Source organism: Limnohabitans sp. 2KL-1 (genome assembly GCF_003063435.1).
Classification (GTDB): Bacteria; Pseudomonadota; Gammaproteobacteria; order Burkholderiales; family Burkholderiaceae_C; genus Limnohabitans_A.
In genome coordinates, this window is sequence record NZ_NESL01000011.1 from 1 (window position 1) to 57,671 (window position 57,671).

Genomic DNA, 57,671 nt, shown 5'->3' on the forward strand with positions numbered 1-57,671 from the left:
TGGCGTGCCAAGTTAGCTATCGGGGTTGTGGTCCCCAAAAAAGTTTCTCGGCATCTACCCTTGGCTCCTCCACCCTCAAGTTTCTTTCATCATTCGGGGCGTCGCTCTGGATTCATGACAGTTAGCTGGATCTGGGTTGGGCAGGGTCCATCCATGTGATGCAAGCGGTTGTAACCTCGGGAAATCCAGTACCCCTGTGAGTCAGCTTGCCGTCAGTAGTGCGGTAGACTGAGCCGCAGGAGATCCCGCACATGAACTTGAATCCCGTTTGGCTGAAGAGTTATCCTGAAGGCGTTCCGGCCGACATTGATTCAACCTTGTACAACTCGCTGGTGGGGCTGCTTGAAGACAGTTTTGCCAAATACGCCCACTTGCCGGCCTACAGCTTCATGGGCAAGGACATCAGCTATGCCCAGACTGACCAGGAAAGCCTGGCCATGGCGGCTTACTTGCAGTCCTTGGGCCTGAGTCAAGGCGATCGCGTGGCGATCATGATGCCCAATGTGCCGCAGTATCCGGTCGCCGTGGCCGCCATTTTGCGTGCGGGTTTGGTGGTCGTGAACGTCAACCCGTTGTACACCGCTCGCGAACTCGAACACCAGCTCAAGGATTCGGGTGCCAAAGCGATTGTGATCATTGAGAACTTTGCCGCCACGCTGGAAAAGTGCATCGCGCAAACACCGGTTCAGCACGTGGTGCTGGCCTCCATGGGTGACCGGCTGGGCTTGCTCAAGGGCAATCTGGTCAATTACGTGGTGCGCAACGTCAAGAAGATGGTGCCCGCTTTCAATCTGCCCAAGGCGGTGCGGTTCAACGACGCTTTGTCCAAAGGTCGGCATCAGGTTTTCCGCAAGCCCGTCATTTCGGCAGATGACATTGCCGTGCTGCAATACACCGGCGGCACCACCGGCGTCTCCAAGGGCGCGGTGCTGCTGCACCGCAATCTGATCGCCAACGTGCTGCAGTCCGAGGCCTGGAACGAGCCCGTCATGAAGCGCATTCCGGCCGGGGAGCAGCCCACGGCGGTGTGCGCATTGCCGCTGTACCACATCTTCGCTTTCACGGTGAACATGATGCTGAGCCTGCGCATGGGCGGCAAGACCATCCTGATCCCCAACCCGCGTGACTTGCCCGCCGTGCTCAAGGAGTTGTCCAAACACACCTTCCACAGCTTCCCAGCGGTGAACACCTTGTTCAACGGACTGGCCAACCACCCGGATTTCGGCACCGTCAACTGGTCCAACCTCAAGGTGTCCTTGGGCGGCGGCACTGCCGTGACGCCCAATGTGGCCAAGCTCTGGCTGGAGAAAACCGGCTGCCCGATTTGTGAAGGTTATGGTTTGTCAGAGACCAGCCCTTCGGCCAGCTGCAACCCGACCACCAGCACCGAGTTCACCGGCACCATCGGGGTGCCCTTGCCCGGCACCTTCATGAAGCTGCTCGACGACGAGGGCCACGAAATCACCACGCTCGGCACGCCGGGCGAGATCGCCATCAAGGGCCCGCAGGTGATGGCGGGTTACTGGCAACGCCCTGACGAAACCGCCAAGGTCATGACCGCTGACGGTTATTTCAAGTCGGGAGACATCGGCACCATGGATGCGCGTGGCTACTTCAAGATCGTGGACCGCAAGAAAGACATGATTTTGGTCAGCGGTTTCAACGTCTATCCCAACGAGGTGGAAGAAGTCGCCTCGGCTTGTCCGGGCGTGCTCGAATGCGCGGCGATCGGCGTGCCCGACGAGAAAACCGGCGAAGCGGTCAAGTTGGTGGTGGTGCGCAAAGATCCGGCGCTGACCGAGGCGCAGATCATCGCTTACTGCCGCGAGAACATGACGGCGTACAAGGTGCCGCGCGTGATCGAGTTCCGCGACGAATTGCCTAAGACGCCGGTGGGTAAAATTTTGCGCCGCGAATTGCGCGCCAAGGTCTGACCGGACAACGGTGGGCCCGAGTCCCCGGTACAGGGCGCAGCGGCCACCCGTTCACGGGTGGCCGTTTGACTTAAAGGCATTGAACAAGGGGTGGTCCATGGCGGTGGTCGGCATCATGAGTGCCATGTATGAAGAACTGGCGGCGGTGTTGGCGGCCATGCCCGATGAGCAGCGCGTTCAGGTGGCTGGGCGGGACTTTTGGGTCGGCCATTGGCAAGGCCACTCGGTGGTGGCGGTGCTCTCGCGCATCGGCAAGGTGGCCGCAGCCACCACCGCCACGGTGTTGCTGGAGCGCTTTGCTGTCGACACCCTGGTGTTCACAGGCGTGGCGGGTGGCCTGGGTGCCGATGTGCGGGTGGGCGATGTGGTGGTGGCGCAGGGTTTGCTGCAGCACGACATGGACGCTTCGCCCTTGTTTCCGCGCCATGAGGTGCCGCTGTACGGCCGTGCCCATTTTGAGGCCGATGCCGACTTGTCGGCCCAACTGGCTGCGGCCAGCCAGCAGGTGCTGGCCCATGCAGGGCAACATCTGGGCGCGGGCACACTGGCCGAGTTTGCGCTGAACGCGCCCCGGGTGCACCAGGGCCTGGTCATCAGTGGCGACCGTTTTGTCTCGACCTCGGCCGAAAGTCAGGCGTTGCGGCAGGCGTTGCCCGAGGCTTTGGCGGTGGAGATGGAGGGCGCAGCGGTGGCGCAGGTCTGCCACGATTACGGCGTGCCCTTTGCGGCGGTGCGCACCATCTCGGACCGAGCGGACGACGCAGCGCACACCGACTTTCAGCGCTTTATCCGAGAGGTGGCCAGCCGTTACAGCCTGGCGATTTTGTCGCAGTGGCTGAGCTGTCGCCAGCCCGCTTGAGTCGGTCTTATTTGAGCCAGCCCCGGCGGCGGAAGTACCACATGGGCACCACGGCGCTGGCCACCATCAGGGTCAGCGCATAGGGGTAGCCCCATTTTTGCGACAGTTCGGGCATGTACTGGAAGTTCATGCCGTACAGGCTGGCGATCAAGGTGGGTGGCAGCAGGGCGACACTGGCCACCGAGAAGATCTTGATGATCTTGTTCTGGTTGATGTTGATGAAACCAACCGTGGCGTCCATCAGGAAGTTGATCTTGTCGAACAAAAAAGCCGTGTGCGAGTCGAGTGAGTCGATGTCGCGCAGGATTTGGCGGGCTTCTTCAAACTGTTCGGCGTTGAGCATTTTGGAGCGCATCATGAAGCTCACCGCACGGCGGGTGTCCATCACGTTGCGCCGGATCCGCCCGTTCAGGTCTTCCTGGCGCGCAATGGCACCCAGCACTTCACCGGCCATGGCGTCCGTCACGTCACCCGAGAGCACTTTTTTACCGGCGGTTTCGAGCTTGTCGTAAATGCCTTCGAGCGTGTCGGCCGAGTATTCGGCATCGGCGTCAAACAGCTTGAGCAGCACTTCCTTGGCGTCTTCGATCAGACCGGGGGCGCGGCGAGCGCGCATGCGCAGCAGGCGGAACACCGGCACGTCTTCGTCGTGGATGGAGAACAGCACGCCCTGGCTTTTCAGGTCGGCGTTGTGCTGGTTCAGGATGAAGGCGCAGCGCACGGTGCGGGGCTCGTCTTCGTCGGCGATCAAAAAGTCCGAACGGATGTGCAGCTCGCCGTTGTCTTCTTCGTAGAAGCGGGCCGATTCCTCGATGTCCTCGTCCATCGCGTCTTCCGGGATGGACAGGCCGAAGTACTGTTTGATCCAGCGTTTTTCTTCCAGCGTGGGCGACTCCAGGTCGACCCAGATGGGTTGGAAGCGGGAGAGTTCTTCCAGCGACTCGATCTCTTCCTGAAAGAGGCGGCCGTTGGCGAGGGTGAAGATGTTGAGCATGGCGAATCCGAAAAATGGCCAGGTGCCAAAAGTTCAAAGGGGCGGCGAAGGGAATTTTCAGCAGCTTTCGAACGATGGGCAGGGTGCTCAGCGCGTTCGAAAGCTACCAACTCGGGGTAGTTTCCACGGCAATGTTTCTCCAGAATGTTCGGCAGATTATCGCACCGGATCAGCCGACAGGGGATCTAAAAAGTGCAGGATTTCTGGTGCTCGGGCATGCACATCGGCCCGTCCCAGCGCCATCAGCGCCCTGACAAACCCGGGTTCGAACAGCAAATAGCTGGCCAGTGCGGCACCATTGCCGCGCAAGGCCCCCAAACTCTCCAGCACCCGCAGGATGGGCCGGGGCAGGGTGTGCACATGGTCTTGCGCGAGGGCATCGAGCGAGGCGCTGGGTTGCAGCGTCAGCACCTGCACCGGTCGCAAGGGCATGTCGCCCAGCACGCTGTCGGGCAGCCTCTGCAGGGCTTGGTTGATGCGCTCAATCTGCTCCACATCGGCTTCCAGAGTGTCGTGGAACACGCTGGACATCGCGTGGCCTGCAATCGTGCCCAGGGATGGGCGTGCACGGCTTTTGTTGCTGGCTTGGTCCCAACCCGTGCGCCGGGGTTGCCCTACTCCCACGGCCAAGATCCGGTCGGCACCCAGGTGCACGGCAGATGACAAAGGCGAGATCTGACGCATCGAGCCATCACCAAAAAATTCCATGCCGCCATCTACCCACAGCGGTGTCGACGGAAAAATGAACGGGATGGCGCTGGAGGCCATCAGGTGCTCGATGGTGATCGGTTGTTGCTCGGCGCGCCTGCCGGGACGGCTCCAGGTGATGGGTTGGCCGTCCCGGGTTTGGCAAAAAGTCCAGTGCACCCCGCTCGAATAGCTGGACGCGGTGACGGCCAGGGCTTGCAGCACCCCGTTTTGCAAGGCCGTGTTGATCCCCTCCAGGGCAATGGCCTTGTGCAAGGTGTTGACCAAGGCCAGGCTGTCCATGGCCGCACCCTGTTCGCGAGCCGACGCCAGCAGGCCCAAAGCGGTGGCCCATCGGCTGAATCGGTCCAGCGGTGTCCGGGGCAGGTGGTAAACCGCGTCGGTGCGGATGTTGTGCCAGAAGTTCGCCAGATCTTCCAGCCCTGCCAGACCTTCCATGGCCTTGCTGGCCAAAAATGTGGCGTTCAGGGCACCGGCCGATGTGCCCGCCAGCACCTGAAACGGGAAAACGGCTGAAGCGTTCGCGCGCCCACCCAGCAACTGACCCATGGCCTGAAGCGCACCCGCCTGGTAGGCCGTGCGCGCACCGCCGCCCATCAGAACCAGGCCGAGCACGGGCTGGGAGCGGGGGGCGCAAGACGGGGTGGTCACACTGTTCGGGAGCATGTGGTCAATGGGATCAGCTCAGAGGTGTTAGATTCAATGAATTCACTTGCATTGTTCCATGACCGCACATTTGACCCCACGGCGAGAGCGCTGGTTGCTCTTCACGCTGGCCGGCATCCAGTTCACCCACATCCTCGATTTCATGATCATGATGCCGCTGGGGCCGCAGTTCACGGCCTTGTTCGGCATCAGCAATGCCCAATTCGGTTTGCTGGTCTCGGCCTACACCTTGTCGGCGGGCCTGTCCGGACTGATGGCGTCCACTTACATTGACCGCTTCAGCCGCAAACGTCTGCTGCTGAGCATGTACACATTGTTTGGCCTGGCCACTCTGGCGTGTGGTCTGGCCCCTGATTATTTCTGGCTGATGGCGGCGCGTGTGGCCGCAGGCTTGTTTGGCGGGGTTTTGTCGGCCCTGTCCCAGACCATCGTGGCCGATGTGGTGCCTTTCGAGCGCCGAGGCCGGGCCATGAGCGTGGTGATGACCTCGTTTTCCGTTTCGACGGTGGCCGGTGTCCCACTGGGCCTGTTTCTGGCGGCGCACCTCAGTTGGCATGCGCCTTTCTTTGGCATCGCGGTGCTGGTGGGTTTGTTGGCGATCGGTGCCTGGCAAACCTTGCCTCGCCTTGACGCGCATTTGCATCACCCAGAGCGCACCAGTGTCTGGCGCGGTATCGGCCAGGTGCTGGCCGAGGTCAACCACCTCAAGGCTTTTGGGGTGTCGGGCCTGATGATGTTTGCCAGTTTCACGGTCATTCCCTACATCACCATTTACCTGCAGTCCAACGCGGGCATGCAGAGCGCCGAGGTGCCCTGGATCTACCTGTGTGGGGGTGTGGCCACCTTGCTGAGTGCGCGCTATTTTGGTCGCCTGACGGACCGGGTCGGCAAAGTCCAGGTGTTCCAGCGCTTGGCACTGGCGGTCGTGGTGCCACTCATGGCCACCACGCTCTCACAGGGCTTGCCGTTGTGGGGTTTGCTGACCATATCGACTTTGTTTTTCACCGTCATGAGCGGGCGCATGATTCCGGGCATGGCCATGATTTCCTCGGCCGTGGAGCCGCGTCTGCGGGGCACTTTCATGACCCTGAACTCGGCGGTGCAGTCGGCGTCCATGGGGCTGGCCGCTTTGGTTGCGGGCCTCATCATCGGGCGCAACGAACAGGGGCAGCTGACCTTTTATTGGGTGGCGGGATTGCTGGGTGTGGCTGCCAGCTTGCTCAGCGCTTGGCTGGCAGGGCGCTTGCGTCTGCACGGGGCCGCGGCGCAGCCGGTTTGAGAGCCCCCGAGGGACCTCAACCATGCCAAGAGGCGTTGCTTCGGGCTTAGGTTCCAAATCGCACGATAGCACTGAAAAGGGCTTTTGAGTGCAATGGCGGCGGACTTTTCGGGTTTAACGTGTCGTGCCTTGCTTTTCAATTCCGGGCGGCGCATAGTGGGGTTGAACCACCCCGAAAAGTGGTTTCGGAGTCCCACTTCGGTGGGGCTTTTTCTACCCTGAATCTATGGAGGCGACGACTATGAATTTAACCATCAGCGGACACCATCTGGAAGTGACCCCGGCTTTGCGCCAGTACGTCACGGGGAAACTTGATCGCATCACCCGACATTTCGATCAGGTGGTCGATGTGAAAGTGCTGCTGACCGTCGAAAAGCAGAAGGAAAAAGAAAAGCGCCAACGCGCCGAGTGCAACATCCATGTCAAAGGCAGTGACCTGTTTGCCGAAAGCGCCCACGAAGACCTTTACGCGGCTGTGGATGAACTGGTCGACAAGCTTGATCGGCAAGTGGTCAAACACAAGGACCGCATCACGGACCACCACCACAGTGCGCCCAAGCGCATGATGTGAAGAGGTATTCAGACCATCGGGGCCGCTGCAAGCGGCCCTTTTTCATGCCCACAAGGCAGGGCGTGTGGCGTGACTTCTTGCGGAGCAGACCTTGGTGCGACAAACGCCATGAGAGCCCGGGGTCTTGAACAGGTGCATAATCCGGCCTCGACCATGAATCGCCTTTCAAACATATTGCCTGTTGCCCAAGTTCTTGTCGGGGTGGAAGCCACCAGCAAGAAACGAGCATTTGAAGAAGCCGGACTTCTCTTTGAGAACCTGCATGGCCTTTCCCGTGCACTGGTGACCGACAGCTTGTTTGCCAGGGAACGCTTGGGCTCGACGGGTTTGGGGCATGGCGTTGCCATCCCACATGGTCGCATCAAAGGCCTGAAGGCCCCCATGGCGGCGGTGTTCCGGTTGGCCCAGCCCATTGGGTTCGATGCCCCTGACGAGCAACCGGTGAATTTGCTGATATTTCTGCTGGTGCCGGAAGCGGCGACGCAAAAACATCTGGAAATTCTGTCTGAAATAGCCGAATTGCTCAGCGATACTGCTTTGCGCGAAAACATCAAAAACAGCGTGGCGCAAGAGGGACTGCACCAATTGATTGCCCAGTGGCAGTCTGCCCAAACCGTCTGAATTTCGAGCCCGTGCTCATGCCCTCGCGATGAAGCCCTCCGTCATCAGTGCAGATGTCCTTTTCGAGGACCACCGCGGCAAACTCAAATGGCAGTGGCTGGCGGGCTTGGGTGCATCAGAGCGCCGTTTTGATGAAGTGGCCGTGCGCGAAGCCCGCTCGGGTGCCGATTTGGTGGGTTACCTGAATTACATCCATCCCTATCGGGTGCAAATATTGGGCCCGCGTGAAGTGGCCTACCTCACCAATTCCACACCCGAAGACTGCGCTCGCCGCATTGCCCGAATTGTGACTCTGGAGCCTCCGGTGTTGGTGTTGGCCGATGGCCAGGCTGCCCCCGATGCCTTGTTGTCCATGTGTGAGCGGGCGCAAATCCCGATGTTCTCGACCGATCATTCATCGGCTTTTGTGATTGATGTGCTGCGGGCGTATCTGTCCAAGCATTTTGCTGACCGCACCACCATGCACGGCGTGTTCATGGACATTCTGGGTATGGGCGTGCTGATCACCGGTGAGTCGGGCCTGGGCAAGAGCGAACTGGGTCTGGAGCTGATTTCACGTGGCAACGGGCTGGTGGCCGATGACGCCGTCGATCTTTACCGAATCAACCAGACCACCATCGAGGCGCGTTGCCCCGATTTGTTGCAGAACCTCTTGGAAGTGCGTGGCATCGGTTTGCTCGATATCCGTGCCATTTTTGGTGAAACCGCAGTGCGCCGCAAGATGCGCCTGAAATTGATTGTGCACCTGGTGCGCCGTGAGACCCTGGAGCGCGATTACGAGCGCTTGCCCTCTGAGCCCTTGATGCAGGATGTGTTGGGCATCCCGGTGCAAAAGGTGGTCATCCAGGTGATGGCCGGCCGCAACATCGCCGTGTTGGTGGAGGCTGCTGTGCGCAACACGATTTTGCAAATGCGCGGGATCGACACCTACCAGGATTTCATCGACCGTCAGCGCCGTGCCATGGAGTGAGCCTGTCCAGGTTGTGGTTCAGCCTGTTTGGCGGTGGGGGCAGGGGTTTTGGGTGCAGTGGGCGTAAAGACTCAGGGCATGGTCCGCGATCACAAAGCCTTTGGCTTGCGCGACAGCTTGTTGTCTGGACTCAATTTCCGGGTCGTAAAACTCCTCCACCCGGCCGCAATCGAGACACACCATGTGGTCATGGTGCTGACCTTCGTTGAGTTCATAGACGGCTTTGCCGCTTTCGAAGTGGTTGCGACTCAAAATGCCGGCTTGCTCAAATTGGGTCAGCACACGGTAAACCGTGGCCAGTCCAATGTCGGCGTTGTCTTTGAGCAGGTGACGAAAAACATCCTCTGCCGTCATGTGGCGCATGGCAGCGCTCTGAAAAACTTCGAGGATTTTCAGGCGTGGCAGAGTGGCTTTGAGGCCGTTGTTTTTGAGTTCGTCGATGTGGCTCATGGCGGTATCTGGTCCGGTCAGGGTTTGCGGTCGATTCGCAAAGCTGCCGCTACAATGACCCGATCATATCGGTACGTCCCCAACCATGACAGCTTCACTGACTTTTCGCTCTTTTGGCCATTGGCTTGCCGCGCTCGTGGTGGGCGGCAGCCTGATCGGTTGCGGCAGCGTTTCCGGTCATTTGGGTCGCGACACCTTCAAGCCCTATGTGCCTGAGGTTGTGCAGGGCAACTTTGTTTCCAGGGAGCAACGCCAGGCGTTACGCCCTGGCATGCCACGTGCCCAAGTGCGCGAGATTTTGGGCACGCCTTTGATCGCCAGCTTGTTCCATGCCGAGCGATGGGACTATGCTTTCAGCATCCAGCGCCAGGGCGTGGCACCGCAAAATTTCAGACTCACCGTGTATTTCAAGGGTGACGTGCTGGAGCAAGTGGACAGCGATGTTTTGCCGAGCGAGTCGGAGTTTGCCGGTCGCCTGGTGCGTCCTCAATCGGTGGGCAAATTGCCTGCTCTGCAAGCCAGCGAAGAAGAGTTGAGAAAATTCAAGTCGCCTTCGCCTCCTCAAGGGCTAGCGGCACCGCCTGCGGCATTGCCACGGAGCTACCCGCCTTTGGAGCCGGTCTCCCGCTGAGTTTCCTTTGTCATGTGTCACGCCAGCCCTTGGTGCCTGACGCTATTTCCATTTTGTCCATTCAAGCCATGACCTCACTGAACCCCTTGCCCCTCACCGTTGCAGGCGCCTCCGGCCGCATGGGGCACATGCTGATTGAAGCCATCCTGGCGTCCGACGATTGCCGACTTGCCGGTGCCTTGGACATCGCGGCCAGCCCGGCCCTGGGGCAGGACGCGGGTGCCTCGCTGGGTCGGGTGACCGGTGCAGCGGTCACTGCCGACCTGCACGAAGGTCTGAAAGGCGCTGCCTGCCTGATCGATTTCACGCGCCCTGAAGGCACGTTGGCGCACCTGAAAGTCTGCCGCGAACTGGGCGTCAAAGCCGTGATTGGCACCACTGGCTTCAGCGATGAACAAAAAGCCGAGATCGCAGACATTGCCAAAGACATCGCCATTGTGCTGGCCCCCAACATGAGCGTGGGTGTCAATGTCACCCTCAAGCTGTTGCAAATGGCAGCGCAGGCCATGTCCACCGGTTACGACATTGAAATCATCGAAGCCCACCACCGTCATAAAGTGGATGCCCCATCGGGTACGGCGCTCAAAATGGGCGAAGTCATCGCCGAGGCCATCGGTCGTGATCTGAAGGAATGTGCGGTCTACGAGCGTTATGGTCATACGGGCGAGCGCGATCCCTCTACCATTGGCTTTTCGACCATCCGTGGCGGTGACATCGTGGGCGACCACACGGTGCTGTTTGCGGGCATCGGCGAGCGCATCGAGGTGACGCACAAATCGTCCAGCCGTTCGACCTACGCGCAAGGCAGTTTGCGCGCCGTGCGTTTTTTGGCAGGACAACAGCGCGGTTTGTTTGACATGTTTGACGTGCTGAACCTGCGCTGACCCACCGGTTCGAAAAGACCTCATGAGCCTTCATGCTTTTTTGCTGCACAGCGATGGGGTCAGTCGCATTCTGGCGCTGCTGCTGCTGGGCTTGTCGGTCGGCAGCTGGGTGGTGATCGGGTGGAAATGGCGTTTGCTGTCCCGGGTGGCGCAGGATGTGCCGCGCAGCGTGGCCGCATTTTGGCAGGCCCCCGGTTTTGAGGATGCCCGTCAGCGGGTGGCCCAGTTCGATCGTGACGCCAGCGTATTGCCGTTGCTTGACGCCACCCTCATGCCTTTGGGGGGCACGTTGGCCTCTTCGGGAGACCGCCATCATCAACTGACCCGCGTGCTGCGCGATGCCATGCAAGGGGTGCTGCGCCGCTTGCAATGGGGGCAGGTTTGGCTGGCAACGGCCGGTTCTACTTCGCCTTTCATCGGTTTGTTGGGCACCGTGTGGGGCATCTTCAATGCCCTGACCGGCATGGCCGATGCAGGTCAGCTGAGCATTGACAAGGTGGCTGGACCTGTGGGCGAGGCCTTGATCATGACCGCTGCCGGCTTGGCTGTGGCCATTCCTGCCGTGCTGGGATACAACCTGCTGGGCCGACGCATCGGCCAGATCGAGTCGTCGCTGGAAGGGTTTGCGCACGATGTGCGCGCCCTGCTGGCTGATTCGGTGCATTGACACGCCATGCCTTTTGGTCGCCTGCCCAGTCGCCAAGCCGACGCGCCCATGAGCGAGATCAACGTTACGCCGCTGGTGGACGTGATGCTGGTGCTGCTGGTGATTTTCATCCTGACGGCACCCTTGATGACCAGTGCCATCCGATTGGACCTGCCCAGCAGTGAAGGCGGCGAGGCGGGAGGGGTGCCACAGGCCATCGCCTTGGTGGTGGATGCACAAGGCGCTTTGTTCCTGAATGACCAGCCCATAACCCCCGAAGCTTTGCGCCAGCAATTGGCCAGTGCTGCGCGGCGCAACCCATTGACCGAGCTGGAGCTGCGGGCCGATGCGTCCGTGCCCTATGGCCGGGTGGTCGAGGCCATGGGCCTCGCCCAGAAAGCTGGTTTGAGTCGGATTGGCTTTGTGGCCCAGGTGGTTGCGCCCTGAGCACGCGCCCCTGCCGAGTTGCCACCCGCCGCCGGGCCAGGCCGCTGTGTCACACCCCCTACAATTTAGCCCTATGCAAGACAAGTACAACCACCTCGAAGTCGAACCCGCAGCGCAGTCCCGCTGGACCGCCCGCGATGCCTACCGCGTCACCGAAGACGCCAGCAAAAAGAAGTTCTACGCCTGCTCCATGCTGCCTTATCCCAGCGGCAAGCTGCACATGGGCCATGTGCGCAACTACACCATCAACGACATGCTCACGCGCAGCCTGCGCATGAAGGGCTACAACGTCTTGATGCCCATGGGCTGGGACGCGTTTGGTCTGCCGGCCGAAAATGCCGCCCTCAAAAACGGCGTGCCCCCGGCCAAATGGACCTACGAAAACATCGCTTACATGAAAAAGCAGATGCAGGCCATGGGCCTGGCCATCGACTGGTCGCGTGAAGTCGCCACCTGCGACCCGACTTATTACAAGTGGAACCAGTGGCTGTTCTTGAAGATGCTGGAAAAAGGCATCGCCTACCGCAAGACCCAGGTCGTCAACTGGGACCCGGTGGACCAGACGGTGCTGGCCAACGAGCAAGTGATCGACGGCCGGGGCTGGCGCACCGGTGCGTTGGTTGAAAAGCGCGAGATCCCGGGTTATTACCTGAACATCACCGCTTACGCGCAAGAGCTGCTGGACCATGTGCAGATCGGCAACGACAAGGCCACGCTCAACGGCTGGCCCGACAAAGTCCGCCTGATGCAGGAAAACTGGATCGGCAAGAGCGAAGGTGTGCGCTTTGCCTTCCCGCACGAGATCCGCGATGCCTCGGGTGCCTTGATTGGTGAGGGCAAGATGTATGTCTTCACCACCCGTGCCGACACCATCATGGGTGTGACGTTTTGCGCGGTAGCGGCCGAACACCCGCTGGCGCTGCATGCTGCTGCAGCGAACTCTGCTTTGGCGGCGTTTTTGGAAGAGTGCAAGAGCGGTGGAACCACCGAGGCCGAAATGGCCACCCAAGAGAAAAAGGGCATGGCCACGGGCCTGTTCGTGACGCACCCGCTCACGGGCGCGCAGGTCGAGGTGTGGGTGGGCAACTACGTGCTGATGAGTTACGGCGATGGTGCCGTGATGGGCGTGCCTGGGCATGACGAGCGAGACTTTGCGTTTGCTTTGAAGTACGCCTTGCCGATTCGACAAGTGGTGGGCTTGGTGCCGGCCGTTGGAGGCAAAGCCCCCGGTTCGTCAGTCGCAGGCTCCGATTCCTCACCGGGGGCTTTGCCTCCATCGGCCTTCGTCCCTGCCCCAGCCGACGCCCGGGTGTTTGATGCCACGGCTTGGTCTGAGTGGTACGGGTCCAAAGACGGCATTTGCGTCAACTCCGGCGAACTCGACGGCTTGACGCAAAAAGCTGCTGTTTACAAAGTGGCAGACTTGCTGGCTGCCAAAGGCCTGGGCGAGAAAAAAACCACCTGGCGTTTGCGCGACTGGGGCGTGAGCCGCCAGCGTTACTGGGGCACCCCGATCCCGATCATCCATTGCGACGAACACGGTGCCGTGCCCGTGCCCGAAAAAGACCTGCCTGTGGTGCTGCCGCAAGACTGCATTCCGGACGGCTCGGGCAACCCGCTGCACAAGCACGAAGGCTTTCATGCGGGCGTGACCTGCCCCGTGTGCGGCAAGCCCGCCCGCCGCGAGACCGACACCATGGACACCTTTGTGGATTCGTCGTGGTATTTCATGCGCTATTGCGACCCGACCAAGGCCGACGGCATGGTGGGCGAGGGCGCGGATTATTGGATGCGCGACCAACAGCTGGCCACGGGCGGCAGCGGCATGGACCAGTACATCGGGGGCATCGAGCACGCCATCCTGCACCTGCTCTACGCCCGCTTCTGGACCAAGGTCATGCGCGATCTGGGTCTGGTCAAGGTCGACGAGCCCTTCAGCAAGCTGCTCACGCAGGGCATGGTGCTCAACCACATTTACTCGCGCCGCACGGCCAAGGGCGGCAAGGACTATTTTTGGCCGCACGACGTGGAGCATGTGCTCGACGAGACCGGCAAAGTGGTGGGTGCCAAGCTCAAGAACGAAGCCGACAGCGGCGATGGACGCTTGCCCGTGGGCACGCCAATAGACTACGAAGGCGTGGGCACCATGTCCAAGTCCAAGAACAACGGCGTGGACCCGCAGGACCTGATCGAGCGCTACGGTGCCGACACCGCCCGCCTGTACACCATGTTCACCGCGCCGCCCGAAGTCACGCTGGAGTGGAACGACTCGGCTGTGGAAGGCAGTTACCGCTTCTTGCGCCGGGTCTGGAATTTCGCGTTCAAGCACCATGAGCTGCTGCGCTCGGCCACGGGCCAGGACCTGAGTCAGGCTGCTTTGGGCGACTCAGCCAAAGCGCTGCGCCGCGAGATGCACCTGGTGCTCAAGCAAGTGGGTTACGACTACGAGCGCATGCAATACAACACCGTGGTGTCCGGTTGCATGAAGTTGCTGAACGCGCTGGAAGACTTCAAGCCCGATGGCAGCCCAGGTGACACCGCCGCCCTGTGTGAAGGTGTGTCAATTTTGACGCGCATGCTCTACCCCGCCTGCCCGCACATCACCGATGCCATCTGGCAAGAACTCGGCTACGCCCAGGCGGTGGGCGAATTGCTGGATGCGCCTTGGCCCAGCGTGGACGAGTCGGCTTTGGAGCGCGACCAGATCGAGCTGATGCTGCAGATCAATGGCAAGTTGCGCGGGTCCATCCTGGTGCCCGCCAGTGTGGACAAGGCGCAGATTGAAGCTGCGGCCCTGGCCCATGAAGCCTTTGTCAAGCAGGCCGCAGGCGCTGCCCCCAAGAAGGTCATCGTGGTGCCTGGCCGTTTGGTCAACGTGGTGCTTTGAGCGCGATTGCCCGATGACACCCTCACGCCGTCATTGTTTGCGTGCGCTGGCCTTGGGGGGCTTGGCGGCAGGCCTGTCGGCGTGTGGTTTTCAGTTGCGCAGCAGCGGCAATTATCCGTTTCGCACCCTGTATGCCAATTTTTCGGCCACCTCGCCTCTGGGCGTCGAACTGCGCCGCAACTTGTTGGGCACAGGTCGCATTGAGGTGTGGACCGACCCCCAGCAGATGCTCAAGGCGGATGCCATTTTGGACATCGTGAGCGAAGAACGCCAGCAGGTGGTGGTCGGCGTGAATGCGTCGGGGCAGGTTCGTGAACTGCAATTGCGCCTGCGTGTCAAATTCCGCTTGCGCACACCGCAGGGCCAGGCGCTGATCGAATCGGTCGAGTTGAGCCAGCAGCGTGACCTGAGCTACACCGAAACCGCCGCACTGTCCAAAGAGATCGAGCAGGGCATGATGTACCGCGACATGCAGTCCGACATCGTCCAGCAGATCATGCGGCGTCTGGCATCGGTCAAAGTCCCTGCCGCAGCTGCGGCCCAACCCTGAGTTTCGGCATGCAACTGGCTCTTCCCCAGCTGCTGGCGCACTTGCAAAAAGGCTTGCGCAGTCTGTATGTCCTGCATGGCGACGAACCCTTGATGCTGCAAGAAGCCGCCGATGCCATCCGTGCGGCTGCGCGTGCCCAAGGCTACACCGAGCGCAGCGTGCACACCGTCTCGGGTGCCCACTTTGACTGGAGCGAAGTGCTGGCTGCAGGTGGCTCGCTCAGCCTGTTTGCCGACAAGCAAATTGTCGAAGTGCGCGTGCCTTCCGGCAAGCCGGGCAAGGAAGGCAGTCACGCCATTCAGCAGCTGGCCACGTCGGCCCAGGGCAACGACACGACCCTGACGCTGTTTTTGCTGCCCCGTCTGGATGCTGCCACTCGCAAAGGGGCCTGGTTTGGCGCGCTGGAAAACTCTGGTGTGTCGATCCAGGTCGATCCGGTCGAGCGCAATGCCTTGCCCCAGTGGATCGCACAGCGCCTGCAGCAGCAGGGCCAACGCGTCGTGGCGGGCGAAGAGGGTCAGCGCACCTTGCAATTTTTTGCCGACCGTGTGGAAGGCAATCTGCTGGCCGCCCACCAGGAAATCCAGAAGCTCGGTTTGCTCCACCCGCCCGGTGAACTCAGTCAGGAACAGGTTGAGACCGCCGTGGTCAACGTGGCCCGTTACGACGTGTTCAAGCTGTCCGAATCGGTGCTCTCTGGCCAGGTTTCTCGGGTGCAGCGCATGCTGGACGGTTTGCAGGCCGAGGGCGAGGCCGCCGTGCTGGTGCACTACACGCTGGCCGAAGACATCCGCGCCTTGAAGCGCGTCAAGGACGCCATCGCCAGCGGCAAGCCCATGCCCATGGCCTTGCGCGAGCAGCGTGTGTGGGGCCCGCGCGAACGCCTGTTCGAGCGCGTTTTGCCCCGCATGACCGAAGCCCGACTGAATGGCCTGCTGCAAGCGGCCCACCAGGTCGACGGCATTGTCAAAGGACTCAAGGTGCCCGACTGGCCCGCCGACCCCTGGCAGGCCCTGCAACGCTTGGCGGTACGCTTTTCGCGCTTTTGCATCGTTCGGTAACTTCTGTCACTGCGAGGCGCTTGCAACGCAGCGTTTCGGTTTAGGCGCATGTTCAAGCGTTGGTGCCAGATCGACCGCAGTGACTGGATGCCACGCTGCGCTCGCCATGGTGCAGTGTTTGTGCTGCTTCTTGGGAGGCGGTGCGATAGCCCATCGGCATCTGCGAAAATATCCGCATGACCGCTCTGAACACCGCTGAACACATGCAGACCCTGGGCCAGCAGGCCAAAAAAGCCTCGGCCCTGATGGCCAAGGCATCGGCCGCCACCAAAAACAAGGCCTTGCGCCATCTGGCCGCCTTGTTGCGCGCCAACACCGATGCTTTGCAGCTGGACAACGCGAAAGACCTGGAGCGCGCGCGCGCAGCCGGTTTGGCCGAGCCGATGGTGGACCGCCTGAAACTCACACCCAAAGTGCTGGAGACTTGCGCCCAAGGGTGCGAACAGTTGGCGGCCATGCCCGATGTGATCGGCGAGATCATCGGCATGAAGCAGGTGCCCAGCGGCATCCGCGTGGGCCAGATGCGCGTGCCGATCGGCGTGTTTGGCATGATTTTCGAGAGCCGACCGAACGTGACCATCGAGGCGGCCAGCTTGTCGATCAAGAGCGGTAACGCCTGTATTTTGCGGGGTGGCTCCGAGGCGATTGAATCCAATAAGGCCTTGGCCAAACTGGTACAGCAAGCGTTGGCCGACAGTGGCTTGCCAGTCGATGCGGTGCAGCTGGTGCAAACCACCGACCGCGCCGCCGTGGGCCAACTCATCACCATGCCGCAGTTTGTGGACGTGGTCATTCCGCGGGGTGGCAAGGGCCTGATCGAGCGCATCAGTGCCGAGGCCAAAGTGCCCGTCATCAAACACCTGGACGGCAATTGCCACACTTATGTGGACGATCCGTGCGACATCGAGATGGCTGTGAAAGTGGCCGACAACGCCAAAACCCAAAAATACAGCCCCTGCAACGCCAGTGAGAGTTTGCTGGTGGCACGTGGCGTGGCCGCCGAATTCCTGCCAAGAATCGGCGCGATCTATGCGGCCAAAGGCGTCGAGATGCGTTGCTGCCCCAAGGCCAAAGCCATCTTGAGCCAGGTGCCGGGTGCGAACCTGAAAGACGCCACCGAGCAAGATTGGTTCGAGGAATACCTCGCCCCCATCATCAGCATCAAGGTGGTCGACGGTGTGGATGAGGCGATTGCCCACATCAACCACTACAGCAGCCACCACACCGACGCCATCCTGACCCGCGACCACATGCATGCCCAGCGTTTTTTGCGCGAGGTGGACTCGGCCAGCGTCATGGTCAACGCCAGCACCCGCTTTGCAGACGGTTTTGAGTACGGGCTGGGTGCCGAGATCGGCATCAGCACCGACAAATTCCACGCCCGGGGCCCGGTGGGCATTGAAGGCCTGACCTCACTCAAGTACGTGGTGCTGGGTGAGGGCGAGGTGCGCGGCTGAGCCCGGTCTTTTGTGGCCTGGGGCACAAGCCCCTCGCTTTTAGTCCGGTCAGTGCTTGCAAAGGCATTCTCCGGCCCCATATGATTCTTTTGTTTTTGTCATTTCAGCCCCATAAAGGTCGCCCATGGTTCCCCATCTTGTCACTGCCCTGACCGGCCCCATCAATGAGCTGGAGCAGCGCATCCTCGACTCCATGCCCGCGATCGAACGCTGGTTCCGCCTGGAGTGGATGGAACATACACCGCCGTTCTACACCTCGGTCGACATCCGCAACGCCGGTTTCAAGCTGGCCCCGGTGGACACCAACCTTTACCCTGGTGGCTGGAACAACCTGACGCCCGAAATGCTGCCTTTGGCGGTGCAGGCGGCGCAGGCGGCTATTGAGAAGATCTGCCCTGAGGCCAAAAACCTGCTGATCATTCCCGAGAACCACACCCGCAACACCTTTTACCTGACCAATGTGGCGCAGCTGCAGCGCATCTTCCACATGGCTGGCCTGAATGTGCGGCTGGGCTCGATCAACCCTGAGATCAAGGAAACCACGGTCATCGAGTTGCCCAACGGCGAAAGTGTGACCTTGGAGCCGGTGGTGCGCAGCCAGCACCGCTTGGGTCTGAAAGACTTTGACCCTTGCACCATCTTGCTCAACAACGACCTGTCGGCCGGTGCCCCGGGCATTCTGGAAGAGTTGCACGAGCAGTTTTTGCTGCCGCCGCTGCATGCGGGCTGGAGCGTGCGTCGCAAAACCAAACACTTCCAGAGCTATGAAGAAGTGGCCAAGCGCTTTGGCAAGCTGCTGGGCATTGACCCGTGGCTGATCAACCCGATGTTCAGCCAGTGCGGCGATGTGAACTTTGCCGAAGGCACGGGCATGGACTGCCTGCGCAGCAATGTGGACGCGCTGCTGACCAAGATCAAGCGCAAGTACAAGGAATACGGCATCAACGAAAAGCCGTTTGTGGTCGTCAAGGCCGACAACGGGACGTACGGCATGGGCATCATGACGGTGCGCGATGTGGCCGATCTGGACGCCCTGAACCGCAAAACCCGCAACAAGATGAATGTCATCAAGGACGGACAGACGGTGAATGACGTGATCATCCAGGAGGGTGTGCTGACCAACGAGCGCATCAACGACGCCGTGGCCGAGCCGGTGGTCTACATGATGGACCGCTATGTGGTGGGCGGTTTTTACCGGGTGCATGCCGAGCGCGGCGTGGATGAAAACCTGAACGCCCCCGGAGCCAGCTTTGTGCCCCTGGCCTTTGCCGACACCCCACACCTGCCCCAGCCGGGCGTCAAACCCGGGGCCAGTGTGCCCAACCGCTTCTACATGTATGGCGTGATTGGCCGTCTGGCCATGCTGGCGGCCAGTTATGAACTGGAAGCGACCGACCCCGAGGCCGAGGTTTACGACTGAAGTTTGCACGGGCCACATGGTCATCAGTTGCTGCAGTGCAACATTCCCCATGCGGGCCGTGACAGGCCCGAGTGCGAAGGCGCACAATAGCGGCCTCTTCAGCTCCGGAGCCTGACCCGGCGTCAGGCACATTTGTGTCCTCTGCACGATCTTCACTTGCGGCTTTGACCCTGGGCGCCATTGGCGTCGTTTATGGCGACATCGGCACCAGCGTGCTGTATGCGATGAAAGAGGTCTTTGGCTCCGGCCACGTGCCTTTCACGCCCGGGAATGTTTACGGCATTCTTTCGATCTTTTTCTGGACGCTGACCACCATTGTGTCGGTCAAGTACGTGGTGCTGGTGCTGCGGGCTGACAACCATGGCGAAGGCGGATTGGTCGCCATGTTGGCGCTCGCTTCGCAGTCGGTCAAAGACCGCCCCCAGCTGCGCAAAGTCTTGCTGGTGGTGGGCATCTTTGGCACCTGCCTGTTTTATGGTGACGGGGTCATTACACCGGCGATCTCGGTGCTGTCGGCCGTGGAGGGCCTGGAAGTCATCTCGCCTGCGTTCAAAAAATCGGTGATTCCGCTGACCTTGGTGATCCTGTTTTTGCTGTTTTGGGTGCAAAAGCGCGGCACGGCGGGCATAGGCCAATTCTTTGGTCCCATCACCTTGGTCTGGTTTGCCACCATCGCCGTGCTGGGGGTGTCCCACATTGCGCACCACCCCGAAATTTTGCTGGCCATCAGCCCACATTACGCCTTGGGGTTCATGTGGCACCACCCCGGCACGACGTTCATCATTTTGGGGGCAGTGGTCTTGTGTGTCACGGGCGGTGAAGCGCTGTATGCCGACATGGGCCACTTTGGCAAAAAACCGATCCGCCTGGCCTGGTTCAGCGTGGTCATGCCTTGTTTGGTCCTGAATTATTTTGGCCAAGGTGCGTTGCTGCTGTCTGACCCCGAAGCCGTCAAGAACCCGTTTTTCATGATGGCCCCAGACTGGGCCCTGTTGCCGCTGGTCGGTTTGGCCACCATGGCCACGGTGATTGCCTCGCAGGCGCTGATCTCGGGCGCGTTCAGCGTGACCAAGCAGGTCATCCAGCTGGGCTATTTGCCGCGCTTGCAGGTGCAGCACACCAGCGAAACCGACACCGGTCAGATTTACATGCCGTTTGTGAACTGGGGCTTGTTTGTGGCCATCGTGTTGGCAGTGGTGATGTTCAAGTCGTCGAGCAATCTGGCGGCTGCTTACGGCATCGCGGTGTGTACCGACATGCTGATCACCACCGTGCTCACCTTCTTTGTGATCCGCTACGCCTGGAAACTGCCGCTGGCGCTGTGCGTTGGCGCGACCGGCTTTTTCTTTGTGGTCGATCTGGCCTTCTGGGCGTCCAACCTGCTCAAGCTGTTCGACGGCGGCTGGTTCCCCTTGCTGATCGGCGCGGCCATTTTCACGCTCATGCTGACCTGGCACGACGGCCGACGCTTGCTCAACGATTCGCTGCGCTCCGATGCGCTGCGTCTGAATGATTTTCTGGAAGCCGTTTTCATTGCCCCGCCCACCCGAGTGGAAGGCACAGCCGTGTTTTTGACCGCTGAAACCGGGGCGGTGCCCAATGCCTTGCTGCACAACCTCAAGCACAACAAGATCCTGCACCAGCACAACCTGTTCGTCACTGTGCGCAGCCACGAGGTGCCACGCATGGACGCCGAGCAGCGTCTGGAGGTGACCTCACTGGGCCACGACTGCTGGCAAGTCATCGTGAATTACGGCTTCAAGGACAACCCCGATTTGCCCTCTGCCCTGGCCACCATCGAAGGGGAGGGCTACAAGCTCGACCCGATGATGACCAGCTACTTCCTGTCGCGCGACATCGTGATCCCGACCATTGGCGGTGGCATGGCCCCCTGGCGCGAAAAGCTGTTCGCCCAGATGCACCACAACGCCAGCGCCGCAGCCGAGTTCCTGAACCTGCCCACCAACGCGGTGGTCGAGTTGGGCTCCAAAATCGAAATCTGAACCCCTGTGAGCCTCACGCATTTGCTGTACTTGCATGGCTTCAGGTCGTCGCCTTTGTCTGCCAAAGCCCAAATCATGGCCCGCCATGTTCAGACCCATCACCCGCAAGTGCGCTGGTGGTGCCCCCCATTGCCCGCTTCGCCGCAACAAGCCATCGAGCTGTTGCTGCATGGCGTGGCCGACTGGCCCAAGGGGCAGATGGCCGTGATGGGGTCTTCCCTTGGCGGCTTTTACGCCGCCTGGCTGTCGGCGCATCTGGCTTGCCCGGCCGTGTTGATCAACCCGGCTGTGCAGCCCTCGCGTGATCTGGCCCGCTTCATCGGCGAGCACCCGGTCTGGCAAGACCCCGCGCACAGCATTTTTTTTGAGCCCGCCTATGTGCAGCAGCTCGAAGAATTGGAAAGTCAGCCCTTGCTAACCCGGCAAATCACGCTGGCATTGATTGCCAAGGGGGACGAGGTGCTGGATTGGCGTGAAATGCTGGCACGCCACCAAGCAGGACAGGTGCACCTGATCGAAGGCAGTGACCACGCGCTGAGCGATTTTGAGCATCACTTGCCGCAAATCCTTGAATTTCTGCAGCTGGCGTGAGCCCCTGCGGGCCGAACGGCCGGGCGGCATGGGAAAATCAGGCCATGTACGTATTATTTGAAGAAGCCGGCAAATTCATGGCCGGACGGGTCATGTCCGAGGCTGAGGCCTCTGCACAGGTTGAACTCGACTCGGGCAAACGGGTCAAGGTCAAATCGGCCCACATGCTGCTCAAGTTCGACAAACCGGCCCCCGCCGTCTTGCTGAGCGAGGCGGCGGCATTGAGTCAGACCATCGAGCTGGAGTTGGCTTACGAATGTGCCCCGGACGAAGAGTTCGGCTTTGACGATCTGGCGCAGGACTATTTCAGTGCCCAGGCCAGCACCACGGAACAAGTGGCTGCTTTGCTGCGACTGCACGAAGCGCCCCATTACTTTCGTCGCGGCGGTGGCAAAGGGCGTTTTCGCAAAGCGCCTGCCGAGATCGTGCAGCAGGCTTTGTTGGCCATCGAAAAGAAGAAACAAGTCCAGGCCCAGATCGAGGCCTGGTCTGCCGAATTGGTGGCCGGGTCTTGCCCGGCCCCGATCCGTGAGCAGCTTTACAAAATCCTGTTTCGGCCCGACAAGAACACGCCTGAATACAAGGCCGTGGTCGAGGCCAGCAAAAGCAGCCAGAGTGCACCGCTCGACTTGTTGCAAAACGCGGGCGCCATTGCTTCGCCTTGGGATTTCCACTGGCAGCGCTTCTTGTTTGACTTGTTTCCCAAAGGCACCGGTTTTCCGGCCTTGCAGGCTCCCGCCATCGTGGATGAGTTGCCATTGGCCTCGGTGCAGGCTTTCTCGATCGACGACTCGCACACCACCGAAATCGACGACGCCTTGTCGCTGCAAGGCCTGGGCACTGGCACCGTTACGGTGGGCATCCACATCGCTGCGCCCGGCCTCGCCTTGAGCCCGGGCAGCCCGATTGACCAGCTGGGCCGCCAGCGCCTGTCCACCGTGTACATGCCCGGTTACAAAATCACCATGCTGCCCGACAGCGTGGTACAGGCCTACACCCTGACCGAAGGGCGCGACTGTCCTGCCGTGTCGCTGTATGTGACCTTCAGCGAAGACACGCTGGAGGTGCAAAGCTCTGAAACCCGACTGGAGCGCGTGCCGATCCTGGTCAATCTGCGCCACGATCAGCTGGACGAGCGCATCACCCGCGAATGGCTGGAAGGCGAAGACCCCAGCGATCACGCCGATGTGCCGGTCAGCCGCGCCACGCTGGGGTTTTTCTGGCGTCTGGCGCAAACCCTGAAGGCGCGCCGCGAAGTGGTGCGCGGCAAGCCCGAAAACTTCAATCGCCCTGACTACAGCTTCAAGCTGGAGCGCGACAGCAGCGACATGCCGCCCACGGGCGATGAGACAGTGTTGATCGGCACCCGCAAGCGCGGAGCACCACTCGACTTGATGGTGGCCGAGGCCATGATTTTGGCCAACAGCACCTGGGGCCAGTGGATGGCGCAATTGGGCGTGCCCGGCATTTACCGCAGCCAGGCCAGCCTGGCACCCGGTGTCAAGGTGCGCATGGGCACCAAGGCCCTGCCGCATGCGGGCATCGGTGTGCCCAGCTACGCCTGGAGCACTTCGCCCCTGCGCCGCTACACCGACCTGGTCAACCAGTGGCAGATCATCGCCTGTGCCCGCCACGGCGCAACAGCCGCGCTGGCCGCACCCTTCAAACCCAAAGATGCCGAGCTGTTTTCCATCATCAGTGGTTTTGATGCGGCCTACAGCGCCTACAACAGCGTGCAGTCCAGCATGGAGCGGTACTGGACATTGCGCCATGTGCAGCAGCAAAGCATGGAGGAGCTGGACGCCAGTCTGGTCAAGGAAATGGGCGGCGGCATCTGGCTGGTGCGCGCCGAGACTTTGCCTTTGATGTTCAGCGTCATGGGCGCACAAAGTTTGCCCCGTGGCGCGCGCGTGCGCGTCAAGCTGGCTGACATTGACTTGATGGCTTTGGACGTGCGGGGCACCGTGCTCGCACACCTGGATGCCGGTGGCGCAAGCCATGCGTCAGCAGAGGACAGCGAAGAGGCCGAGGATGAGGACCAACTGCCTGCGGGGCCGGTGAGCATTGCGGTGGACCTCAACGACAGCGCACCCAGCCATGCCGACTGATTCTTCTGTCGTGAGCCCGGCGGCGGCACGGCCTGCGCCTGCCGCCCGAGGGCCTTCACCGCACCGGGGTTTGAAATGGGCTTTGGGGCTGTCGGTGGCTTTGCACGCCGCTTTGGTGGGTTTGCGCTTCACTGCGCCCGAAACCTACAACCGTGTGTTTCAGGACACGCCCCTCGAGGTGGTTCTGGTCAATAGCCGAAGTGCCGACCGCCCACAAGAGGCTCAGGCCAAGGCCCAGGTCAGCTTGGCGGGCGGGGGCGAAGTGCCCGAAGTCAGGATCGCCAGCTCGACCCTGCCCGCGGCTTTGAGTCCAGAGGCTGGCACGGACATCGCGGCGATGCAGCGCAAAATCGAAGCGCTCAAGACGCAGCAATTGCGTTTGCTGACCCAACTCAAACAAGAGTTGTCGGAGCTCCAGCGGACCCATGCGGGCGACAAAAGCGACAGCCCCGAACGCCAGGCCCGTGAGCAGCGTGAGCAACAACTGGCAGGGCATTTGGCGCAAATTGAGCAAAGGGTTGAGCAGACCCAGGGCGGACCTCGCAAACGTTATATCAGTCCCGCCACCCAAGAGGCGGTGTATGCCCTGTATTACGACAAGATGCGCCGCACCATCGAGTACCAGGGCACTTTGAACTTTCCTCAGGTTTCGGGCAAAAAACTCTATGGACAGTTGATCATGGTCATCACGGTCGACAAGCAAGGCCAGGTCATCAAAACCGAAGTGGCGCAGTCGTCAAAGAACCCTCAGCTGGATGAACGTGCGGTGGCGATTGTGCGCAATGCGGCGCCTTTTGGTGCCTTCAACGCGAAAATGCGCGCACAAGCCGACCAGATTGTGGTGGTGGCACGCTTTGATTTTTTGCGTGACGACACCTTGGGCACCCGCATGCTGGCCGCCGACAAGGACCAGCCTTGATGCAGGCCATACCCGTCTCAACGTTGGACAGGTGCAGCTGATGCGGGCGCTTGGCCGATGGCTTTTGCTGGTGTTGCTGGCCTTTGTGGCCCTGCAACTGTATTTTGCGCTGCGCATCGCGGGGATGAATTGGCTGATGCCCGAGTCCACCAGCTTCCAGCGCACACAGGCGTGGCAAATCGTGGTGCGCCAGGGGCAGCTGCCCTGGCGTCAGGAGCCGGTCGCCCTCAGTGCCGTGTCCACCCATTTGCACCGTGCCGTGATCGCCTCAGAAGATGGCGCATTCACCCAGCACCATGGGATCTGGTGGCAATCGCTGGAAAAGGCCTGGGAGAAAAATGCCCGAGCCAAAGCCCAGGCCGAAAAACGCATCCAGCGCCAACCCGAAAAGCCGGTGGCGGTCAAGATCGTGGGGGGCTCAACCATCACCCAGCAATTGGCCAAAAACCTCTTTTTATCGGGCGAGCGCACTTTGTGGCGCAAAGCCCAGGAGATGGTGATCACGCTGACGCTGGAAACATTTTTGAGCAAACGCCGCATCCTGGAGATTTACCTCAACAGTGTGGAGTGGGGGGAGGGCGTGTTCGGTGCCGAGGCGGCGGCGCAGCACTACTTTCGCAAAAGCGCTGCCCGTTTGAACGCTTGGGAGGCGGCGCGTTTGGCGGTCATGCTGCCGCGTCCGCGCTATTTTGAAAAACTGGCGCAATCGGCGTATTTGGCCAGCCGCGCCGACACCATCATGGCCCGCATGGGTGACGTGGTTTTGCCATGAGTTTGACCACCGCCGCGCCAGCCACCGTGCGCATTTTGGGCATTGACCCGGGCTTGCAAACCACCGGCTTTGGCGTGATCGATATCAGCGGCTCGCGCCTGCAGTACGTGGCCAGTGGCGTGATCGAGACCACCCGCGAAGAAATGGGCAACTTGCCTGCCCGTTTGAAGGTGATCTACGACGGCATCCGCGAAATCACAGAACGCTATCAGCCCGATGTGGCATCGGTCGAAATCGTGTTCGTCAACATCAACCCGCAAGCGACCTTGCTGTTGGGCCAGGCGCGCGGCTGCTGTGTCACGGCGTTGGTGTCGTGCGGCCTGCCTGTGGCCGAGTACACCGCCTTGCAGATGAAGCAATCGGTGACTGGCCATGGACGCGCCGCCAAATCGCAGATCCAGGAAATGGTCAAGCGCTTGCTGCAGTTGCCTGTGGTCCCCAGGCAAGATGCGGCCGATGCCCTGGGCATGGCCATCACCCACGCGCACGCCAGTCCTTCCATGAACAAGCTGGCCGCGCAAGGCGTGCTCAGCCGCAAAACCCACGGCATGTTCAGAAGCGGCCGCAGCCACTGAGCCTTGCTGCGCTGACCGGTGCCAAGGGTTCTTTGATCGGTGGGGTTGCGGCTGTCAGCTGGGCGTGTAGGCCAGTCGCACGTAAATCGGCGCAAAGGCCTCGGCCTGGGTGATTTCGATCAGCGTTTCCTTGGCCAGCTCCAGCAAGGCAATGAAGGTGACGACCAACACCGGGGTGCCCAGGCTGGGGTCGAACAAGTTTTCAAACTCGACAAACTTGCGCCCTTGCAGTTGCCTGAGCACGATGCTCATGTGCTCGCGCACGCTGAGTTCTTCGCGGCTGATTTTGTGATGTTGAACCAGGTTGGCCCGCTTGAGGATGTCTCGCCAAGCCGCTTGCAGCTCATCCAGATTGACATCGGGAAAGCGCGGCTGCAGGCTTTGCTCGATGTAAACCTGGGTCTGTAAAAAGTCGCGGCCGTATTGCGGAATTTCATTGAGCTGCATGGAGGCCAGCTTCATTTGCTCGTATTCGAGCAGGCGGCGCACCAGTTCGGCACGCGGGTCTTCTGCTTCTTCGCCCTCGGCCACTTTTTTGGGTGGCAGCAGCATGCGGGATTTGATTTCGATCAGCATAGCCGCCATCAGCAGGTACTCGGCCGCCAACTCCAGGTTGCGCTGGCGTATTTCATCGACATAGCTCAGGTACTGGCGCGTCACACCCGCCATCGGGATGTCGAGGATGTTGAAGTTTTGCTTGCGAATCAAGTACAGCAGCAAGTCCAAAGGACCTTCGAAGGCCTCCAGAAACACCTCCAATGCATCCGGCGGGATGTACAGGTCGGTGGGCATGGAAAACAGCGGTTCGCCATACAAACGCGCCAGCGCCACCTGGTCGACCACCACGGGCATGGTCGCTGAGGGCTGGTCCGCAGACTGTGCCAGTTCAGTGGGCTTTGTGCTCATGGTGGGGACGGATGGCAAGGCTCAGCGGGTGTGACCGCGCACGTGGGCAGAGCTCAGGCCTGCGTCTGATAAACGTAGGGCTTTTGCTGCACGCGGCCTTTGTTGAACTCCTGCTGGACTTCACGGTCCACTTGCTGCTCCCACAACAATGACCTGCCTTGGCGCTGCTCGGCTTCGAGCTGGGGGTGCTGGGCTTTCAGTTGGTCAATGAACTGCGTGGTGTCCGATGTGTAATCAGGGCGGCGAAAAATAGACATTTGGGTATCCTGACGGAGCAGAAACAAGAAATCCGGCAGGCCTGCGCAGGCGCTGCCGGAAAGAGATAGGGCCATTTTACCGGGCTGGGTCAGGACACATGCTGACAGCGCGCACCAAACCAGCATTCAGGTTGGGTTGCAAATGCCCCTCCAAGTGGGCCATCAGGCCGCTGCGTTGGGCAATGTCCAGGGGCTGGTGCGACAAGCCACAGACAATGAGGTGGATGGCGTTTTTGCGACAAGTCTCGATCAGGCTCATCAGGGCGTCCGCACCTGAGGAGTCGATGTAAATCACATTTTTCAGATCCAGCACCAGCACGGGGGTGTTGATTTTGTCCTCGATGGCTTCTACCAATTTGACAGCGCCAAAAAACAATGCGCCATACAGACGCCAGGCTTGCACCTGATGTTCGAATCCGGCCAGAATTGGCTGCTCGCTGCTGTGGACGGGTTCGCAGCGGCTGAGGCTTGAAATGCGGTAAATGAAGGTCAGACAGGCGGCCACCAGACCGACCTCCACGGCCACCGTGAGATCAAACACCACGGTGAGGAAAAACACCGCCAGCAAGGTGACGCGGTAAGGCAAGCGGTATTGCCGCAGGTGCATGAACTCCTGCCATTCGCCCATGTTCCACGCCACAAACATCAAGATGGCCGCCAGCGCCGCCAATGGAATGTGACCCGCCAGGGGGGCCGCCACCAGCACCACAGCCAGCAAGGTCAAGGCATGCACCATCCCCGAAATCGGGGTGGTGCCGCCGCTTTTGATGTTGGTGACCGTGCGGGCAATGGTGCCGGTGGCGGGCATGCCGCCAAAAAATGGGGTCACAAAATTGGCGACGCCCTGCGCCATCAGTTCCTGGTTGGGGTTGTGGCGGTCACCGATCATGCCGTCGGCAATGCGGGCACACAGCAGCGACTCAATCGCTCCCAGGAGGGCCAGCGTCAGTGTGGGCATCAGTAAAAAACGTGCGCTGTCCCAACTGAATTCGGGCCATTGAAAAGAAGGCATGGACGCCGGAATGCCACCAAATTTGTTGCCAATCGTCTCCACGGGCAAAGACAGCATCCAGGTGGCCAGGGTGGCAAATGCCAAGGCAATGATGGAGCCGGGAACCATGCTGGCCCATTGGTAACGGGTTTCTGCCAGGCGGCGGCTCAGTCGCATCCATCCGATCAAAAGTGACAAGGAGGCCAGCGCCAACAACAGGGCTGCCAGGTTGGTGGTGTGCAGGCCGTGCCCGAGGGTGTACAGCATGCCGAAAAAATCCGCAGGCATGGCCTGGGTTTTCAGACCCAGAAAGTCCTTGATTTGCGACAGCATGATCAGCACCGCGATGCCGTTGGTGAAACCGATCACCACGGCCACCGGGATGAAACGGATCAAGGTGCCCAGCCGGAACAGGCCCATCAGGAACAGCAGTACGCCGGACATGGCGGTGGCCAAAATCAGATTCGCCAGGCTATAGCGCTCGACGATGCCGTAGACGATGACGATGAAGGCCCCGGCAGGTCCGCCGATTTGCACCCGACTGCCGCCCAGCGCTGAAATCAGGAAACCCGCGATGATGGCGGTGAACAGGCCCGCTTCGGGTTTGAGGCCGGAGGCGATGGCAAAGGCCATGGCCAGCGGCAGGGCCACCACGCCAACGGTGAGTCCCGCACCGATGTCCTGGCTGAGCCGCTGCCGGTTGTAGCCCTGCAAACTGTCGAGCAATCGGGGTCTGAAAAAATGGGTCGCTTGCAGCCAGTTCATGGGTTTTGCAAAAAGGGCATTCAGGCCGGGATTTGAAAATTATGCGGCACGCTGGCGCCAGTCATCCAGCAAGGGGCGCAGGCCCAGCAGCCACAGCAGAACCGCCAAAGGCAGTGTGGTCACGTAGCCCAGGTATTTGAAGCCCAAAGCACCCGCGAGACCGCCCAGAATGAAACCGAGTACCAAGCTGACATGAATTCGCAGCCGCTCGCGGTTGGCGCGCACAGGCGTGGGCTCCTGCAAGCGGTTGATGTAAACCCATTTGCCCAGTTCAATGCCGATGTCGGTCACCAGCCCGGTGATGTGGGTGGTGCGGATTTCAGCTTTCGAAATTTTGGTGATGACCGCGTTTTGCAGGCCCATGATGAAACACAGCAACACCACCGTGACCGGCACAAACAGCTGCGACCAGGCGGCAATGGCCGCGCCAAACAGCCCAAACACCAGCAGGGCGACCGACTCCAGCAAGAGCGGCAGGCTGTAGCTGCTGCGCAGCCTTTGGCGCAGGCCCCAATTGACCATGATGGCGGTGCACATGGCCCCTGCCACAAAAGCCATCAGGCAGACCACGCCCGCGAGCGCCAAGCTAACGCGACCCAACACCAGGTCATCGGTCACTGAAGACACGATGCCGGTCATGTGCGAGGTGTAGCTGCCCACGGCCAAGAAACCGCCTGCGTTGGTGGCCCCGGCCACGAAGCTGAGCACCAGCCCCAGCCGCAGATTGGCCTTGGGGCTGCGCTGCACATCGGTCCATCCGCGGATCAGGGGGAACATGGACAGCGTTTTTGCGGGCGGTGTCGGTCAGTGAATCCGCATGCCGGGTTGGGCGCCGGGCCAAGGCTTCAGCACGTAAATGCCGGCATCGGTTTTGTCGTCGGCGTGGCTGGCGGCCAGCACCATGCCCTCGCTCACGCCAAACTTCATCTTGCGCGGGGCCAAATTGGCCACCATCACAGTGAGTTTGCCAATCAAATCCTCGGGCTTGTACATGCTAGCGATGCCTGAAAAGACATTGCGCATGCGGCCTTCGCCGACATCGAGCGTCAGGCGCAGCAACTTGACCGAGCCTTCCACGGGTTCGCAGTTCACGATCTGGGCGATGCGCAGGTCCACCTTGGCAAAGTCGTCGATGCCGATCGTCGGTGCGATTTCTTCACCGCCGGGAATGACTTTCTCTTCGACCACGGCGGGCGGCTCGAACAGGGCGTCGAGTTGCTCAGGGGTGACGCGCTGCATCAGGTGCTGGTAGGCGTTGATGCGGTGGCCTGCACCCAGCAGCTGTTGTGCTTGGGCAAATGTGAAGGGCGCCACGTTCAAGAAGGCCTCGACCTGCGAGGCCAGTGCGGGCAGCACGGGCTTGAGTTGCAGCGTGAGCAGGCGGAAGGCTTCGATGCAGGCGGTGCAGGCGTCGTGCAGGCTTGCCTCCTGGCCTTCTTGTTTGGCCAGTTCCCAGGGTTTGTTCTGGTCCACGTAGGCGTTGACCTTGTCGGCCAACAGCATGACTTCGCGCAGGGCCTTGGCGTATTCGCGCTCCTCGTAAAAGGCGGCGATGCCGGGCGTGGCGCTTTGCAGCGCGGCCAGCAGGGCCTGGCCGTCGGCGCTGACTGTGCCGAGCTTGCCATCAAAGCGCTTGGCGATGAAACCGGCCGAGCGCGAAGCGATGTTGACGAACTTGCCGATCAAATCGCTGTTGACACGGGCCATGAAGTCTTCGGCGTTGAAGTCGATGTCTTCGTTGCGGGCCGAGAGTTTGGCCGCCAGGTAGTAGCGCAGCCATTCGGGGTTCATACCCAAGCTCAAATATTTGAGCGGGTCCAGGCCCGTGCCGCGGCTCTTGCTCATCTTCTCGCCGTTGTTCACCGTCAGGAAGCCGTGCACGTTGACTTTGTCGGGCGTCTTACGGCCTGAAAAGTGCAGCATCGCGGGCCAGAACAGCGTGTGGAAGGTCACGATGTCCTTGCCGATGAAGTGGATCTGCTCCAGATTCGGGTTGGCCATGTAGGCGTTGTAGTCCTCACCGCGCTTGTCCAGCAGGTTCTTGAGAGACGCCAGGTAGCCCACAGGCGCGTCCAGCCAGACATAAAAGTACTTGCCTGGCGCGTCGGGGATTTCGATGCCGAAGTAGGGCGCGTCGCGCGAGATGTCCCAGTCGCCCAGGCCCTCGCTGGTCGTGCCGTCGGGGTTGGTGCGCACACTGAACCACTCTTTGACCTTGTTGGCCACCTCGGGCTGCAGCTTGCCGTCTTGTGTCCAATGGCTCAAAAACTCGACGCAGCGTGGGTCAGACAGCTTGAAGAAAAAGTGCTCCGAAGTTTTGAGCTCGGGCTTGGCCCCCGACAGGGCCGAAAACGGGTTGATCAGGTCGGTGGGTGCGTACACCGCGCCGCAGCTCTCGCAGTTGTCACCGTACTGGTCTTTGGCGTGGCACTTGGGGCACTCGCCTTTGATGAAGCGGTCCGGCAGGAACATGTTCTTTTGCGGGTCAAAGAACTGTTCCACCGAGCGCACCTCGATGAGCGAGCCGCCATCGGCCGCCGAAATGTCGCGCAGGTCGCGGTAAATCTGGCGGGCCAGTTCGTGGTTTTCGGGCGCGTCGGTGCTGTGCCAGTTGTCAAACGCGATGTGAAACCCGTCCAGATAAGGCTTGCGGCCCGCAGCGATGTCGGCCACGAACTGCTGGGGCGTTTTGCCCGCCTTTTCAGCAGCGATCATGATCGGCGCGCCATGCGTGTCGTCGGCGCCCACAAAGTTGACCTGGCTGCCCTGCATGCGCTGGAACCGCACCCAGATGTCGGCCTGGATGTACTCCATGATGTGGCCGATGTGGAAGTTGCCGTTGGCATACGGCAGGGCGGTGGTGACAAAAAGCTGGCGCGGGGCGTTGGGGGCAGACATGGTGGGGTAACTTGTAGGGGAATCGGTGATTTTAGGGTGTACCGGGCCGCATGTCGGTAAACTGCCCCCCATTCTTGGACAGCTCAGAAAGCATCAGACCCCCATGGCGACCCCCGAACAACTCCTGCAAGCCCTGCAAACCGTCATCGACCCCAACACGGGCAAAGACTTCGTTTCGACCAAGACCCTGAAAAACCTGCAAGTCGAAGGCTCAGATGTGTCCTTTGACGTGGAACTGGGCTACCCCGCCAAGAGCCAGATTCCGGGCATTCGCCAAGCGCTGATCACGGCCGCCAAAGGCGTGGCGGGCGTGGCCAATGTGTCGGCCAACGTGACCAGCAAGATCACCGCCCATGCCGCCCAGCGCGGTGTGGCCCTGCTGCCGCAGGTTAAAAACATCGTGGCCGTGGCCTCTGGCAAGGGCGGTGTGGGCAAAAGCACCACTGCCGTCAACCTGGCGCTGGCCTTGGCCGCCGAAGGTGCCAAAGTGGGTCTGCTGGACGCCGACATTTACGGCCCCAGCCAGCCCATGATGATGGGCATCGAAGGCCGCCCCGAGAGCGAAGATGGCCAAACCATGGAGCCCATGGAGAACTACGGCGTGCAGGTCATGTCGATTGGTTTTTTGGTCAATGCGGACGAGGCCATGATCTGGCGCGGCCCCATGGCCACCCAGGCGCTGGAGCAGCTGCTGCGCCAGACCAACTGGAAAGAACTCGACTATTTGATCGTGGACATGCCGCCCGGCACAGGCGATATCCAGCTGACGCTCAGCCAGCGCGTGCCCATGACGGGCGCAGTGATCGTGACCACCCCGCAGGACATCGCTCTCTTGGACGCCAAAAAAGGCGTGAAGATGTTCGAAAAAGTCGGCGTGCCGATTTTGGGCCTGGTGGAAAACATGGCCGTGCACGTGTGCACGAACTGCGGTCACGTCGAGCACATTTTTGGTGCCGATGGTGGCAAGAAAATGGCCACCGAATACGGCATGGACTATCTGGGTGCCTTGCCACTGGACATGCAGATTCGCCTTCAGGCCGACAACGGCAAACCTACGGTGGTGTCCGACCCTGATGGCGAAGTGGCCCAGATCTACAAGGCGGTGGCGCGTCAGGTGGCGGTCAAGATCGCGGCCAAGGCCAAGGACTTTTCGTCCAAGTTCCCGACCATCAAGGTCAGCAAGGACACCTGAATCGATCCGATGCCATCCATTTGGCTTTGTTCTACGTCAAACATGTTCGTAGACAGAAAAAATTGAAACATTAATTGTTATTATTCACTTTGTACCAAAGGTTCAAAGTGAAGTACTTACATCAGTTCCAGTCGCGTCTTCGCCACGTTTTCTTGCGCTGGCCACTGTTGTGGTTGGGATTGGTTCTGGTCGGTATCTGTGTGTGGGTGGTGATCTACACCTACCAGTCCAGTGAACGCATGGTGTACAAATACGCCACCGAAAGCGCCCAAGCGCATGCGGCCAGTCTGACGCAGTTTCGCAACTTTTATACCGAAGAGCTGGTGCCCCGAGCCATTCTCTCGGGCGTGGCCGTCACGCACGATTACAAAAATCGCAAAAACGCCTTGCCTTTGCCAGCGACCTTGATGATCGATCTGGGACATTACCTGTCCAAGGTCGATGGGGGAACCCAAGTCAGGCTGTACAGCGATTTGCCGTTTCCCTGGCGCGAGCAAGAGCGACATCTCGACGATTTTCAGAAACAGGCGCTCGCCCATTTGAAGGACAAGCCTGACGTTCCTTATGTGCGCGAAGATGTCATGGGCGGTGTGCGGGTGCTGCGTTATGCCCAGGCTGACCGCATGTTGCTGCGTTGCGTCGCTTGCCACAACAGCTACCCCGGTTCGCCGCGCACAGATTGGAAAACAGGCGATGTGCGGGGTGCGCTGGAGGTGGTTTTGCCTGTGTCCGAGTGGCAACTGGCCAGTGTCGGTGTGCTCAATCGCACTTTTGTGGTGTTGTTGGTCATCTTGTTTTTGGGCTTGTTGCTCGTCTGGGTCTTGGTTCGCCGTTTCCGTCAAGCCTTGATCACATCCCGAAAATTGTCCGCCGAGCGACAAGAAGGGATACGCCAACTCAGTGAAGAAATCAACGAGCGCAAGCAAATCGAGCACCAGATGCGCCTGAGTGAGAGCAAGCTCAACAGCATTTTTGCCTCCGTGCCAGAGGCCATTGTGGTCACCAATGCGAAAGGCAAATTGGTTCAATGCAATGTGGCGACGACGCAGATCTTTGGTTATGCCCTGAGCGAACTGTTGGGTCAGCAAATCGATGTGTTGATGAAGCCGCTGGAGCCAAGTGCGAAGGGGGAATACCTGGACATATTCCGTCGCAAGGGCCATCCCAAGACCCCCCATGGCCCACATGTCTTGAGTGGCCGCCGAAAGGGTGGGGAGGTGTTTTCGCTGCGCATGACGATCAGTGAAATGCGGGTCGACGACGAAGCTTATTTTGTGGCGGTCATGCAGGATTTCACGGCCGTTGAAACAGCCCAGAAAATGCTGATTCAGGCCAAGGAAAAAGCCGAGAAGGACAACCTGACACGAGGTGAGTTCCTGGCCAACATGAGCCACGAAATCCGCACACCGATGAACGGGATTGTGGGCATGACCGAATTGGCCATGGAAACCCAGGACACAGTCGTTCAGAAAGAGTACCTGACGTTGGCCCGGGACTCGGCCAACCATCTGTTGCACATCATCAATCAGATTCTGGATTTCTCGAAAATTGAAGCCCGGGCTGTGGAGCTGGAGTTGCTGCAAGTCAGCCCTGGCCAATTGATTCGCGACACGGCACGTTCTTTGGAGCAGTTGGCCCGAGGTAAAGACATCGATCTGGAGGTGGACGTTTCATCGGCCGTACCCGACCTGGTCTGGTTGGACCCTGTGCGCATGCGCCAGGTTTTGACCAATTTGATCGGCAACGCCATCAAATTCACCCAAGTGGGGACCGTGACCGTGTCTGCCCAAAGCGTCTCCGGGCAGACCGATGGGCAAAATGTGCTGCGCATCAGCATCACCGACACAGGTGTGGGGTTTGATCCCAGTCGGACCCTGTCCTTGTTCAATCCGTTCACGCAAGCCGATGGTTCGGTCACGCGCTCTTTTGGTGGCACCGGACTGGGATTGGCCATCACCCGGCGACTGGTGCATTTGATGGGCGGCGAAATTACTGCCAACGGTCAACCGGATTTGGGTGCGTGCTTCACGGTAACGCTGCCCGTCAACAAGGTGGTGCCAGACCCTCATGCCGCCCAGGACGAGTCCCATGCGGCGTCCGATCGGGTAACGGCCCCCATTTACCAAAAACCGGTTTCTGTTTTGTTGGTGGAAGACCATGACATCAACCGCAAATTGGCCGAAATCATGTTGCACCGGATGGGTTATCGCTACGTCTCGGCCAACGATGGTTTGCAGGCGCTGGACATGCTGGAGAGAGACCGTTTTGACGTGGTGTTGATGGACGTGATGATGCCGGTGATGGATGGCATCACGGCACTGAAGTTGTTGCGCGAAAGAGAGTCCGGTACGGGGCGCAGAACCCAGGTTCTCATGGTCACTGCACATGCCATGACCGGTGACCGGGAACGTTTCCTCGGCGCTGGTGCGGACGGTTATGTGTCCAAGCCCATGTCGCAAATCGTTTTGCAGCAGGAAATTGAACGCGTGTTGTGCCTGACACCGGAAAATGCGGCGGATTGAGTCTCCGCTTGCCAACAATCAAGGGTCCATGGCTGCGCGCCATGGACCCTTTTGCATAAGTCCTCCCGCTTTGGGCACAAACCGGGTTGACCTCCACCCCGGCCTCACGGTGTCGAGGTGTTGTGACCTTGGCTGACGCCAGGCCGAGCCCGTATCCGCCACGGCGGCGTTAATTTTTGACGTTTTCCAGCTCGCGCAAACGAAAGCGCTGAATCTTGCCCGTGGCGGTCTTGGGCAGCTCGGCCACAAACTCGATGAAGCGCGGGTATTTGTAGGGGGCCAGGCGCTCCTTCACAAAGGCTTTGACTTCGTCTTGCGTCAGGCTCTGACCGGCTTTGAGCACGATGAAGGCCTTGGTCTTGGTCAGGCCGTCGGTGTCTTCCTTGCCGATCACGGCCGCTTCCAGAATGGCCGGGTGCTGCACCAGTGTGGCCTCGACCTCGAAAGGCGAGACGTAGATGCCGCTGACTTTGAGCATGTCGTCGTTGCGCCCGGCGTAGGTGTAGTAGCCATCGGGGTCGCGGGTGTACTTGTCGCCGCTCTTGGTCCACACGCCCTGGAAGGTGTCGCGGGTCTTTTCGCGGTTGTTCCAATACATCAAGGCGCTGCTGGGCCCCTGGATGTAGAGGTCGCCGATTTCGTTGTGGCCGGTGACCACGCTGCCGTCTTCGTTGCGCAGCTGCACTTCGTAGCCGGGCACGGCCTTGCCGGTCGTGCCGTAACGCACATCGCCCGGGCGGTTGGACAAGAAGACGTGCAGCATCTCGGTGGAGCCGATGCCGTCGATGATTTCGCAGCCATAGTGGGCGCTCCAGCGCTCGGCGATGTCACGCGGCAGCGCTTCACCTGCCGACGAGCACAGACGCAGCGCCACCTGGCTTTTGGCGGGCAGATCCGGGCTGGCCAGCATGCCGCCGTAGCCGGTGGGTGCGCCGTAAAACACGGTGGGCTGGTGGTCGACCAGGCGCTTGAAAGTGGCTTGCGGTGTGGGGCGCTCGGCCATCAGCACCACGCTGGCGCCCACGCTCAATGGGAAGGTGAGGGCATTGCCCAGGCCGTAGGCGAAAAAAAGCTTGGCGGCCGAGAACACGGTGTCGCTTTCTTTCAGCTCCAGCACGCCCTTGCCATACAGCTCGGCCGTCCAGTACAGGTTGCCCTGGCTGTGCACCGTGCCTTTGGGTTTGCCGGTGGAGCCCGACGAATACAGCCAAAAGGCCGGCTCATCGGCCAGCGTTTGCGCGGGCAACACGGGGTTGTTTTGCGCCACGAAGTCGGCCATGTTGAACTGGCCTTGTGCCAGTGCGCCTGTGGGGCGCGAGACCACCACATGCTGGACTTCGGTTTTGACCAGGTCCATCGCCGCTTGCAGTGTGGGCAGCAAGGCCCCGGACACCAGTGCGGCTTGCGCCCGGCTGTTGCTCAGCATGAAGGCGTAGTCTTCGGCCGTGAGCAAGGTGTTCACGGCCACAGGCACCACGCCCGCATAGAGCGAGCCCAAAAAGGCCACGACCCAGTCGCTGCTGTCTTGCATGAGTAAGAGCACGCGCTCTTCGCGCTTGATCCCCATGGCCTTGAGGCCTCCGGCAAAGCGGCGGATTTGCTCCGTCAGATCGCCATAGCTCAGGCTGCCCACATCGTCGATCAGGGCGGTTTTGCCGGAGCGGCTCGCGTTGGTGGCGATCAGGTGCTGAGCGAAGTTGAAGTCGGTGGATGGTGCATTCACGGTGTGGGTCATGTTTGTCTCCTCGGGAGTCTTTGTTGTAGCGCTTTGTTTTGATTGTGCAATCGGGCTTTGCAAGAGGCCGCCCCTGCGGCCGAATGTCGGTTCATCCAGCATTCGGTTGCGGGGGCAGCCTCCCACAAAATGACAGGGCCAGATTTACAGGGCAAGCTGGCTGCCTTGTGCGGCCAGCACGTCCAGGGCCAGCGAACTGCCTTGCACGGCTGTGCGGCGGTGGTAGAAGTTGAGTGCCCTGAGGCCACCCAACTCTTCGCCACCACCAGCGCGGCCAGGGCCGCCGTGCAGGCTCATGGGCATCACGTTGCCGTGGCCGCTGTGCAGGGCCGCCACATCGGGCGAGATGGCATGTACCCGGCCGTGGCTGCTGGCCAGCTCGACCGAGGCTTGTGCGGTGAAGGCGGGGTCTTCGCTGTAGACCGAGCACACCAGCGAGCCTTCGCCGCGGCGGATCATGGCGTAGGCCTCATCAATGCTGTCGTAAGGCATCAGGGTGGAGACCGGGCCGAACACCTCGACCGCGTGCAGCACTTTGGCGCTCATGGGCGACTCCGTGCCCAGCAGCACCGGGGCCACGCAGGCGCTCGATGCATCGGCATCGACCAAACCAGCCGCGCTGCCGTCGAACAAAACCGTGGCTTCGGTCTTCAATTGCGCCAGACCCGCCAGCACGCTGGTTTTTTGTTCTTGGCTGACCAGCGCGCCCATGCGCACCGTCTCGTTGCGCGGGTTGCCCACGGTGGTTTTGGCCAAGCGCGCGCCAATGGCTTCGGCGGCGGCTTTGTACAAGGCACGCGGCACAAAAACGCGGCGGATCGCGGTGCACTTTTGGCCCGATTTGACGGTCATCTCACGGGCGACTTCGGCCACCAGCAGCTTGAAGGCTTCGCTGTCGGCGGTGGCGGCGGGCGAGAGCAGGGCGGAGTTGAGGCTGTCGGCCTCGATGTTGCAGCGCACCGACAGCTCGGTCACTGCGCGGTGGCTGCGGATGATCTTGCCAGTCTCGGCCGAGCCGGTGAAGCTGACCACGTCAAAAGCTTGCAGCTGGTCCATCAGGCCTGCGGACGAGCCGCAGATCACTGAGAGGGCACCCACGGGCAAGATGCCTGCATCGACCACGTCTTTCACCATGCGCTGGGTCAACCAGGCGGTGGCTGTGGCGGGTTTGATGATGACGGGCACGCCCGAGAGCAGGGCTGGGGCGGCTTTTTCCCACAGGCCCCAGCTGGGGAAGTTGAAGGCGTTGATGAACAGCGCCACGCCGCGTGTGGGCACCTGGATGTGCTGGGTCTGGAAGGCCGGGTCTTTGGCCATGCGGATGCGCTGGCCGTCGAGCAGCAGCTTGGCGTCGCCCAGCGCCGCGCCTTGCTTGGCGTAGTAGCCCAGGGTGAAGATCGCGCCGTCGATGTCCACACCCGAGTCTTTGGCCACGGTGCCGCTGTTGGCGGTGGCGATCTCGTAATACGCGTCGCGGTTGGCTTGCAGCACTTCCGTGATTTGGGTGAGCAGGGCAGCGCGTTGGCCGTAGCTCAGGGCACGCAGGGCCGCGCCGCCTTGCTCGCGGGCAAAGGCAAAGCCTTCGGCCAGGTCGATGCCTGCGCTGGACGCGCGGGCCAGCTCGGTGCCCAGCACCGGGTCAAACATCGGGGTGCCTGCACCGGTGCCGGTTTGCCAGCGGCCTGCGATGAAGTTGGGGAGCAAAGAAGAGGCGGTCATGTCAGGTGCTTTCGCAAAAAAGTGGCAGGGGAATGCAGCTGTCTGCCATAAAAAACTGTTCCGAAGGTTCAGTTGGCGGTATAAACACAGAGTTGATGCACTATTGTGCGCGTCTCGAAGTATGCAGTAAAGTGCATGTTTTGGGTAGGAATAAGTCACAGGGTTTTCCCTGATTAAAACAACAAAGGCAGAGCATGACGTCTGAAGAGTCGACGCTGACGGAGACCGCCGACCCCGGGTCGGACAGCAAAAGAAGCCCGTTTCTGGAGGCTTTGGGTGAGCGGGTACGCACGCTGCGCTCACGCAAGGGCATGACGCGCCGCGCCGTGGCTCTGGCCGCCGATGTGTCGGAGCGCCATCTGGCCAATCTGGAGTACGGCACGGGCAATGTCTCGGTGCTGGTGCTGCTGCAGGTGGCCAATGCCCTGCAATGTTCACTGGCCGAGTTGCTGGGCGATGTGACGACCACCTCGCCTGAATGGTTGTTGATCCGCGAATTGCTTGGCAAACGCCACGAAGCCGATTTGCGCCGTGCCCGCTTGCAGCTGAGCGACATGTTTGGTGAAGGTGGCAACGCGCAGGAGCGCAAGAACCGCATTGCCCTGATCGGCCTGCGTGGGGCGGGCAAGACCAGTCTGGGTCAGCGCCTGGCCGACGATCTGGGTTACCCCTTCATCGAGCTGAGCCGCGAAATCGAGCAGTTTGCCGGGTGTCAGATCAGCGAAATCCACAACCTGTACGGTGCCAATGCTTACCGCCGCTACGAGCGCCGTGCACTGGAGGAAGCCATTCAGATTTACCCCGAAGTCGTGATCGCCACGCCCGGGGGGCTGGTGTCGGATTCGGCCAACTTCAATTTGCTTCTGTCGCACTGCACCACCGTCTGGTTGCAGGCCGATGCGGCAGACCACATGGGCAGGGTGGCGGCGCAAGGCGACATGCGGCCGATGGCCGGCAGCCGCGAGGCGATGGAAGACCTCAAGCGGATTCTGGAAGGGCGCTCGGCTTTTTATTCCAAGGCCGATTTGTCGGTCAATACCAGTGATCGCAGCGAAGACCAGGCCTTTGAGGCTCTGCGGTCGTCGGTTCGCCGGCATTTGTTGCTGCCGGTATGAGGCTGGTCTAGAAAATTGATTCATAGGGTAAGTACCTATAAAATGAATTAAAGTGCAGATTGCGTCGACCTAAAACCTGCACTAAACTTCAGCTCAACATGCAGTGAAATGCATTTTTAGACCCACCTCATCACTTTCACCGACGGAGACATGACCATGACGCAAGCTTTCCAGGTTGACTACCAGACCAACCCCGCTCAATACAAACACATCAACCTGGCCTTTGATGGCGAGATCGCAACCTTGTCGATCAACATCAACGAAGACGCTGGCATCCGCCCTGGCTACAAGCTCAAGCTCAACAGCTACGACCTGGGTGTGGACATTGAGTTGCACGATGCATTGCAGCGCATCCGTTTCGAGCACCCTGAAGTGCGCTCGGTGGTGGTGACCAGCTTGAAGGACCGCGTGTTCTGCTCCGGTGCCAACATCTTCATGCTGGGCGTGTCCACCCACGGCTGGAAAGTGAACTTTTGCAAGTTCACCAACGAAACCCGCAACGGCATCGAAGACTCCAGCAAGCACGATGGCCTGAAATTCGTCGCCGCACTGAATGGCGCTTGCGCTGGCGGTGGCTACGAACTGGCGCTGGCCTGCGACGACATCGTGCTGGTGGACGACCGCTCTTCTGCCGTGTCTTTGCCTGAAGTGCCTCTGCTGGGTGTTTTGCCCGGTACCGGCGGCCTGACCCGCGTGACCGACAAGCGCCATGTGCGCCACGACCTGGCCGACATCTTCTGCACCAGCGTGGAAGGCGTGCGCGGCCAAAAAGCCGTGGACTGGCGTCTGGTCGATGCGATCGCCAAGCCCGCCGTGTTCAAGGACGTGGTCAAAGAGCGTGCCACCCAATTGGCCGCTGGCAGCATCCGCACCGCAGGCGTCAAGGGCGTCGAACTGACCCCTTTGAACCGCACCATCGCGGCCGATGCACTGACTTACACCAACGTCACGGTGGAGATCGACCGCGCCAAGCGCATCGCCACCTTCACCGTCAAGGCACCTGCCTCGGCCCAGCCCACCGACATCGCTGGCATCGAAGCCGCAGGCGTGAACTGGTGGCCGCTGCAGATGGTGCGCGAACTGGACGACGCCATCCTGCACATGCGCACCAACGAACTCGACATCGGCACTTGGGTGCTCAAGACAGCCGGTGACGCCGCTGCCGTGCTGGCTTCTGACGCGACCCTGCTGGCCCACAAAGACCACTGGTTGGTGCGCGAAACCATCGGCCACCTGCGCCGCACCCTGGCCCGCATGGATGTGTCTTCGCGCAGCCTGTTCGCCTTGGTCGAAGAAGGGACATGTTTTGTCGGCACACTCGCCGAGCTGGCTTTCTGCGCCGACCGCGCTTACATGCTGGCTTTGCCCGACGATGCCGCCAAGGCGCCCAAGATCCAGTTGAACGAAATGAACTTCGGTTTCTTCCCCATGGTCAACGACCAGACCCGTCTGCAGCGCCGCTTTTACGAAGAAGTGCCCGCTATGGAAGCTGCACGCGGCGCCATTGGCAAGGCGCTGGATGCTGACGCTGCACTGGCCTTGGGCTTGGTGACGGCAGCACCCGACGACATCGACTGGACCGACGAAATTCGCCTGGCACTGGAAGAGCGCTCTTCCATGTCGCCAGACGCGCTGACCGGTCTGGAAGCCAACCTGCGTTTTGCCCAGAAAGAAAACATGGCCACCCGCATCTTTGGCCGTTTGACCGCCTGGCAAAACTGGATCTTCCAGCGCCCCAACGCCGTTGGCGAAAAAGGTGCGCTGAAGGTCTACGGCAAAGGCGAAAAAGTCCAGTTCGACATGAACCGTGTCTGATTCGTTGAGCGTTTGGCGTTGAGGGTTCAGTGTGAAGCTGGAGTCCGACGCTCAACGCTCAACCTCAAACGCTCAACCCCCTACACCCAACTCGATTAACCACCCCAGGAGATCATGATGTCCGGTATCAACTACAGCGAAAAAATCCCCAACAACGTCAACCTGAGCGAAGACCGCACCTTGCAGCGTGCGCTCGAGCAGTGGCAGCCCAACTTCATCAACTGGTGGGACGACATGGGCCCCGAAGGCTCGACCGACATGGACGTGTACCTGCGCACCGCCGTGAGCGTGGACCCACAAGGCTGGGCCCAGTTCGGCCACGTCAAGATGCGCGACTACCGCTGGGGCGTTTTCATGAACCCCGGTGAGCAAGACCGCAAGATTCACTTTGGTGACCACATCGGTGAAAAAGCCTGGCAAGACGTGCCTGGCGAGCACCGCGCCAACCTGCGCCGCATCATCGTGACGCAAGGCGACACCGAGCCAGCGTCTGTCGAGCAGCAGCGCCACCTGGGCCTGACTGCGCCCAGCATGTACGACCTGCGCAACCTGTTCCAGATCAACGTCGAAGAAGGCCGCCACCTGTGGGCCATGGTGTACCTGTTGCACAAATACTTCGGCAAGGACGGTCGTGAAGAAGCCGACGCCCTGCTGCAGCGCAACAGCGGCAACGCCGACAACCCACGCATCTTGCAAGCCTTCAACGAGAAGACGCCTGATTGGTTGAGCTTCTTCATGTTCACTTACTTCACCGACCGTGACGGCAAGTTCCAGCTGTGCGCCTTGGCCGAATCCGCATTCGACCCGTTGGCTCGCACCACCAAGTTCATGTTGACCGAAGAAGCGCACCACATGTTTGTGGGCGAGTCCGGCGTGAGCCGCACCATCCAGCGCACCGTCGATGTGATGAACGAACTCAAAACCGACGACGTGGGCAAGCTGCGTGCTGCCGGCGTGATCGATCTGCCGACCATCCAGCGTTACATCAACTTCCACTTCTCGGTGACCATCGACCTGTTCGGTGCCGACGAGTCGTCGAATGCCGCCACCTTCTACAGCTCTGGCTTGAAGGGCCGTTACGAAGAAGGCAAGCGTGGCGATGACCACATCTTGAAGGGCAACAGCTACAAGATCCTGTCGGTCGAAGACGGCAAGTTGATCGAAAAAGAAGTGCCTATGCTGAACGCTTTGAACGAAGTGCTGCGCGACGACTACATCACCGATTCCAAAGGCGGCATTGAGCGTTGGAACCGCGTGATCTCCAAAGCGGGTATTCCATTCACTTTGAAGGCTCCGCACAAAGCTTTCCACCGCAACATCGGTTCTTTGTCTGGTTCCAAGATCACGCCCGATGGCCAAGTGGTGACCGACGAGCAGTGGATGGCGCAAGTGGGCGAGTGGTTGCCCACCAACGAAGACCGCGCTTATGTGGCCAGCCTCATGGGCCGCGTCGTCGAGCCAGGCAAGTTCGCCAACTGGATCGCGCCACCCGTCATGGGCATCAACCGTCAGCCAGTGGACTTTGATTACGTTCGCTTCAACTGATTGAGTCTCTGATTTGACTGCTGCCTCCTTCGTGGGGCGGCAGTCGTCAAAGGCAGGGGCGGGTTCCTCATACTGGGGTACCAGAAATCGTCACCCGCCCCTGCCTTTGACGACTGCATGGTGTTTGCTTGGCGTCTGAGTTGTCTTTGAGTTGCTTGGGGTGCTGGGTTGTTGAATGTTCTGCCTTGAATTGAGGCGGCCATTGAAAGGGCAAGGGGCGGGTTCCTCATACCGGGGTACCGAAAATCGTCACCCGCCCCTTGCCCTTTCAATGGCATGTGATGCCTTAGGCATTTGGAACACCGGTAGACTGCTTCCGTTCAAACGGGCACGGAGCAATGGGATGGCTTGGGGCCGGGCACCGATTTCTGGTACCCCAGTATGAGGTGCCCGGCCCCAAGCCATACTGTTGCGGACCACGCAGCCCACAAAGACAAACCGCTGACAAACAAAACACAAGAGAGCCCAAACATGAGCACAGAAGCGACCTTGATCAAACAACACCTGATCGACCCGGAAATCTGCATCCGCTGCAACACCTGCGAAGCGATTTGCCCGGTGGGCGCGATCACCCACGACTCGCTTAATTACGTGGTCAAGGCCGACATCTGCAACCTCTGCATGGACTGCATCTCGCCATGCCCGACAGGCTCGATTGACAACTGGCGCATGATGCCCAAGGCCAAGGCCTACAGCATCGAAGAACAACTCAAATGGGACGAACTGCCCGCCGAACTCAGCGCCGAAGAAATTGCTGCGGCTGGTGGCTCGGCCGACGCCGCACAAGAAGAAGCCCAAGCGCTTGTGCAAGCAGCTGCAGCCTCTTCGTCATCGGCTGCCAGCACCGCCGCTGCTTCCGGCTTCAACTCGGCCCAGTTCGGTGCGACCATCCCGCCTTGGTCTGCGGCGCACGCCTACACCAACCTCTATGGCCCCAAGGCGGCCGAGAAAACCATCACCGCCACCGTGACCGGCAACCTGCGCGTGACCGAAGTCGGTAAACAAGACGGCCAGCAAGAGTACGACACCCACCACATCGTGCTCGACTTCGGCAACCTGCCTTTCCCCGTGCTCGAAGGCCAATCGATTGGCATCTTGCCGCCCGGCGAAGACGCCAAAGGCAAGCCCCACCATGCGCGCCAATACTCGATTGCCAGCCCCCGCAACGGCGAGCGCCCCGGCCACAACAACCTGTCGTTGACCATCAAGCGCGTGCTCGAAGACCACGACGGCCAACCCGTGCGCGGCGTCGGCTCCAACTACATGTGTGATTTGAATGTCGGTGACAAGGTGCAGGTGATCGGCCCGTTTGGCGCGAGCTTCCTCATGCCCAACCACCCCAAGAGCAACATCGTCATGATCTGCACCGGCACCGGCTCAGCGCCCATGCGGGCCATGACCGAATGGCGTCGCCGCCTGCGCGCCAGCGGCAAGTTCGAGGGTGGCAAGTTGATGCTGTTCTTTGGTGCCCGCACCCCGGCCGAACTGCCTTACTTCGGGCCTCTCAACAACCTGCCCAAAGACTTCATCGACATCGAATTCGCTTTCTCGCGTGAAGCGGGCAAAAGCAAGCGCTATGTCCAAGACGCCCTGCGCGACCGCGCGGCCGATGTGGCCACGCTGCTCAAAGACGGCAACACCTGTTTCTATGTGTGTGGCCTCAAGAGCATGGAAGAGGGTGTGGTCATGGCCTTGCGCGACATCGCACAGAACGCCGGACTCGATTGGGACAGCATCGGTGCGGCGCTCAAAAAAGAAGGCCGTTTGCACCTTGAGACTTATTGACAAAGTGCGGTGTTGGATCACCGTGCCTGTCTTTGTAGGAGCCAGCCCCGCTGGCGATCAATGGGCCAGAGGTCTGCGGCCCGCTTATCGCTTGCAGGGCAAGCTCCTACAAAACCCCTGTTTTCTGTGGGTGACAGGATCAGGTATCTTGTAGGTCGGTGGCTTTAGCCCCGACATTCAGCGCTTGTTCATGGCAGACATGAATTTCTCAAACGGATGTGACCATTTCGCATGCAGACCGATTCCATTTCTGAAACCCGTATCGGATTGAATACGCTGCGTGAGCAACTGCGCCAACCCCGATCCCGGCTCAAGGGCCGTCAGGCCAGCGATGACGCGCGTGCCGAGGTTCGCGCCCTCATCGGCGAGCCACCCACAGACGGCCACCGCCGAGACCTGTTGATCGAGCACCTGCATGTGCTGAACGACCATTTCCATGGCCTGTTCGAGCGTCACATCGTGGCGCTGGCCGCCGAAATGCGGCTGTCGGTGGTGGAGGTGTTCGAGGTCGCTTCCTTTTACCACCACTTCGAGATTCTGAAAGACGACGAAGCTGCCCCGCGCATCACCGTGCGGGTGTGCGACAGCCTGAGCTGCAGCCTCGCAGGCAGCGACAGTTTGCTGCGCCAGTTGCAAAACGATTTGCTAAACAAGGGATCGGGTGTGAAGGTCGTGTCCGTGCCCTGCCTGGGCCGCTGCGAGCAGGCCCCGGCCGCGCAGGTGGGTCAGCAGGCCGTGGCGCAGGCGACGGCCGAAACTGTGGCCGAACGTGTGGCGCAAAACCAGACGACCCCCAACGCCTTGCCCAACGCGATTCGCATGAACGCGTACCTGCAAGCCGGGGGCTACCAGCTTGCGCGGCAAGTGGCCTCGGGCGAGCGCGAGGCCGAATCAGTGATCCAAGTCTTGGAATCCTCTGGTTTGCGTGGCCTGGGCGGCGCGGGTTTCCCGGCCGGGCGCAAATGGCGCATCGTGCGCAGCCAGCCCGCACCACGCCTGATGGCCGTGAACATCGACGAGGGCGAGCCCGGCACTTTCAAGGACCGCACCTGCCTGGAGGCCGACCCGCACCGCTTTTTGGAAGGCGTGCTGATCGCGGCCAGCGTGGTGGGTTGCGAGGCGGTCTACATCTACCTGCGCGACGAATACCACGAAGCGCGTGTGCTGCTCACGCAAGCACTGGCCGAGCTGCACGCGAACCCGCCTTGCACGCTGCCACGCATCGAATTGCGCCGGGGTGCGGGGGCTTATATCTGTGGCGAAGAGTCCGCCATGATCGAAAGCATCGAGGGCAAACGTGGTGAGCCGCGCCTGCGCCCGCCTTACATCGCCGAAGTCGGCCTGTTTGGCCGCCCCACGCTGGAGCACAACTTCGAGACGCTGTACTGGATTCGTGAACTGCTGGAGCAGGGCGCGGACAGCTTTGCATCGCATGGGCGTCATGGCCGTCAGGGCTTGCGCCGCTTCAGCGTGAGTGGGCGCGTGAAGCAGCCGGGCGTCAAGCTCGCGCCTGCGGGCATCACACTGCGCGAACTGGTGGACGAATACTGCGGCGGCATGGCCGAAGGGCACAAGCTCTACGCTTATTTACCTGGCGGTGCCAGCGGCGGCATCTTGCCCGCCCGCCTGGCCGATGTGCCGCTGGACTTTGACACCTTGCAGCCACATGGCTGCTTCATCGGCTCGGCGGCTGTGATGGTGCTCAGCGAACACGACAGCGCCCGCGACGCAGCGCTGAACGTGATGCGCTTTTTTGCGCACGAGAGCTGCGGCCAATGCACACCTTGCCGCGTGGGCACCGATAAAGCCGCGAAACTCATGACCGCTGAGGTCTGGGACCGCGACACACTGGAAGACCTGGCGCAGGTCATGGGCGATGCGTCCATTTGCGGTCTGGGACAGGCCGCGCCCAACCCGATCCGCTGCGTGTTGCAGTATTTCCCGCACGAAGTGGGGGCCGCATGAGCACCGTTCAATTCACCCTCAACGGCCAAAGCGTCGAAGCGCCAGCCGGAAAAAGCATTTTCAACATCGCCAAAGACCTTGGCATCGCCATCCCGCACCTGTGCCACAAAGAAGGCTTGGCACCCGATGGCAACTGCCGTGCCTGCGTGGTCGAGGTGGCCGGTGAACGCACGCTGGCGCCCAGCTGCTGCCGAAGCGCCACGCCCGGCATGCAGGTGCGCACCGACAGCGAACGCGCCGTCAAAAGCCAGAAGATGGTGCTGGAGATGCTGCTGGCCGACCTGCCCGAGCAGGGCCTCAAATGGCTCGATGACCGCGCCGAAGCCCCACACGGCGAGCTGAGCCAATGGGCCGAACACCACGGCGTGCAGGTGCGCCCGCAACTGGCCGCGCTCAGGCGTGATGCCGTGCCCGCCGACCTGTCCCACCCGGCCATGGCCGTCAATCTGGACGCTTGCATCCAGTGCAACCGCTGCGAACGCGCTTGCCGCGACCTGCAGGTCAACGATGTGATTGGCCTGGCCTTCCGGGGCGCACACACGCAGGTGGTCTTTGACCTGGCCGACCCGATGGGCGGCAGCTCGTGTGTGGGCTGTGGCGAATGCGTGCAGGCTTGCCCCACGGGCGCGCTCATGCCCAAGAGCCACATGGGCCCGCAAAAGGTGGACCGCGAAGTGGACTCCGTCTGCCCGTTTTGCGGCGTCGGTTGCCTCGTCACCTACCAGGTGCGTGATGAAAAGATCGTCAGCGTCAAAGGCCGCGAAGGCCCCGCCAACGAAGGCCGCTTGTGCGTCAAGGGCCGCTTCGGCATGGACTACATCCACAGCCCGGACCGCATCACCAAGCCGCTGATCCGCAAGCCGGGCGTGGCCAAAGACCTGGGCCTGATCGACGGCCACACCGACTGGCGCGAGGTGTTCCGCGAAGCCACTTGGGAAGAAGCTTTAACGCTGGCCACCCAGCCGCTCAACACGCTGCGCCAACAACATGGCCCCAAGTCGCTCGCCGGTTTCGGCTCGGCCAAGGGCAGCAACGAAGAGGCCTACCTGTTCCAGAAGCTGGTGCGCACCGGCTTTGGCAGCAACAACGTGGACCATTGCACCCGCTTGTGTCACGCATCCAGCGTCGCGGCGCTTTTGGAGGGCGTGGGCTCGGGCGCGGTGAGCAACCCGGTGCGCGATGTCGAGCACTCCGACCTCATCATCGTGATCGGCTCCAACCCCACCAGCAACCACCCCGTGGCCGCCAGCTGGATGAAAAACGCCGCCCAGCGCGGCACGCGCATCGTGCTGGCCGACCCGCGCATCACGGACATTGGCCGACACACCTGGCGCAACCTGCAGTTCAAGGCCGACACCGATGTGGCGCTGCTCAACGCCATGCTGCATGTGATCGTCACCGAGAACCTGTGCGACGAAAAATTCCTGAGTGAACGCGCCGACAACGTGGCCGAGCTCAAGGCCCATGTGCAGGGCTACACACCCGAGGCCATGAGCGCGGTTTGCGGCATCCCGGCCGACACCATCCGTGAAGTGGCCCGTGCCTACGCCAGCGCCAAAGCCGCCATGATTTTGTGGGGCATGGGCGTAAGCCAGCATGTGCACGGCACCGACAACGTGCGCTGCCTGATCGCGCTGGCCAGCATCACCGGCCAGATTGGCCGCCCTGGCACCGGCCTGCACCCGCTGCGTGGCCAGAACAATGTGCAGGGCGCGAGCGACGCAGGCCTGATCCCGATGATGTACCCCAACTACCAGCGCGTGACAGACAAGTCGGCGCACGACTGGTTCGAGAAATTCTGGGACACGAAGCTGGACGACCAGCCCGGCTACACCGTGGTCGAAATCATGCACAAGGCGCTCGCCCCAGACAGCGACCCGCACAAGGTGCGCGGCATGTACATCATGGGCGAGAACCCGGCCATGAGCGACCCCGATTTGAACCACGCCCGCCATGCGCTGGCGAGCTTGCAGCACCTGGTGGTGCAAGACATCTTCTTGACCGAAACCGCTTGGCTGGCCGATGTGGTGCTGCCCGCCAGCGCATGGCCCGAGAAAACCGGTACCGTGAGCAACACTGACCGCACGGTGCAGATGGGCCGTCAGGCTGTGCTGCCACCGGGCGATGCGAAGCCTGATTTGTGGATCGTCCAGCAGATTGCGCAACGCATGGGCCTCGATTGGCCTTACGCTGGCGAGCACGATGGCGTGGCCGCGGTGTACGAGGAAATGCGCCAAGCCATGGCCCCGACCATGGGCGGCATCGACTGGGCGCGACTGAACGCAGGCTCGGTCACTTACCCTTGCGTGAGCGCCGACGACCCGGGCCAGCCCATCGTTTTCCACGACCACTTTCCAACGAAAGACGGCCGTGTTTGGCTGGTGCCTGCCAGCCTGATCCCCGCCAACGAGCAGCCCGATGCCGAGTACCCCATGGTGCTGATCACCGGGCGGCAGCTGGAGCACTGGCATACCGGCAGCATGACGCGCCGGGCCACTGTGCTCGATGCGCTGGAGCCAGCAGCCACGGCCTCGATGTGTGGGGCTGACCTGCAGCGTTGGGGCCTGGTGCCCGGCGACAGGGTGACCATTGCTTCACGCCGGGGTCAGGTGCGTTTGCAGGTCCGCCAAGACGATGGCACACCCTTGGGCACGGTGTTCATCCCCTTCGCCTACCAGGAGGCTGCGGCCAACCTGCTGACGAATGCGGCACTGGACCCGTTTGGCAAAATTCCGGAATTCAAATTCTGCGCGGTCCGCATCGAAAGCCAGGTGCCGATGAACGCATAATCGGCGGCTGTGATGAACCGGCGGAGCGAGGACTTGGGGCCTGCTGTCGGTGTGCCCAACCGATCTGGCCAAGGAGCCCGCCTTGAATGTGAATGTGCAAACCATCTTCTGGATGGATGCGTTTTTGTACCTGATGCTGCACGCCGCCATCTGGTACGGACTGGCCCGGTTTCGCAGTCCGGTGGTCGTCTTGTGGAGTGCGTCGGGTATTTTCAGTGCCCTGGGTTTGTGCGTGCTGGGCAGCCGGGGTTTGATCGACACCGATGTGGTGGTGGTGGCAGGTCAGTTCCTGATGGCAGCGGGCAACTGGGGGCGTCAGGTGGCGCTGCGTTCACTCAACGGCCCGGCTTCGCCAGCCTGGTTGTGGAAATCGGGCCCGGTGAACATCGTCTTTTTGGCGCTCAGCTACGCTTTGCATTTTGGCGGCTCGCCCGAGAGCACCATCGTGCTGCTGTTTTATGCGTACTACAGCGTCAATTGTCTCGAATACTTCTTTTCAGGCCAGCGCATCGCTTTGACACACGACCCCAAGGGGGCGTCTTCGGTCAAGTGGGCGGGCATGACTTTGTCGGTGACTTTGGGCATCAAGGCATTGGCCATGCTGGCGGGCGTGGGGTCAGACGATTTGTACGAGGCAACCTGGGACAACGTTTTGGTGTTCTTGGGGCAATTCATGGCCATCGTCATGTTGTGCGTCGGTTTCATGCAGATCTTTGTGGACCAGGACCACCGCAACAAAATCAAGACGGAGCAGCAACTGGCCCGTGAGCAAGAGCGTGCCGCAATGGCTTTGCAGCATTCCCAGGACTTGGAGGTTTTGCTGAACGAGCGCGAAGAAATCATCCGCCAACTGACCTTGTCCAACAAAAGCGCGGGCATGGGTGCTTTGGTGGCCAGTTTTGCCCATGAGCTGAACCAGCCTCTGACGGCCAATTTGCTCCATGCTGAGCTGCTGCAGGCCAAATTGGGTGCGGCCGTGCGGGGCCAAGGCGCTGCCGATTTGGCCACCTTGACCACGGTCGCTGAATGCATCGTCAGTGACACGCAGCGGGCGGCTGAAATCATCCGCAAGCTGCGCAACCTGTTTCGAATGAGCAAGGGCGAGTACGTCCCCTTGGACTTTGACAGGCTGGTCCTGGATGTTCTGGACTTGGTTCAATCCCAAATGGAGCAATCCCACATTTTGGTGAGCACGGAGTTTGATGCGAATTTCCGCTTGAACGGAGACGCCACGCAATTGCAGCAGGTGGTCCTGAACTTGCTGAATAACGCCATTGACGCCATGCTGGACGGCCATCCCCGTTATCCGCTGCTGAGGATACGGGGCAAGGTCTCGGGCGATTTCTTGGAGCTGGACGTCGAAGACAACGGCAGAGGCATCGAGCCCGAGCGCCAGGACGATGTGTTCAGTTTGTTCAAAACATCCAAATCCCAAGGCATGGGGGTGGGCTTGTGGTTGAGCCGCTCGATTGTCGAGATGCACGGAGGTCGCCTCACCTTCACGTCAGAACCTGGATACCGCACGGTTTTTACCTTGCGATTACCCTCGCTGGGCCACACCCCTCAGGGTTGATGAAAGTCTGAAATGTCCGCACATGCTTTGTCCGAGGTCGCCATCCTCATGCGCCGAGAGGCCGTGCCCGGTGCCATGGCCCGTTGGCAGCCGCACCGCTGGGTGCTGGTCGATGTGGTGCCGCAAGAGGCCAGTTTTGGCAGCGAGCCCCGTTGTTTGCGACAGACCGATGACGAGGCCTTGTGGATTTACCCCGGCTGGCGGCTGGAGTTGTTCACCGACGATGCCGAGGGCTACTGGCTGAACCAGACCTCGCCCACCCCCAGTTTTTTTGTGATGTGGCGCATGCACGAGGCCGATGGCCAGGCCGCCAGGGCTGTGCCACAAGCCTTGAGCCTGAGCTACCACGACGCAGGCCGTTGGCTGGACGCTCAGGAGACGGTGGACAACGTGCCTGCACCCGCAGAGGTGGTGGCGCAGATGCGCGCTTTCACCGAGGCGTTTCATGTGCCCGAAGTCAAAAAGCGGCAACGACCGCAAAGCTTTCAGGGGCTGACCGACCGTTTCGGGCAGCCCGCATCGGTCAGCACGCAGGAAAAACGCCGGGCTCCCGGTGGCGCAGGCAGGGGTGCGCAAGGGGCAGGGGGCACTGCGTGACCGAGCCTTTTTTCAGCCGTTGGTCAAAACGCAAACAAGCGCTGGCCCAAGGCTTGCCCGTAGCAGAACCCGTCACACCTGATCGTCCGCTGCAAGAACCGTCAGGCACTGGCCTGGTCTCGGGCGGTGGGGTGCCTGACAAGGGGGCAAGCGCTGCGCAGGGCCCGGTCGGCCTTGCCGAGGCAGGTGGCCAGGACACCAACCCGTCCAACCCGTCCGACCCGACGGCCCAGGCGCTGCCCACGCTGGAGGATGCAAAGGGGCTGACGGCCGAGTCCGATTTCCAGCCTTTCATGCGACCCGGGGTGGCCTCGGATGTGCGCAATGCGGCGGTCAAAAAACTCTTTGCCGATCCGCACTTCAACGTGATGGATGGCCTGGACATTTACATCGGTGACTACAACACGCCCGATCCATTGCCTGCAGGCATGTTGCAAAAGATGGTGGGCGCACAGTTGCTGAATTTGTTTCCTGAAGGCCAACCATCGCCTGAAGCGTCCAGCGAGACGGCCCGCCGTCTGTTGTCGCCCGATGTTGCACCGGAAAACCCTGATCAAAGTCCTGACGCGCAGCAAGGCTCGCCACTTGTGGCACAGTCGCCCTCCTCAACGACACAGGCACTGCAACCCACAACAGCGCTGCAAGCCTTCGAAACGACAGAACATGACGACCCTGATTTGCAACTGCAACCAAACCATGCCCCTGCAAGCCCCAGCTCTGGGTCAAGCACTGGGTGAAGACCTGACGCTGTACACCACCTTGTGCCGTCGTGAGGCCGGGCACTTTCAAAAAGCCGTGAAAACCGGCGAGACCGTGGTGGTGGCCTGCACGCAAGAAAAACGGTTGTTCAGTGAACTGGCCGAGCAAACCGAAGGCGCTGTGTCCCCGATCCGCTTCGTCAACATCCGTGAAACCGGCGGTTGGGGCCGTGAGGCTGCGCATGCCACCCCCAAAATGGCCGCCTTGTTGGCCGCAGCCCGCCTGCCCGAGCCCGAGCCGGTCCCCACCGTGACCTATAAAAGCGAAGGCCGTGTGCTCGTCATCGGTGCTGTGGACGCCGCCGAACGCGCCGCCAGCTTCCTGGCCGACGCGATGCAGGTCACGATTTTTGCGCAAGGCCCTGGCAACGCAGGGGGCGGCCAAGAGCGGCGCTTTCCGGTGGTGGCCGGTCGCTTGCAAGGCCTCAAAGGTTGGTTGGGTGCGTTTGAGGTGTCGTGGGACGCCAGCAACCCGATTGACCTCGACCTGTGCACCCGCTGCAACGCCTGTGTGGCGGCTTGCCCCGAGCAAGCCATTGGTCTCGATTACCAAGTGGATTTGTCGCGTTGCACCTCGCACCGCGACTGCGTGAAGGTCTGCGAAGCCGCTGGCGCCATCGACTTCAGCCGCGACGCCCGCCCACAAACCGAGCGCTTTGATGTGGTGCTGGACCTGCGTGGTGACCAAGCTTCGCCCACATTCACCTCGCACGCCTTGCCGCAGGGCTACTTCCGCTGGGACGGGAAAGACCTGCAAACCTTGCTCAAGGTGCGCGAGCTGGTGGGCGAGTTTGAAAAACCCCGCTTTTTTGCTTACAAGCAAAAGCTCTGCGCCCACAGCCGCAACGAGCAAGTCGGCTGTAGCGCTTGCATTGACATCTGCTCGGCCGAGGCTGTGCGCTCGGACAAAAGCCGTCAGCAAATCGTGGTCAGCCCCCACCTGTGTGTGGGCTGCGGCGCGTGCACCACGGCTTGCCCCACGGGCGCACTGACCTACGCCTACCCGCGCCCGGCAGAGCAGGGCGCCAAGATCCGCGCACTGCTGTCGGCCTACCAGGCCGCTGGCGGGCGCGATGCCGCTTTGCTCTTGCACAGCCAGGACAAAGGCCAAGCCCTGATCGACGAGCTGGGCCGGGGTGCGCAGCTGGGCGTCATGCAGGGCGTGCCTGCCCGTGTGATGCCTATGGCGCTGTGGCACACCGCCAGTGTCGGCATGGAGTTGTGGCTCTCGGCCGTGGCCTACGGCGCACGCCAGGTCATGGTGCTGATCACCGCCGAAGAAGCGCCGCAATACCGCACCGCGCTCATGGAACAAATGGCCGTGGCCCAAAGCCTGCTCAATGGCCTGGGTTACACCGGCGTGCATTTCCAACTCATCGAAGCCAAGACTGCGACCTCACTGGACGCCGATTTGCAGCGCCTGTGCGCCCGCAGCCTCAAGGCCAGCAGCCTGCCCACCGGCCCGGCCACGGCCGCCCGCCACGCGGTGCAAGCCGAAAAGCGCAGCAACCTGGAGCTGGTCATTGACCACCTGATGGCCCAGTCACCCGTCATGGCCATGGACGAGGCCAGCCGCCCCAAGGCGCTCGACTTGCCCGCTGCCGGGTCGCCTTTGGGCAGCATCGTGGTCGATGGCAGCAAGTGCACGCTGTGCATGAGCTGTGTGGGCGCTTGCCCCTCGTCGGCTCTGCAGGACAACCCGCTGCAGCCAGAGATCCGCTTCATCGAGAAAAACTGCGTGCAGTGCGGCCTGTGTGCCAAGACCTGCCCGGAGAATGCGATCACCTTGCGATCACGCCTGTCGCTGGTGCCCGAGCGCACGCAAGCGCGTGTCTTGCACGGCAGCCCGCCCTATGCCTGCATCCGCTGCAGCAAACCTTTTGGCACGCTCAAAGGCATCGAAGCCATGCTCGGCCGCCTGGCCGGGCACAGCATGTTCCAGGGCACGGCCCTGGAGCGGCTCAAAATGTGTGGTGACTGCCGCGTGGTGGACATGTTCACCGACGAAAACCAGGTGCGCGTTCCGGGTGCCGGCACCCCTTCCAAACCCCAATAAGCTGTTGCCATGAGCCAAGAACTGAACCTGTCCACCAGCAGCCATGCGCTGGACGAAGAAACCGCCCGTGCCGAAGTCTATGGCTTGCTGTCACAGCTGTACTACCAAGCCCCGGGCGATGCATTGCTGGGTCAGCTTCAAGTCGCGGTGACCGAGGCCCCCGATGCCGGTGGCTTTCTGGAAGAGCCTTGGCGCGAGTTGGTGGCCTGCGCCCGTCGATTGACGCAGGCGCAGATCGCCGCCGAATTCAACAGTCTCTTTGGCGGTGTGGGCAAACCCGAGGTGTACCTGTTCGGCTCGCATTACCTGAGCGGTTTTTTGAATGAAAAGCCTTTGGTCAAACTCAGGCAAGACCTGGCCGAACTGGGCCTGGGCCGCAGCGAGGGCATGTCGGAAACCGAAGACCATGCGGCCTATGTCTTCGAAGTGATGCGCTACCTGATCGCCGGGGACGATGTGTCGGTGGCCAATCTGACGCAGCAGATGGGCTTTTTCAACCAACATGTGCAAACCTGGGTGCCGCAAATGTGTCTGGTGCTGCAAGGGCATCCCAAAGCTGATTTTTATGCGCGCTTGGCGGAATTCACGGCAGGCTTCCTGAGCGTTGAAGCCCAAGGGTTTGATCTGGTGGAATGAATTTTTTTGTCAATCCGTTTGAGAAAAATGCAGCCACGATTGCGGGTTTTCACTTAGGGGCAAACGGGGCGACCATCCCATAATGACTAACCAAGCGGTAATTTTTTACGCTTGCAAGTTCAATAACGATTGGAGCCAATCTTGACAGAGAACAAAACCCCACGCCGTCGCAACCTCCTCAAAGGCGCTGCTGTTGCCGCAGGTGCCATTTCTGCACCCATGATCGCCAAGGCCCAGACCGGCCCGATCTCCATGCGCTGGCAGAGCACCTGGCCCGCCAAGGACATCTTCCACGAGTACGCCCTCGACTACGCCAAAAAAGTCAACGACATGACCGGTGGCGATCTGAAGATCGAAGTGCTGCCAGCAGGTGCCGTGGTGCCTGCGTTCGGTTTGCTCGAAGCTGTGTCCAAGGGCACGCTGGACGGCGGTCACGGCGTGTTGGGTTACCACTACGGCAAGCAAAACGCTTTGGCCTTGTGGAGCTCCGGCCCAGCTTTCGGCATGGACGCCAACATGATTTTGGCCTGGCACAAGTACGGCGGCGGCGCTGAGCTGCTGGCCAAGTTGTACGCTTCGATTGGCGGCAACGTGCAGTCCTTCTTGTACGGCCCCATGGCCACTCAGCCATTCGGCTGGTTCAAGAAGCCAATCACAAAGACAGCTGACCTGAAAGGTCTGAAGTTCCGCACCAACGGTTTGGCGATTGACCTGTTCACCGCCATGGGCGCTGCCGTGAACGCTCTACCAGGCGGCGAGATCGTCCCTGCGATGGACCGTGGTCTGCTCGACGGTGCCGAGTTCAACAACGCCACCTCCGACCGCATTTTGGGCTTCCCCGATGTGTCCAAGGTCTGCATGCTGCAAAGCTACCACCAGGCTTCGGAAACCTTCGAGATCATGTTCAACAAGACCAAGTACGACGCGCTGCCCGCGAAGTTGAAGTCCGTGATTTCCATCGCCACAGAAGCCGCTTCGGCCGACATGTCCTGGAAAGCCATCGACCGTTATTCCAAGGACTACATCGAATTGCAGACCAAGGACAAGGTCAAGTTCTACAAGACACCCGACGCGATTTTGCAAGAGCAGCTCAAGGTTTGGTCTGAAATCCTGGAGAAGAAGTCTGCCGAGAACCCCATCTTCAAGGAAGTGGTGGCTTCGCAGAAAGCTTTCGCCGCCCGTGCTGTGAAGTGGGACCAGGACACCAACATCAGCCGTCGCATGGCGGTGAACCATTTCTTCGGTGCCAAAAAGGCCTGATTCTTTGAATTGAGCCAACCCATCAGCCATCCGGCCCTGAACCGGATGGCTGATTTACTTATGTGACCCCCGATATGCAAAATTTATTGCTCTTCATTGACAAAGTCAGCACCTGGATCGGCCAGTTTTTTTCCTGGTTGATCGTGGCCTTGACTTTCATGATTTCCTGGGAGGTTTTCTCCCGCTATGTGCTGGACAGCCCCCACGCCTGGGCCTTTGACGTGATGAGCATGATGTACGGATCGCTCTTCATGATGGCCGGTGCATACACTTTGTCCAAAAACGGCCATGTGCGCGGCGATGTGCTCTACGGCTTTTTCCCGCCCCGGCTGCAGGCCTGGCTGGACCTGTTGCTTTATATCGTGTTCTTCATTCCGGGTGTGGTGGCATTGGCTTATGCAGGTTACGGTTTTGCCGCCGAATCCTGGGCCATCCACGAGCACTCCAACATCACGGCCGATGGCCCACCGGTGTACCCCTTCAAGACCATCTTGCCCATTGCAGGTGCCTTCTTGCTGGCACAAGGCCTGGTTGAAATCGTGCGTTGCATTGTTTGCATCAAGCAGGGTGAATGGCCCAAGCGTGGCGATGACGTGGACGAGGTCGACGTCGAAAAACTCAAGGAAATGGTCAACGTCAAGGACGAAGACATCGCGAAACTCGATGTGCTGGTGACGGCTGGCAAGGGAACCCACAAATGAAAAAAGAAGTCTGGTTTGGCCTGACGATCATGGCCTTGGTCGTGTTGTCGGCCTTTGTTTTGTTGCCTGCACCCTCGGAGATGACCAA

General features: G+C 60.7%; 47 protein-coding genes (1 of these 47 running past the window's edge). 37 read left to right on the forward strand and 10 right to left on the reverse strand.

All coding sequences use genetic code 11. The features are described 5' to 3' along the window. Positions 1-251: 251 nt before the first annotated feature. Both B9Z47_RS15900 and B9Z47_RS15905 read left to right on the forward strand, forming a co-directional pair. Positions 252-1,934, forward strand: a complete 1,683-nt coding sequence (locus tag B9Z47_RS15900; RefSeq protein ID WP_108332203.1) for a long-chain-fatty-acid--CoA ligase — start codon at positions 252-254, stop codon at positions 1,932-1,934. Positions 1,935-2,031: 97 nt separating this feature from the next. Continuing rightward, on the forward strand, positions 2,032-2,793 hold the full coding sequence (locus tag B9Z47_RS15905) for a 5'-methylthioadenosine/adenosylhomocysteine nucleosidase (RefSeq protein WP_108332204.1): 762 nt from the start codon (positions 2,032-2,034) through the stop codon (positions 2,791-2,793). 7 nt (positions 2,794-2,800) lie between these two features. Here B9Z47_RS15905 and corA read toward each other — a convergent pair whose 3' ends face one another. Continuing rightward, positions 2,801-3,787, reverse strand: coding sequence for a magnesium/cobalt transporter CorA (corA, locus tag B9Z47_RS15910; protein ID WP_108332205.1), 987 nt, complete (start codon positions 3,785-3,787; stop codon positions 2,801-2,803). A 156-nt stretch (positions 3,788-3,943) separates the two neighbouring features. After that, a complete protein-coding gene (locus B9Z47_RS15915) occupies positions 3,944-5,161 on the reverse strand; it encodes a patatin-like phospholipase family protein (protein WP_108332206.1) in 1,218 nt (405 codons plus the stop codon). Positions 5,162-5,219: 58 nt separating this feature from the next. Here B9Z47_RS15915 and B9Z47_RS15920 point away from each other — a divergent pair, with 58 nt between their 5' ends. The 4 genes from B9Z47_RS15920 (at position 5,220) to hprK (ending at position 8,602) form a co-directional block, all read left to right on the forward strand. After that, positions 5,220-6,440: an MFS transporter gene (locus B9Z47_RS15920; protein ID WP_108332207.1), complete on the forward strand. Its 1,221-nt coding sequence runs from the start codon at positions 5,220-5,222 to the stop codon at positions 6,438-6,440. 241 nt (positions 6,441-6,681) lie between these two features. After that, on the forward strand, positions 6,682-7,011 hold the full coding sequence (hpf, locus tag B9Z47_RS15925; RefSeq protein ID WP_108332208.1) for a ribosome hibernation-promoting factor, HPF/YfiA family: 330 nt from the start codon (positions 6,682-6,684) through the stop codon (positions 7,009-7,011). 153 nt (positions 7,012-7,164) lie between these two features. Next, positions 7,165-7,632: a PTS sugar transporter subunit IIA gene (locus B9Z47_RS15930; RefSeq protein ID WP_108332209.1), complete on the forward strand. Its 468-nt coding sequence runs from the start codon at positions 7,165-7,167 to the stop codon at positions 7,630-7,632. A 28-nt stretch (positions 7,633-7,660) separates the two neighbouring features. Beyond that, positions 7,661-8,602, forward strand: coding sequence for an HPr(Ser) kinase/phosphatase (gene hprK, locus B9Z47_RS15935; protein WP_108332210.1), 942 nt, complete (start codon positions 7,661-7,663; stop codon positions 8,600-8,602). A gap of 18 nt (positions 8,603-8,620) precedes the next feature. On the opposite strand, the gene fur is transcribed toward hprK, so the two are convergent. After that, positions 8,621-9,052, reverse strand: a complete 432-nt coding sequence (gene fur, locus B9Z47_RS15940) for a ferric iron uptake transcriptional regulator (RefSeq protein ID WP_108332211.1) — start codon at positions 9,050-9,052, stop codon at positions 8,621-8,623. An 85-nt stretch (positions 9,053-9,137) separates the two neighbouring features. Between fur and B9Z47_RS15945 the strand changes: the two genes are divergently transcribed. The 15 genes from B9Z47_RS15945 (at position 9,138) to ruvC (ending at position 26,003) form a co-directional block, all read left to right on the forward strand. Next, the gene (locus tag B9Z47_RS15945; RefSeq protein ID WP_108332212.1) at positions 9,138-9,683 is read left to right on the forward strand and encodes an outer membrane protein assembly factor BamE; all 546 of its coding nucleotides are present in this window, start codon (positions 9,138-9,140) and stop codon (positions 9,681-9,683) included. 68 nt (positions 9,684-9,751) lie between these two features. Beyond that, positions 9,752-10,567 carry a 4-hydroxy-tetrahydrodipicolinate reductase gene (gene dapB, locus B9Z47_RS15950; RefSeq protein WP_108332257.1) on the forward strand — a complete coding sequence of 272 codons (816 nt, stop codon included), beginning with the start codon at positions 9,752-9,754 and terminating at the stop codon, positions 10,565-10,567. Positions 10,568-10,589: 22 nt separating this feature from the next. Further along, positions 10,590-11,234: a MotA/TolQ/ExbB proton channel family protein gene (locus B9Z47_RS15955; protein ID WP_108332213.1), complete on the forward strand. Its 645-nt coding sequence runs from the start codon at positions 10,590-10,592 to the stop codon at positions 11,232-11,234. A gap of 6 nt (positions 11,235-11,240) precedes the next feature. Next, positions 11,241-11,660, forward strand: coding sequence for a biopolymer transporter ExbD (locus B9Z47_RS15960; RefSeq protein WP_108332214.1), 420 nt, complete (start codon positions 11,241-11,243; stop codon positions 11,658-11,660). A 73-nt stretch (positions 11,661-11,733) separates the two neighbouring features. Continuing rightward, positions 11,734-14,547 (forward strand): leucine--tRNA ligase, encoded by a 2,814-nt coding sequence (locus B9Z47_RS15965; protein WP_108332215.1) that lies wholly within the window; start codon positions 11,734-11,736, stop codon positions 14,545-14,547. 13 nt (positions 14,548-14,560) lie between these two features. Next, positions 14,561-15,097 (forward strand): LPS assembly lipoprotein LptE, encoded by a 537-nt coding sequence (gene lptE, locus B9Z47_RS15970; RefSeq protein ID WP_108332216.1) that lies wholly within the window; start codon positions 14,561-14,563, stop codon positions 15,095-15,097. Between the two features lie 8 nt (positions 15,098-15,105). Beyond that, a complete protein-coding gene (holA, locus tag B9Z47_RS15975; RefSeq protein WP_108332217.1) occupies positions 15,106-16,158 on the forward strand; it encodes a DNA polymerase III subunit delta in 1,053 nt (350 codons plus the stop codon). 176 nt (positions 16,159-16,334) lie between these two features. Beyond that, positions 16,335-17,615 (forward strand): glutamate-5-semialdehyde dehydrogenase, encoded by a 1,281-nt coding sequence (locus B9Z47_RS15980; RefSeq protein WP_108332218.1) that lies wholly within the window; start codon positions 16,335-16,337, stop codon positions 17,613-17,615. 124 nt (positions 17,616-17,739) lie between these two features. Continuing rightward, on the forward strand, positions 17,740-19,035 hold the full coding sequence (gene gshA / locus B9Z47_RS15985; RefSeq protein WP_108332219.1) for a glutamate--cysteine ligase: 1,296 nt from the start codon (positions 17,740-17,742) through the stop codon (positions 19,033-19,035). A 134-nt stretch (positions 19,036-19,169) separates the two neighbouring features. Continuing rightward, the gene (locus B9Z47_RS15990) at positions 19,170-21,038 is read left to right on the forward strand and encodes a potassium transporter Kup (RefSeq protein WP_199226446.1); all 1,869 of its coding nucleotides are present in this window, start codon (positions 19,170-19,172) and stop codon (positions 21,036-21,038) included. 6 nt (positions 21,039-21,044) lie between these two features. Next, positions 21,045-21,629, forward strand: a complete 585-nt coding sequence (locus B9Z47_RS15995) for a YqiA/YcfP family alpha/beta fold hydrolase (protein WP_108332221.1) — start codon at positions 21,045-21,047, stop codon at positions 21,627-21,629. A gap of 44 nt (positions 21,630-21,673) precedes the next feature. Next, positions 21,674-23,737, forward strand: coding sequence for a ribonuclease catalytic domain-containing protein (locus B9Z47_RS16000; protein ID WP_108332258.1), 2,064 nt, complete (start codon positions 21,674-21,676; stop codon positions 23,735-23,737). After that, positions 23,727-24,656 (forward strand): energy transducer TonB, encoded by a 930-nt coding sequence (locus B9Z47_RS16005; RefSeq protein WP_108332222.1) that lies wholly within the window; start codon positions 23,727-23,729, stop codon positions 24,654-24,656. Before B9Z47_RS16000 ends, B9Z47_RS16005 begins: the two co-directional genes overlap by 11 nt. A gap of 40 nt (positions 24,657-24,696) precedes the next feature. Beyond that, the gene (gene mtgA, locus B9Z47_RS16010; protein WP_108332259.1) at positions 24,697-25,428 is read left to right on the forward strand and encodes a monofunctional biosynthetic peptidoglycan transglycosylase; all 732 of its coding nucleotides are present in this window, start codon (positions 24,697-24,699) and stop codon (positions 25,426-25,428) included. Between the two features lie 26 nt (positions 25,429-25,454). After that, positions 25,455-26,003: a crossover junction endodeoxyribonuclease RuvC gene (gene ruvC / locus B9Z47_RS16015; RefSeq protein ID WP_108332260.1), complete on the forward strand. Its 549-nt coding sequence runs from the start codon at positions 25,455-25,457 to the stop codon at positions 26,001-26,003. 54 nt (positions 26,004-26,057) lie between these two features. Here the strand turns inward: ruvC and B9Z47_RS16020 are convergent, their stop codons facing one another. From B9Z47_RS16020 to metG, 5 genes are all read right to left on the reverse strand, one after another. After that, positions 26,058-26,909: a ScpA family protein gene (locus tag B9Z47_RS16020; RefSeq protein WP_108332223.1), complete on the reverse strand. Its 852-nt coding sequence runs from the start codon at positions 26,907-26,909 to the stop codon at positions 26,058-26,060. 53 nt (positions 26,910-26,962) lie between these two features. Further along, positions 26,963-27,166 (reverse strand): DUF3460 family protein, encoded by a 204-nt coding sequence (locus tag B9Z47_RS16025; RefSeq protein WP_108332224.1) that lies wholly within the window; start codon positions 27,164-27,166, stop codon positions 26,963-26,965. Positions 27,167-27,242: 76 nt separating this feature from the next. Further along, positions 27,243-28,922: a SulP family inorganic anion transporter gene (locus B9Z47_RS16030; RefSeq protein WP_108332225.1), complete on the reverse strand. Its 1,680-nt coding sequence runs from the start codon at positions 28,920-28,922 to the stop codon at positions 27,243-27,245. Positions 28,923-28,961: 39 nt separating this feature from the next. Beyond that, positions 28,962-29,699 (reverse strand): YoaK family protein, encoded by a 738-nt coding sequence (locus B9Z47_RS16035; protein ID WP_108332226.1) that lies wholly within the window; start codon positions 29,697-29,699, stop codon positions 28,962-28,964. Between the two features lie 27 nt (positions 29,700-29,726). Next, entirely contained in the window at positions 29,727-31,820 is a 2,094-nt protein-coding gene (gene metG, locus B9Z47_RS16040; protein ID WP_108332227.1) for a methionine--tRNA ligase, read from the reverse strand. A gap of 70 nt (positions 31,821-31,890) precedes the next feature. On the opposite strand from metG, the gene apbC reads away from it, so the two are divergent. Together apbC and B9Z47_RS16050 are read left to right on the forward strand one after the other, a co-directional pair. After that, the gene (gene apbC, locus B9Z47_RS16045; protein WP_255418475.1) at positions 31,891-33,012 is read left to right on the forward strand and encodes an iron-sulfur cluster carrier protein ApbC; all 1,122 of its coding nucleotides are present in this window, start codon (positions 31,891-31,893) and stop codon (positions 33,010-33,012) included. Positions 33,013-33,119: 107 nt separating this feature from the next. Beyond that, positions 33,120-35,534: a response regulator gene (locus B9Z47_RS16050; protein WP_158271703.1), complete on the forward strand. Its 2,415-nt coding sequence runs from the start codon at positions 33,120-33,122 to the stop codon at positions 35,532-35,534. A 169-nt stretch (positions 35,535-35,703) separates the two neighbouring features. Here the strand turns inward: B9Z47_RS16050 and B9Z47_RS16055 are convergent, their stop codons facing one another. Then, the gene (locus B9Z47_RS16055; protein WP_108332230.1) at positions 35,704-37,269 is read right to left on the reverse strand and encodes a benzoate-CoA ligase family protein; all 1,566 of its coding nucleotides are present in this window, start codon (positions 37,267-37,269) and stop codon (positions 35,704-35,706) included. Between the two features lie 144 nt (positions 37,270-37,413). Continuing rightward, positions 37,414-38,988 carry a 3,4-dehydroadipyl-CoA semialdehyde dehydrogenase gene (locus B9Z47_RS16060; RefSeq protein WP_108332231.1) on the reverse strand — a complete coding sequence of 525 codons (1,575 nt, stop codon included), beginning with the start codon at positions 38,986-38,988 and terminating at the stop codon, positions 37,414-37,416. Between the two features lie 194 nt (positions 38,989-39,182). Between B9Z47_RS16060 and B9Z47_RS16065 the strand changes: the two genes are divergently transcribed. The 14 genes from B9Z47_RS16065 to B9Z47_RS16130 all read left to right on the forward strand — a co-directional run. Further along, a complete protein-coding gene (locus B9Z47_RS16065) occupies positions 39,183-40,103 on the forward strand; it encodes a helix-turn-helix transcriptional regulator (protein WP_108332232.1) in 921 nt (306 codons plus the stop codon). Positions 40,104-40,259: 156 nt separating this feature from the next. Beyond that, complete coding sequence (boxC, locus tag B9Z47_RS16070; protein ID WP_108332261.1) at positions 40,260-41,918, forward strand: 2,3-epoxybenzoyl-CoA dihydrolase; 1,659 nt, start codon at positions 40,260-40,262, stop codon at positions 41,916-41,918. A 117-nt stretch (positions 41,919-42,035) separates the two neighbouring features. Next, positions 42,036-43,463 carry a benzoyl-CoA 2,3-epoxidase subunit BoxB gene (boxB, locus tag B9Z47_RS16075; protein ID WP_108332262.1) on the forward strand — a complete coding sequence of 476 codons (1,428 nt, stop codon included), beginning with the start codon at positions 42,036-42,038 and terminating at the stop codon, positions 43,461-43,463. A 471-nt stretch (positions 43,464-43,934) separates the two neighbouring features. Next, on the forward strand, positions 43,935-45,248 hold the full coding sequence (gene boxA / locus B9Z47_RS16080; protein ID WP_108332233.1) for a benzoyl-CoA 2,3-epoxidase subunit BoxA: 1,314 nt from the start codon (positions 43,935-43,937) through the stop codon (positions 45,246-45,248). 231 nt (positions 45,249-45,479) lie between these two features. Further along, complete coding sequence (locus B9Z47_RS16085) at positions 45,480-47,213, forward strand: NADH-ubiquinone oxidoreductase-F iron-sulfur binding region domain-containing protein (RefSeq protein WP_108332234.1); 1,734 nt, start codon at positions 45,480-45,482, stop codon at positions 47,211-47,213. Further along, the gene (gene fdhF, locus B9Z47_RS16090; protein WP_108332235.1) at positions 47,210-50,002 is read left to right on the forward strand and encodes a formate dehydrogenase subunit alpha; all 2,793 of its coding nucleotides are present in this window, start codon (positions 47,210-47,212) and stop codon (positions 50,000-50,002) included. Before B9Z47_RS16085 ends, fdhF begins: the two co-directional genes overlap by 4 nt. Before the next feature lie 88 nt (positions 50,003-50,090). Beyond that, complete coding sequence (locus B9Z47_RS16095; RefSeq protein WP_233253843.1) at positions 50,091-51,575, forward strand: sensor histidine kinase; 1,485 nt, start codon at positions 50,091-50,093, stop codon at positions 51,573-51,575. 12 nt (positions 51,576-51,587) lie between these two features. After that, a complete protein-coding gene (locus B9Z47_RS16100) occupies positions 51,588-52,172 on the forward strand; it encodes a DUF3305 domain-containing protein (RefSeq protein WP_108332237.1) in 585 nt (194 codons plus the stop codon). Next, positions 52,169-52,909, forward strand: coding sequence for a DUF3306 domain-containing protein (locus tag B9Z47_RS16105; RefSeq protein ID WP_108332238.1), 741 nt, complete (start codon positions 52,169-52,171; stop codon positions 52,907-52,909). The genes B9Z47_RS16100 and B9Z47_RS16105 overlap by 4 nt, the downstream gene beginning before the upstream one ends. Continuing rightward, positions 52,869-54,986, forward strand: coding sequence for a 4Fe-4S binding protein (locus B9Z47_RS16110; protein WP_108332239.1), 2,118 nt, complete (start codon positions 52,869-52,871; stop codon positions 54,984-54,986). The genes B9Z47_RS16105 and B9Z47_RS16110 overlap by 41 nt, the downstream gene beginning before the upstream one ends. A gap of 9 nt (positions 54,987-54,995) precedes the next feature. After that, complete coding sequence (locus tag B9Z47_RS16115) at positions 54,996-55,622, forward strand: molecular chaperone (RefSeq protein WP_108332240.1); 627 nt, start codon at positions 54,996-54,998, stop codon at positions 55,620-55,622. Between the two features lie 141 nt (positions 55,623-55,763). Continuing rightward, the gene (locus B9Z47_RS16120; protein ID WP_199226448.1) at positions 55,764-56,882 is read left to right on the forward strand and encodes a TRAP transporter substrate-binding protein; all 1,119 of its coding nucleotides are present in this window, start codon (positions 55,764-55,766) and stop codon (positions 56,880-56,882) included. A 74-nt stretch (positions 56,883-56,956) separates the two neighbouring features. Next, positions 56,957-57,583, forward strand: a complete 627-nt coding sequence (locus B9Z47_RS16125; RefSeq protein ID WP_108332241.1) for a TRAP transporter small permease subunit — start codon at positions 56,957-56,959, stop codon at positions 57,581-57,583. Beyond that, a protein-coding gene (locus B9Z47_RS16130) for a TRAP transporter large permease subunit (protein WP_108332242.1) crosses the window boundary here: on the forward strand, positions 57,580-57,671 show its start. Its footprint extends 1,870 nt past the window's final position; only the first 92 of its 1,962 coding nucleotides appear in the window; its start codon is at positions 57,580-57,582; the stop codon falls past the right edge of the window. The genes B9Z47_RS16125 and B9Z47_RS16130 overlap by 4 nt, the downstream gene beginning before the upstream one ends.

What these genes read in the sequence shown, in the direction of transcription:
- B9Z47_RS15900 (WP_108332203.1), top strand. Translation starts at nt 252, where the DNA reads ATGAACTTGAATCCCGTTTGGCTGAAGAGTTATCCTGAAGGCGTTCCG.
- B9Z47_RS15905 (WP_108332204.1), top strand. Translation starts at nt 2,032, where the DNA reads ATGGCGGTGGTCGGCATCATGAGTGCCATGTATGAAGAACTGGCGGCG.
- corA (WP_108332205.1), bottom strand. Translation starts at nt 3,787, where the DNA reads ATGCTCAACATCTTCACCCTCGCCAACGGCCGCCTCTTTCAGGAAGAG.
- B9Z47_RS15915 (WP_108332206.1), bottom strand. Translation starts at nt 5,161, where the DNA reads ATGCTCCCGAACAGTGTGACCACCCCGTCTTGCGCCCCCCGCTCCCAG.
- B9Z47_RS15920 (WP_108332207.1), top strand. Translation starts at nt 5,220, where the DNA reads ATGACCGCACATTTGACCCCACGGCGAGAGCGCTGGTTGCTCTTCACG.
- hpf (WP_108332208.1), top strand. Translation starts at nt 6,682, where the DNA reads ATGAATTTAACCATCAGCGGACACCATCTGGAAGTGACCCCGGCTTTG.
- B9Z47_RS15930 (WP_108332209.1), top strand. Translation starts at nt 7,165, where the DNA reads ATGAATCGCCTTTCAAACATATTGCCTGTTGCCCAAGTTCTTGTCGGG.
- hprK (WP_108332210.1), top strand. Translation starts at nt 7,661, where the DNA reads ATGAAGCCCTCCGTCATCAGTGCAGATGTCCTTTTCGAGGACCACCGC.
- fur (WP_108332211.1), bottom strand. Translation starts at nt 9,052, where the DNA reads ATGAGCCACATCGACGAACTCAAAAACAACGGCCTCAAAGCCACTCTG.
- B9Z47_RS15945 (WP_108332212.1), top strand. Translation starts at nt 9,138, where the DNA reads ATGACAGCTTCACTGACTTTTCGCTCTTTTGGCCATTGGCTTGCCGCG.
- dapB (WP_108332257.1), top strand. Translation starts at nt 9,752, where the DNA reads ATGACCTCACTGAACCCCTTGCCCCTCACCGTTGCAGGCGCCTCCGGC.
- B9Z47_RS15955 (WP_108332213.1), top strand. Translation starts at nt 10,590, where the DNA reads ATGAGCCTTCATGCTTTTTTGCTGCACAGCGATGGGGTCAGTCGCATT.
- B9Z47_RS15960 (WP_108332214.1), top strand. Translation starts at nt 11,241, where the DNA reads ATGCCTTTTGGTCGCCTGCCCAGTCGCCAAGCCGACGCGCCCATGAGC.
- B9Z47_RS15965 (WP_108332215.1), top strand. Translation starts at nt 11,734, where the DNA reads ATGCAAGACAAGTACAACCACCTCGAAGTCGAACCCGCAGCGCAGTCC.
- lptE (WP_108332216.1), top strand. Translation starts at nt 14,561, where the DNA reads ATGACACCCTCACGCCGTCATTGTTTGCGTGCGCTGGCCTTGGGGGGC.
- holA (WP_108332217.1), top strand. Translation starts at nt 15,106, where the DNA reads ATGCAACTGGCTCTTCCCCAGCTGCTGGCGCACTTGCAAAAAGGCTTG.
- B9Z47_RS15980 (WP_108332218.1), top strand. Translation starts at nt 16,335, where the DNA reads ATGACCGCTCTGAACACCGCTGAACACATGCAGACCCTGGGCCAGCAG.
- gshA (WP_108332219.1), top strand. Translation starts at nt 17,740, where the DNA reads ATGGTTCCCCATCTTGTCACTGCCCTGACCGGCCCCATCAATGAGCTG.
- B9Z47_RS16000 (WP_108332258.1), top strand. Translation starts at nt 21,674, where the DNA reads ATGTACGTATTATTTGAAGAAGCCGGCAAATTCATGGCCGGACGGGTC.
- B9Z47_RS16005 (WP_108332222.1), top strand. Translation starts at nt 23,727, where the DNA reads ATGCCGACTGATTCTTCTGTCGTGAGCCCGGCGGCGGCACGGCCTGCG.
- mtgA (WP_108332259.1), top strand. Translation starts at nt 24,697, where the DNA reads ATGCGGGCGCTTGGCCGATGGCTTTTGCTGGTGTTGCTGGCCTTTGTG.
- B9Z47_RS16020 (WP_108332223.1), bottom strand. Translation starts at nt 26,909, where the DNA reads ATGAGCACAAAGCCCACTGAACTGGCACAGTCTGCGGACCAGCCCTCA.
- B9Z47_RS16025 (WP_108332224.1), bottom strand. Translation starts at nt 27,166, where the DNA reads ATGTCTATTTTTCGCCGCCCTGATTACACATCGGACACCACGCAGTTC.
- B9Z47_RS16030 (WP_108332225.1), bottom strand. Translation starts at nt 28,922, where the DNA reads ATGAACTGGCTGCAAGCGACCCATTTTTTCAGACCCCGATTGCTCGAC.
- B9Z47_RS16035 (WP_108332226.1), bottom strand. Translation starts at nt 29,699, where the DNA reads ATGTTCCCCCTGATCCGCGGATGGACCGATGTGCAGCGCAGCCCCAAG.
- metG (WP_108332227.1), bottom strand. Translation starts at nt 31,820, where the DNA reads ATGTCTGCCCCCAACGCCCCGCGCCAGCTTTTTGTCACCACCGCCCTG.
- B9Z47_RS16055 (WP_108332230.1), bottom strand. Translation starts at nt 37,269, where the DNA reads ATGACCCACACCGTGAATGCACCATCCACCGACTTCAACTTCGCTCAG.
- B9Z47_RS16060 (WP_108332231.1), bottom strand. Translation starts at nt 38,988, where the DNA reads ATGACCGCCTCTTCTTTGCTCCCCAACTTCATCGCAGGCCGCTGGCAA.
- B9Z47_RS16065 (WP_108332232.1), top strand. Translation starts at nt 39,183, where the DNA reads ATGACGTCTGAAGAGTCGACGCTGACGGAGACCGCCGACCCCGGGTCG.
- boxC (WP_108332261.1), top strand. Translation starts at nt 40,260, where the DNA reads ATGACGCAAGCTTTCCAGGTTGACTACCAGACCAACCCCGCTCAATAC.
- boxB (WP_108332262.1), top strand. Translation starts at nt 42,036, where the DNA reads ATGTCCGGTATCAACTACAGCGAAAAAATCCCCAACAACGTCAACCTG.
- boxA (WP_108332233.1), top strand. Translation starts at nt 43,935, where the DNA reads ATGAGCACAGAAGCGACCTTGATCAAACAACACCTGATCGACCCGGAA.
- B9Z47_RS16085 (WP_108332234.1), top strand. Translation starts at nt 45,480, where the DNA reads ATGCAGACCGATTCCATTTCTGAAACCCGTATCGGATTGAATACGCTG.
- fdhF (WP_108332235.1), top strand. Translation starts at nt 47,210, where the DNA reads ATGAGCACCGTTCAATTCACCCTCAACGGCCAAAGCGTCGAAGCGCCA.
- B9Z47_RS16100 (WP_108332237.1), top strand. Translation starts at nt 51,588, where the DNA reads ATGTCCGCACATGCTTTGTCCGAGGTCGCCATCCTCATGCGCCGAGAG.
- B9Z47_RS16110 (WP_108332239.1), top strand. Translation starts at nt 52,869, where the DNA reads ATGCCCCTGCAAGCCCCAGCTCTGGGTCAAGCACTGGGTGAAGACCTG.
- B9Z47_RS16115 (WP_108332240.1), top strand. Translation starts at nt 54,996, where the DNA reads ATGAGCCAAGAACTGAACCTGTCCACCAGCAGCCATGCGCTGGACGAA.
- B9Z47_RS16125 (WP_108332241.1), top strand. Translation starts at nt 56,957, where the DNA reads ATGCAAAATTTATTGCTCTTCATTGACAAAGTCAGCACCTGGATCGGC.